Genomic DNA, 57,671 nt, shown 5'->3' with positions numbered 1-57,671 from the left:
AGTTCTGGTTGTTCGAACGGGTATGCTGGTAGGATTGTTCCCCTGGTGATTTCAACGGACGCATTTCGCCACGCCAGTTGTATTCGTAGGTAGAAGTATCGACATTATGCGTAATGTTTTTATTATAATTCGCTGTTAGTGTTGCGTCCAATCCTTTCACAAAAAGATTCTGTTTCCGGTATTCCAAAGAAGGAATCAGAGAATAACCTTTCTGGTACTTACCGCCGAATACGACTTCCTGTCGGACGCCCGTCTGGATATCCTTGTACATATTCGACCAGGTAAAGCCTAACATCAACCGGTCGGCCCAGGGTTTATCTACTATTCCTACTTTAGCCACTATTGCTTCATTGTGGTATTTATCGTGAAAACGACGGACATGCTCAATTTTCTTTTTATTGATAGCACCGGTTTCGAAGTCTTTTACGGGCGTATCTACCCAATAATCGTTATCCGAATAATTCTGAAAAGCGTTGACTGAATAAGTCAGACCATTCTTGAAGGTTTGCCCGAAGTTGATGTATGATTTGTGGGTATTGAATGAACCATACGAATAAGAAGCATCCACAAACCAGCGGTTTAGATTCTTTTTCGTAATAATGTTGATTACTCCTCCGATAGCATCTGTTCCGAAACCCACAGGAACGACACCTTTGTATATTTCAATTCGTTCTGCATAATTCACGGGGATATTATTCAAGCCGAAGGAACTACCAACTCCTTCCTGAGGAACTCCATCAATAAAAATCTTGATATGTTTTCCGCTGAATCCATCCATCATCAATTGCATGTCTGAACCGACACCACCTGATTCGCGAAGCTTCATACCCGGAGCTTGTGCCAACGCCTCACTCAGGTTTTGTGTAGAGTTCTGCAGGGCTTTTGTATCCAAGGCTATGGCGTTAAATGCCGACTTTTTCACCCGACTAACGCCATTGGATACCACGACTACTTCCTCTAATTCTTTCACATCGGTTGAAAGATGGATATGCAATCGTTGTCTTTCTCCATTCTTAGCTTGTACAACTTGTTCTACTGTCTGGTATCCTACGGCAGAAACAACCAATGTATATTGTCCTTCGGGTACTTTTAAATGGAAAAGTCCTTTTTCGTTGGTGGTACATCCCAATTCTGTCCCTTTCAGATAAACTGAAGCAAAATCAACGACTCCTTCAGAGGAAGATACTTTTCCTGAAAGGACGGCATCTGATTGTGCAAACGATATTTCCGAACAGATTAGCCACATAAACAAAACCCCAATAATTCTGATAGTTCCTGTATGATTCATTTTTATTTTAGCGTTATTTTTTTCTTTGCAAAAGTACATTCAAGGAAAAAGTAGTACAATCACCATTTTTTGGTAACTTGATGTCTGATTTTTGTTTTCACTTAATCATTTGTAGGTATTATCGGGAAGCAAATTCAGAAGAAAAGGCCAAAAACTCTCTTCTTCCCAATTTTTTTCTCTAGTTTCTCAACTGGAAAATTTTTATTCGGCTTTTTTGATCTTATTCGTAGTTCTATATACTAAATCTGTTTTCTTTTCGTTTTTAATATGTAAAATCTGAAGAAAATGAAACAGATCACATATATCATTTTAGCAGCTATGTTGCTACTTTGTGGCGGTTTTGGCTATGAACGCCTGATGGCAGATCGTGATACCGATATGAATCGGAAAGGCGAGTTATCGGACATTGCTGAGTCAGTTACAGCTATTCCCTTAAAACCAATAAATGGGAAGTCTTTGACGGACGCGCATGATATACAAAAAGACGGGAACGATCTGTTTCTGATTTGTCAAGGTATTTTGTATCGTTTCAATCGACAAGGAGAATTGGTTTGTCAGATAACCCAACCAGAGGAAATCAAGGTGGCTGGCTATTTGGTCCATTCTCTAAAAAAGCAATTGATCGTATTAGGTAATGTGGATGATATCTATTATTATACGTTTGATGGTGAATTGCTTTTTAAGAAGAAGTTACGGAAGGACTTTAATGAAGAGCAGTTATTGTCAGCCGTATTGTACAAAGGAAAAATCTATACGGCAGAACGAGTGATAGAAAAAGATACTTTGCATCGTACGTGTGTAAAACAGCAGGTGCAAGTGTATGATACCTGTTTTCAGCCTTTAGAATCTCATCCTATAGTAGAAGTCTCGCTAACACATCCTGTTTTATTCCCCAATTTGCAATCGGTTCGTTTGTGTGTATCACCCGATAGTGGAGAAATGTATGCTTATTCGGCGCCTTATCAGCCGGAACATTTATTACGTGATTCATTGTTTATTCATCAAACGGGAGGCAAAGAAGATATTGAAGAAGGAGAGATACCGTTATTCCCTGTTTGTATGGGAAGTCGTTATTGGATGGCTGCCAATCAGGATGCGGAGAAAACAGAACAACGATATTTGTTTTGCTGGGATCGTTTCGAGAATCAGGCATGGCAGTTGAATGAAGGTTTTACGGATGATTTTTTCCAGACGGGTAGTGTCGCTAAACTGGAACCGATGGATTTGTATGGACAAACTTATTCGTTTACGAAGTTTGGAAAATCACTAGAGACTTCTTTTCCAGAAGCTGCCGATTCAACCGTTGTATTCATTGTAGAGATGAAAGCCTGAAAAATCAAAATCCTTTCTTATTTTTGCCTTAAAAATAGAAAATCATGGAAAAACGTATCACCTGTTTTGTCATGCGGCAAAATCCTGTGGTTGCACAGATGAATGAGGAAACATTCCAGTCGCAGTCTTTAGTAAGAAATATTGTTCTTTTTGATATGCCTCATGGTTCGTCAGCATGGAGTCGCAACTTGTTGAACGATCTGGTTGTTTCGGATCTGTCGGATTATATATTGTTTTGTTTATCACCTGATCGGATTATTCTTGGTGCATGGGCATTGGAACGATTGTGTGAAATAGCTGACTCGACGGGAGCCGATTGCCTGTATGCCGATTATTATGATGAGAAAGATGGACAACTGATACCTCATCCATTGATTGCGTGCCAGGCGGGAAGTTTGCGGAATGATTTTGATTTTGGTAAATTGCTGTTTATCCGTTCTTCTGCTTTTGTTGAGGCTGTACAAACTATTCAACAAGATTGGCAATATGCGGCGCTTTATGCATTGCGTCTTCATCTTTCGGAGAAAGGTTCTCTTATACATGTCAATGAATTCCTGTATCGGGCGGAAGAACACGACTGGAGGAAAAGTGGTGATAAGATATTTGATTATGTGGATCCTCGAAATCGAGTAGTACAGTTGGAGATGGAGCAGGTATGTACTGAATATCTGAAGCGGATTGGGGCTTATTTGAAACCAGAGTTCAAGACAATCGATTTTTCTGAAGAATCCTTTCCGGTAGAAGCATCGGTAATCATTCCGGTTCGGAATCGGGTTCGTACGATAGAAGATGCTATCCGTTCTGTTTTAAATCAACAGACTAATTTCCCATTCAATTTGATTGTTATTGATAATCATTCGACTGATGGAACGACCGAAGCGATTGACCGTTGTCAGTCAGATCCTCGTTTGATTCATCTGATTCCGCAGCGGACGGATTTGGGTATAGGCGGATGTTGGAATGAGGGTATTCATCATCCTCAATGTGGAAAATTTGCCGTTCAACTGGATAGTGATGATTTGTATAGCAGTGAATCTACGTTGCAACAAATTGTGGATGCCTTTTATCAACAACAATGTGCAATGGTAGTCGGAACTTATCGGATGACTAATTTTAAATTGGAAGAGATTCCACCAGGAGTAATTGATCATAAGGAATGGACTCCAGAGAATGGTCGGAATAATGCCCTTCGTATTAATGGTTTGGGAGCTCCACGCGCTTTTTATACACCACTCATCCGTCGGATTAATTTCCCGAATACCAGTTATGGAGAAGATTATGCTGTTGGGTTACGGATTTGTCGGGAGTATCAGATCGGGCGTATTTATGATGTTTTGTATCTATGTCGTCGTTGGGAAGATAATTCGGATGCAATGTTGAGTCGTGAGAAGATGAATCAATATAATGTATATAAAGATCGTATTCGTACATGGGAACTGGAAGCCAGAGTACAACAAAACCGACAGGGCTTATGAGAAAAACATTACAGGAAGAGGTCTTACGTATGTTAGATCGCCAGAAAAAGGAATGGGATTTGGCTGCTCGGAATTATGAGGCTCTGGATCATGTATTGGTACGTGAGTTGTTATTGGATGATGTACTCGTCCGTGTGCAATACAATCCCGCTCGAAGTGTATCGACAACTGCTAAAGTGGATAAAGACGCTGTTAAGCAACGACCTTGTTTTCTGTGTCCGGATCATTTGCCTTCGGAACAGTTACGTTTGCCTTTTGGCGATCGTTATCTCATTTTATGTAATCCTTATCCGATATTTCGCCACCATCTGACGATACCAGCTTGTGAACATACTCCACAACGTATCCAGTCTCGTTTGGCAGATATGCTGGAATTATCTCGACAATTACCAGACTTTACGCTTTTCTATAATGGACCACGTTGTGGCGCTTCTGCTCCAGATCATTTCCATTTCCAGGCTGTGCCTTGGGGTGATATGCCGGTTGACCAGGAAATAGAAACACATACAAAGCTTTTGTTGGCAGAAAAAGAAACATCGTTGTATACATTTAGTCTTGGAAGTCGAAATGGTTTTGTTATCCGTTCTTCTTTGATACCGGATGCAGTAAGTATGTTTGAGAAACTTTGTACATGGTTACCTGTTTCGATAGAAGATGAAGAACCGATGATGAATCTTTTTGTTCATTATGAAAAACAGGCTTGGTCGTTATTAGCAGTTGTTCGTAAAAAACATCGTCCGTGGCAGTACACGGCAGCAGAACCTGATCGATTTTTATCAAGTCCCGGAGCTGCTGATTTGGGAGGTGTTTTTGTAACTGTACGTGAATCTGATTTTAATCGAGCGGATGCTTTACTGATCAATGATGTTTACCAACAAGTTTGTTTTAGTGCAAGAGAACTAGAACTGCAAATAGCAAAGAAAATTGGCAAATGAATATATATTAGTTACCTTTGCGCAAGATAGTTGGTAATATATTTATATGTCGGAAAATATTTCTTCAAAATATACTTTTTGGTTATGGCCTTTTTCTTTTCTCTATGGAATAGGGGTTTTTATACGGAATCAGTTATTCGATTGGGGTATTAAGAAAGAAAAGGTTTTTCCTGTTCCTGTTATCTGTGTAGGAAATCTAGCTGTAGGAGGTACGGGAAAAACTCCGCATGTCGAATATTTAGTTCGGTTGCTGAAAGATAAATATCGGATAGCTGTTGTGAGTCGGGGGTACAAACGTTCAAGCAAAGGCTTTATATTGGCAACGAAGGAACATACATGTAAAGAAATAGGGGATGAACCTTATCAGATATTTCATAAATATCCTGAGATTTTGATGGCTGTGGATGGAAACCGATGTCGTGCCATAGATAAATTATTGTCATTGCCTGATACTAAAAAGCCTCAGGTTATTTTATTGGATGATGCTTATCAACATCGGTATGTGAAACCGTCTTTCTCTATTTTATTGACAGATTATGGTAGGATGTTCTATAATGATCGTTTGTTGCCTGTAGGCCGTTTGCGAGAACCTATATCGGGATGTGAACGGGCAGATGCGGTAATTGTTACGAAAACTCCTAGGGATTTGAAACCCATTGAATATCGGATTACAGAAACCAATATGCAGCTTAAAGCACATCAGCAGGTCTTTTTCTCTTATGTGGAGTACGATCGGATTTGTTCCTTACTGTCTGTTGATCGGAAGCTCCCTTTCATTCCAACTTCGGATGATGCAGTATTGGCCGTTAGTGGTATTGCGAATCCGAAACTTTTTGTATCGGAGGTAAGAAAAAGTGAATGGCAGGTAGAAGAACTGATCTTTTCTGATCATCATGACTTTAAAGAGTCTGATATCCGAACTATTACACAATCTTTTCAACGATTAAAAGGCCGGAATAAGATTATATTGACTACGGAAAAAGATGCAGCACGGTTATTACAAAATAAATATGTAACTGAAGAATTGAAAGGATGCATATACTATCTTCCGATCTCTATTTCTTTTTCGGAAGAAGAGAAGGATTCTTTTGATAATATGATATTAAAACATATACAAACATTCCAACAGAATAAAATTTTGTGGTAGTTATGAGTTCAAGAACAGAAATTGCAACATTGGGAGAATTTGGCTTAATACGCCATTTGACAGAAGATATAAAGTTGAAAAATGAGAGTACATTAAAAGGTATTGGTGATGATGCAGCCGTGTTGGATTATCAGGATAAATTGACATTGGTGACAACCGACTTATTATTGGAAGGTGTGCATTTTGATTTGACTTATGTTCCATTGAAACACCTGGGGTATAAATCGGCTGTGGTGAATTTCTCTGATATTTATGCGATGAATGGATTTCCACGCCAAATAACAGTATCGATAGGCTTGTCTAAGCGTTTTTCTGTTGAAGATATGGAGGAGTTATACAGTGGAATCCGTTTAGCATGTGATGTCTATGGTGTTGATCTGGTTGGTGGTGATACTTCTGCTTCATTGACAGGCTTGAGTATTAGTATTACATGTATTGGAGAGGGAGAAAAAGGAAAAGTAGTGTATCGGAATGGGGCACATGAAACAGATCTGATTTGTGTTTCGGGTGATTTGGGAGCTGCTTATATGGGACTTCAGTTGCTGGAGCGCGAAAAGAGGGTGTTCCAAGGAGAGAAAGACTTTACTCCTGATTTTTCAGGAAAAGAATATTTATTGGAACGTCAGTTAAAACCGGAAGCCCGTAAGGATATTATTGAAAAACTGCGTAAGGCAAATGTCCTTCCAACTGCGATGATGGATATATCGGATGGTTTGTCTTCTGAATTATTGCATATTTCGAAGGAAAGTCATGTGGGATGTCGTGTTTATGAAGATCGAATACCGATAGATTATCAGACAGCTGTTATGGCCGAGCAATTTAATATGAATTTAGTAACAGCTGCTTTGAATGGTGGTGAGGATTATGAATTACTTTTTACTGTTCCTTTAACAGATCATGAAAAGGTCTCTGAAATGGAAGGCATAAAGATTATTGGTCATATAACAAAGGCTGAACTTGGGAATTTCCTTGTAGGACGTGATGGCGGAGAAGTCGAATTAAAAGCACAAGGTTGGAATTCTCTTAACTGATACTATAAGATTATGCTTGGATTTTTTTTTCAAAAAGTCCAAGCATAATCTTGTTCTTAAATTGTTGTTTATTAGCTGGATAATTAGGATTGTAAAAATGAATGAATATTTTTTATGACAAAAAAGTTGATTAAACTATTGCATATTCAAAAAAAGTCCTTACCTTTGCACCCGTAATCGAAACAATAACGGTTACAAATAAAAAGAAAAGGTGCCATAGCTCAGTTGGTAGAGCAAAGGACTGAAAATCCTTGTGTCCCCGGTTCGATTCCTGGTGGCACCACTTTGAAGAAAAGCAAAAGACAGTAAAATCCTGATTTCCAAGCGAAATCGGGATTTTTTGTTTTCCCCAGGCACGCAAAAAACGGCAGAATATTACCGTTCGAGGTGGAGCAAAAGGTGGAGATAAAAGGTGGAGCAAAAATCTCCACCGAATTAGGCTCTTTTTCACTGATTGTCAATATTTTGCATAGCAAGAAAACGGGTTCGGTTTCCTACTTTTGTACAAACTAAAAACTGTAGGAAAAATGAAAAGAAGTTCATTCAATGTGCTTTTCTTCTTGAAGAAGACCAAGCTGCTGAAAAACGGAGAAGCATCCGTGTGTATGCGTATCACTGTAGATGGTACGCGAGTCGAGAACAACATCCGTAAAAGCATTGATCCGTCTCTCTGGAGTCAGGCAAAGGAATCTGCCAGAGGAAAAAGCCGCAAATCATGCGATCTGAATGCCTATATCGAAAATGCGAGAATCAAATTACATCAGATTTTTTGTGAACTGGAAGAACAGAACCAGCCTATAACAGCGCGTCTGTTGCAGGAAATATTTTTCGGACAAGACAAAGAACCGGAAGCGGTACGCACTCTTATCGGCACCATGCAGGAGCACAATGACCAATGCCGTGCCCTGGTCGGGAAAGACTACGCCCTGATTACCGTTCGCCGTTATGAAAGCTGTAAGCGCTATCTTGCCGAACTTATCAGACAGAAATACGGAAAGGATGATCTGCCGCTGGCGGAAGTCAACGGTGAGCTGGTACGTGCCTTTGAATTTTATTTGAAGACTGAAAAGGAATGTCAGCAAAATACCGTTATCCGTTATATGAAATGTCTGAAGAAAATTACCAATCTGGCACTGGCCAATGAATGGATAGCCAAAGACCCGTTTATCGGTATCAAATTCCACGAAAAAGAAGTAATCCGTGAATTTCTTACCATGGACGAACTGCTGACTATCTACCACAAGGAATTTCCTCTGGAGCGAATCACCGTAGTCCGTGATGTTTTTATTTTCGCCGCCTTTACCGGTTTGGCTTTTATCGACGTGCAACAACTTTCCTCTGAGCATATCGTAAAAGACAACAACGGAAACCTGTGGATCAGGAAGCCACGTCAGAAAACAAAGAACATGTGTAATATCCCGCTGTTGGATATTCCTTTGGAAATCCTGAGAAAATATGCAGATTATCCTGCCTGCAAAAAGAAAGGAGTATTACTGCCTGTCCCCTGCAATCAGAAGATGAACAGCTACCTGAAAGAGATTGCCGACCTGTGTTTGATAAAGAAGAACCTGACTACACACACTGCCCGTCACTCGTACGCCACATCTGTCTGTTTGGCCAATGGAGTAAGCATAGAGAATGTAGCCAAAATGCTCGGTCACTCCAATATAAAGATGACGCAGCACTATGCAAGGGTACTCGACAGTTCCATTCTGAAAGATATGAATAATGTAAGGGATGTACTTTCAGGCAATCTTTCTCGTTAATAGCAGTTCATTCAAACAATTCAGGAACTATGAATCATTCTACCATACGGATAATAAGCCGCAAATTCTGCGGTTAATTATCCGCATGAATATCTTAACAGCTTTAGCCTTAATTTCCAAATCATAAGAGACACCCATCAGTCGCCTATTTCCTCGCCGTCCATAGAAGTTAGTACAGACTCTCTTGAAAGTGAAAAGGTCTGGCGGCTATGCCGTTTCGGGCAGAATCTTCCTCTTTCAGAGCGTATTCAGCCCGAAAACCTTTTCCCTTTCACGTCTGTACAATGAATGTCGACGGCAGCGGAAACAAGCGACTGACGGAAAAAGTCAGAAAATAAAAACTCAAACAGCATATGGATGGATTTTAAAATCACGTCCGATTCTATATGCTGTTCTCAGCACCTAAAGAAGGATATTTTTTAATAATACAATAAAATGGGCAGACGGCAAACTGCGCTCCCTCCAGAAAAATCAATCCGTTTTTTCTACGACCTGCCAGTGTCCGCCTTTATCCGGTCCGACACGCTTGAGTATTCCTTCTGCCTTCATCTTGGCAATATGCTTTTCCACAGCTTTAGGGGTTATGCCTATCCGCTCGGCAAGGGCAGCTGCACTTAGTGAATTGTCTTGAGATAGCAGAGCAATAATTTTCTCCCTACTTTTCACCTTTTTCTCCCTACTTTCTGTCTGTTTCTCCCCACTCTCAGGAATATCTTCAATGGATTTCCGATAAGTATCAATGTCATAAGCAAGATTCTTCACCATAGTGGCAGTCATAAAATTCCGGAATATACTTAAATCTTCATTTTCCCGAGTTTCCACCAATGCTTTGATGTATTCCTCCTTATCATCCTTAAGGATTTTGGTCGGAATCAATCCAAACTCAAATTGAAGCATGTTCATTACAAGACGTGCCATTCTGCCGTTACCATCAGCCCACGGATGTATAGTCACCAAATGATAATGGGTATCAAAACTGAGCTCGTATAATTGTGCAACACTTTTGCTTGCATAATTTTTTCGTTCTTGATTCAGCCAATTGCAAAATTCCGCGAGTTTTACCGGGACTTTACTGTAATTCATATACGATTTGCCTCCAACTCCTGCCGTAACATTCAACAGGCGTAAGTCTCCCTTTGCAGATGAGAAATCTCCCAATGCAGTCTTATACTCCTGTCCGGTATTTTTCATGACAAGAGCAGAGAGACTTTTCAATAAATCAATAGTGATATCAGTATGTGCATGAGCTAGTTTTATGGCAGTCTCATAAGCGTTTTTAAGATCAAGATTCATGTTCTGCTCCGTGATACTTTTCCCTTTCAGGCTGATTCCCTGGTCGAACATGATTTGATTTTCAAGCTCTGTTATAGTCGATCCCTCGATAGCTGTGGAATGAGTAATGAGTGAATACAAATAGAACTTGTCATAATCTATCTGCTTGTCTATTTCCAATCCCCGATAAAGGGAAATCAATTTTTCAAGTTCGGTTTGCATATTATCTTCTATTTTTCACAAATATATATTTTTCTCCCTACTTTTCATTATTTTCTCCCCACTTTATTTGCTTTTCTCCCTACCTTTTGCAATAAAACAAATAGAATCTGCATCACCTCCTGTTTGATAAGTGATACAGATTCCAATAGAGTGATACCGATTTTATTCATTAAGTCGGTACGCCTCCTTGTAGCCTTTCATCAGTGTCTTTTCTATGTCGGAAGCCCGGTAGAGAATCTTGCCGCCTACCTGTGTGTAAGGCAGAATGCCGTTGTTGCGGTAGTCCTGCAAGGTTCTCCGGCTTACTTTCAGCAGGTATGCCACTTCCTTGTCTGTCAGCAGTTCATCGCCATAGGCAGACGGTTGCCGTTTCTCCAACAACTTTTCGAGCAGGGCCAGCAGCCTGTCGAAATTCGAATGGAATGTCTTTACCCACTCGTGGTCCTTTTCTCTGATTTCATTACTCATACGCGTTTGATATAGGGTTATACATTATTTTTGTACTCGTTCAAATGGTCTTGCCTTTCCAGCGCGCTTCCTTGCGTTTGTCCTCCACGTTGCCGACTACCCGTTCCACATCGTCAGGACGGTAATAAGTCCGGTTTCCGATTTTGGTAAAGGCAAGCGTCCCGTTATCCCTCAGGGTCTGCAAGGTTCTCGGACTGATACGTAACCTGCGGCAGACCTCGTGGTTGTCCATCCATTCACTTGTTTCCTTCCCGCCGTGTTCACTGCACAGGCTTTCCACCCGCTGAACGAAACGATCCAACTTGGCGGCAATCTCCTCGAAAGTCCTTTTTTCAAAGCTGATGATTTCCATTGTCTTCTTTATTTTCTAGTTAAACATATATTCAAATTTCCGGAACAGAACAGGTCTTTTACAGCCGATATTCCATCATGTATCGTCGTCCTATTCTCGGCTGGAAATATGACTGTTTTATCCTGTTCCCACTGCAAATAAAAGCAGTAGAAATCACACTACAATGGATTTTCAGACCGGTGACGATGCGTTGCCCGGAATGACATCATGTTACATATCAAGTGCATACAATGAGCCTTCTTCATAAACGGAATCCGCTTGAACAATCCGGTATATAGGAATCACTCCGGCAAATCACGGCAGGCAGCACCGACCGCCCAATCGGTATAGTGCATAGGGTAACATAATTGCCACGGTACCTCCATTTGCTTGATTCTGTTCACTATACACATTTCCTTTGCTCACGACAATGAGTCAAGGTGCGCACCGAGACCAGTGAGTAAACCGATTAAAATCAAAAATGTATGGTAACAAAAAAGAAATTGACCAAAGAAGAATGGGAGGCCATGACAGGTACGGACATGTCATTCATACTCCCGTCAGATGGCGGCATTGAAACTGCCATGGAATCATCCTTGAATGATACCGGAAAAGAGAAATCAAAAGGCACGGTAGAACGGACCGATACCCCATCCGAGAACCAGCAACCATCAATCGGAAAAGAGGAAGCTGTTCCCGCATCTCAACGTCGTATAAGCAGCAGACAGAGAAAACTTTCCCTGGACGAATACAGGAAAACCTTTCTTATGGTTCCGAGAATAGAAGACCGCAAGCCTGTATTTGTTAGCGGTGAGGTACGTGACAGGCTGGACGAGTTTGTCCGTAGGTTAGGAGGACGTAAAATGAGCGTTTCCGGATTGCTTGAGAACATCGCCCGGCAGCATCTTGAAATCTACTCGGAGGACTTCGAACAGTGGCGAAAGCTGTGACATTTTCCGGAATGACCGACTTGTTTACTGACTCCAGTCATTACAGTATTCAGACTGTCAGCAACCAGCCTGAGGGGGTAACGGACAAAACTTCAGTTTTGGGAGTTAGCGAGGTTATCTTTCGGGCATCCCGAAAAACCTCGCTCCACTCCCGAAGAGTGGAGGCAATCCGCTCCCGATGGTCGCAGATTGTGAGAAAAAGAATAATCAGAAATCAAACGAAGAAAATATGAATGACAGAAAGAAAAACAGACCGAGGGGACGCCCCAGAGTAAGCGGAGTGTGCAAACTCAGCAAAGCCGTTACAGTGAAATTCTCCAAGATAGACTATGAGCGGTTGTGCCGACGCAGCAGACAGGCCAACCTCACGCTGGCAGAATTCCTCCGCGTATCAGCCTTTGAGACGACGATAACGGCCAGGCACTCTGCCGAGGAGACTGCCGTCATACGCAGCCTCACGGGTATGGCGAACAACCTGAACCAGCTGACCCGTCTGTCCCATCAGGCCGGATTCCACCGTACCCAAAGGACGGTGACAGAACTCCTGCAGAAACTCAAGGAGATTATTGTCCGGTACAGGTACGGAGAAAGGAGGCCGTCATGATTGGCAAGATCAAGAAAGGGAAATCCTTCGGCGGCTGTATCCGCTACGTGATGGGCAAGGACAACGCGGAAATCATCGACTCAGACGGTGTACTGCTGGAAAATATCCGGGAAATAACGGACAGTTTCAACTACCAGCGTGAGCTTAATCCGAAGATAAAACAGCCTGTCGGGCACATCGCATTGAGCTTCAAACCGGAAGACAAGGCATTGCTGACGGATGAGTTTATGGCTAAAATAGCCCGGGAATATATGGAACTGATGGGGATAAAAAACACTCAGTTCATCCTGGTAAGGCATCATAACACGGACAATCCGCACTGCCACCTGGTCTATAACCGCATCGGGTATGACGGCAAGGTAATCTCTTCCCAAGGCGATTACAAACGTAACGAAATCGCCACAAAACTACTTAAGAACAAGTACGGGCTGACATACGCCGAGGACAAGGGCAAGACTAACGTGGAGAAACTCCATGCTTCGGAACGTGTAAAATACGAAATCTTCAATGCCGTCAAGGAGGCTTTGAAGCACTCCGGAACATGGAAAGAGTTCAACGATTATCTGCTTCGCCGGGGCATCAGGCTGGAATTTGTAAAGCGTACCCGAGAGATAAAAAGGCCGGAGGACATACAGGGAATCCGGTTCACCAAGGACGGGCAGACCTTCAAGGCTTCACAGATCAGCCGGGAGTTCAGCTTTGCCAGACTGAATGCCCGGCTGGGCTGGAAGACTTCGGAATCCCAACAGGAATCCGAACGTAAGGTGCAGCAAAGGATACCAGACGGAGGCCATCTTCTCGAAAGTACGGGACCGGGACTGTTCAGCCCGACAAGCGGCACCGCTCCCGAAGAGCCGTTATCTCAGGAAGAACTCTTGCGCAGACACAGGAAAAAGAGACAAAAAAGGAAAGGTTTCGGATTGTAGTCCGTCCTTTCCCATTCAAATTATTCATGAACATTAAAATTTCAGGAATATGAAAATGGAAGAATGTATCGAGAGCATCTTCGGATGCCTGGAAAGAATCGAGGACAAAATCAACGGGTTGTCCGTCCCCTCGCCGGAAGGCAACAGCCCGACAGTTAATAATACACAGGATGAGTCCGTGCTGAATGAAGTCCGGAAAGGTCATGAGACATTTCGCAAATTGTTGGCTCGCGTGTACGAAGGCCTTGCCGCCATCAAGAACGATATGGTTTCCATGGACAGGAAAAACTCGTCACAGGAAAGACTTGGACAGGTCTTGTCGGAAATGCATAATGAACAGCGGCAGAACCAGGAGAAAGTGGAAAACCTGTTTTGTGAGACCAATGACACAATCAGGAAGAATGCCGTCAAGACAAGCAACATCAACCATCATTTCAGCCTGAGCTTGGAATCCCCGTACATCCTTGGGAGTTTTTCCGTGATGTTCGCGGCAATCGTGGCCCTGTCCGTGGCGCTCTATTTTTCGACGAGAACAGATAACGCACAAGTCGATAATGATCTGAAGTACCGTTATGTCAAGATGAAAGGAGAGGCTACCCCCGAGCAACTCGTGGAACTTGAAAACCTCTTTGGACCGAACCGGGATAACGGACGGATAGAACAGATGCGTGAGGACGTGGAAGCCTACGAGGAAGCAGTACGGAGACAGGCCACCCTGACCGAGCAGGCACGGCTGAAAGAACAGGCCGCGAGAGAACTGGACAGTAAGGCGAAATCCATCAAGGACAAGTCTATTACGGACAAATCTAAAAAGTAAGCCCATGGCCAGTGTCAAAGTGAAATTCAGACCTTCCACCATAGAGGGAAAGGAAGGTACCATCTATTATCAGATTATCCAAAACCGTGTAATCCGTCAGTTAAAGACGGATTACCGGATATTTACGAACGAATGGAACGAAGCTGGAAGCTGTATCATTGTCGGTAGTTCGGAACGAAGCAATCTGCTTCTTTCCTTGCAGGAACGCATGGAGTGGGACTTGAAACGACTGGACATGATTATCCGTCAACTGAATAACCGGAAAGCCGGATATACAGCAGATGATATTGTCGCTTCTTTTCAAAGCAATACAGAGGGACAGTCGTTTTTCAACTTCATGCAAGGCATCATAGCCCGTCTAAAACAGATGGGCAAGATACGCACTGCTGAAAATTATTCCTGCACCCTGAAAAGTTTCATGCAGTTCAGAGGAGACAGGGATATTCTGTTGTCTGAAATCGATTCGGACTTGATGCAGCTTTATGAAGCCTATCTTCATGGAAAAGGTGCCGTACGGAATACCAGTTCGTTCTACATGCGTATTCTTCGGGCGGTATATAACCGTGCCTTGGAAAAGGAACTGATGGAACAGCGCAATCCTTTCAGGCATGTCTATACGGGAGTGGACAAGACCGTCAAGCGTGCTGTTCCCTTATCCGCCATCAAGCGTATGAAGAATCTGGATCTGTCCTTACAGCCTAATCTGGAATTTGCAAGGGACATGTTCCTGTTCAGTTTCTATACCCGTGGCATGTCGTTCATTGATATGGCTCACCTGAAAAAGAAAGATCTTCAGAACGGATTCTTATCATATCGCAGACGAAAGACCGGTCAGCAGCTGGTCATCAAGTGGGAAAAATGTATGCAAGAGATTGTCGGCAAAAAACCGGAAGACAGCCTCAGTCCTTATCTTTTGCCGGTATTGAAATATCCTTTTAAGGATACGCACAAGCATTACAGAAATGTCATGTCCGGAATAAACCGAAACCTGAAAGAAATAGCCAGACTGGCCGATATATCCGTTCCTCTGAGCATGTACTGTGCCCGTCATTCATGGGCAAGCGCAGCCAAAGGCAAGAACATTCCGATTTCGGTTATCAGTGAAGGAATGGGACATGATTCCGAGACGACTACACAAATTTATCTGGCCTCATTAGATAACTCCGTAGTGGACAAAGCTAACGCACAAATTCTGAAAAGTCTGTAGGATTGGAGAATGTTTAGCAAAAGCATTCATTTCTTAGACAGAGGGACTCACTCTTGCGCAAAGTTATACATTTTATTGAAAATCCTGCAATTCCGGCCGTTGGATTTTTATCCGGAAGTCATTGAATTTCAACTGTTGTTTAGCAATTCTACATATAATTCATCAGCAAATCAGCCTTATAGCCTGAAATCTCCCTCTGTCTAAGAGAGAATAAATTCATGTATTGTATTTTGTTTGGAGGGGCTTTGTATTAAGTATAAAATTATGAGTACAAAGTTTTTCAATAATATACCGGGTAATACTCTTTTTGATAAGTTAAAAGGTATTGCGGCGGAGATGGTAACATTCGAACGTTTTTTAGCTGTAGTGGGCTTCTTTCGTTCATCTGGATATTTCAAGTTGCGTAAAGAATTAGGTAATATATCAGAAATCAAGATATTGGTAGGTATCAATATTGATGATATTTTCCGGAAGCATAACAAGGCTCTTTTGATGCTTGCTGATGAAGATAAAGCAAAAGAAATCTATCACAACGGTTTCAAAGAGGATATTGTAAATGCTCGATATTCTCCCGAAGTAGAGGAAGGCATATTGCAGATGTGTGAAGACCTTGTTTCCGGACGTTTGCAAATGCGTATTCATGCAACCAAAAATCTGCACGCTAAATTTTACTTATGCCTGCCACAAAACCATAGCGAGAATAGCGATGGTTGGGTAATAATGGGTTCTTCCAATATCTCTGATTCGGGCTTGGGGATCAAACAGCTTCCACAGTACGAACTCAATGTGGCAATGAAGGACTTTGATGATGTAAAGTATTGCTCAGATGAATTTTGGGCTTTATGGAACGAAGCTGTTCCATTGACAGCAAAAGATATTGAAGAGTATAGAAAGAATACATACTTGGGCTATCAGCCTACTCCCTACGAACTATACATCAAAGTACTTATTGATACATTTGGCGACCAAGTGGAAGATGACTTCTCCATTCAGCTGCCTGATGGTGTCAAGGATTTGAAATATCAGAGAGATGCCGTTATTCAGGGATATCAGATGCTGATGCAGCATAATGGTTTGTTCCTTGCTGATGTCGTGGGGTTAGGAAAGACTATGATTGCAACAATGATAGCCAAACGTTTTGTAGAGGCTAACGGTAAAAACACCAATATCCTCGTTGTATATCCCCCTGCATTGGAAGATAACTGGCGAAATACATTCAAACTTTTCGGAATATACAAGAAAACTCAATTCATTACTAATGGCAGTCTGTCAAAGGTTCTTGAAAGTAAAGACAATTACAAGGACAAAGAGGAATTTGATTTAATCATTGTCGATGAAGCCCATAGTTTCCGCAGCGACAGTTCTGGCAAATATGATGAGTTGCAAAAGATATGCAAATCCCCCTGCCTGAATATGGGCTTGCTGAAAAGCACTCAAAAGAAGGTAATGCTTCTTTCTGCGACACCGCTCAACAACCGCCCTGATGATTTACAGAATCAGTTACTATTGTTCCAAAATAGCCAAAACTGTACCATTGACGGAGTTCCCAACCTCAAAGGTTTCTTTGCTCCGCTTATCTATGAATATAAGAGATTGATGCGGGAGCGTGACCAGCGTGATGTTACTGCTGAGGTGGATAAAATCTATGAGCAGATACGTAGTAAGGTTATTGATAAGGTAACAGTACGCCGTACACGCAACAATATACTCAACGATCCCGATTATAAGGCAGATATTAAATCACAGGGTATCATATTCCCAAATATTCTACCACCGAATGAATTGGAGTATGTAATGGGCTCAGATACAAGCAACCGCTTCTATGAGACGCTTAAGCAATTGACTGATGGGAAAACGGATGAAAATCCAGAAGGCAAGGGACTAACCTATGCCCGCTATCGTGCTGTTGAGTTTTTGAAACCTGAATATCGTAGCAAGTATAAGAATGCTGTACATATTGGTCAGACATTGGCTGCCATTTACCGTGTTCATATGGTAAAGAGATTGGAAAGTAGTTTCTATGCTTTCAAGAAGTCGCTTCGAACACTTCTTCGTATTACAACTGATATGATTAAGATGTTCGATGAGGACAAGGTGATCATCGCCCCCGATTTGAAGGTGAAAGACCTGCAAGCAAAGAATATGGAACTTGATGAAATTATCGAGTATGCCATTGCAAAAGGATATGCAACTGAAGATATTCTCTTCCCAGCCAATGCTTTTAGTTCTGATTTTCTTGAAATGCTCCATCATGATCGTGAGATATTGGAGCAACTCAATGCAGATTGGGCGAAAGAGAATGATGATCCGAAGTTTGACAAGTTCCGAGAAAACCTTACTAATGTCTTTTTTGATACGACCATCAATCCATCTGGCAAATTGGTGTTGTTCTCTGAAAGTGTCGATACATTGAATTACTTATACGATAGATTAACAAAAGAGATTGGTCGCACAGATGTTTTGATGGTAACAGCAAGCAACCGCAACCGTTTGGGACAGACTATCAAAGAGAATTTCGATGCCAATTTTGACAGTAATTCAATGAGGTACAACATCATTATTACTTCTGATGTATTGGCCGAAGGTGTGAACTTGCATCGTTCCAATGTAATTGTCAATTACGATTCGCCTTGGAATGCCACACGTTTAATGCAGCGTATAGGTCGTGTAAACCGTATCGGTTCTGTTGCTACGAATATCTATAACTATATGTTCTACCCATCGCAACAGGGCGACAAGGAAATTCAACTCTATAAAAACGCTCTTGTTAAATTACAGGGGTTTCACTCAGCATTTGGCGAAGATGCTCAAATCTACTCTAAGGAAGAGATTGTAAAGGAGTTCCAAATGTTTGACAACAATGTAAAGGACAGTATCGATAAGAAAATTGCCCTATTGCGTGAAGTGCGTGAGCTCTACAAGAGAGACCGTAAACTATATCACAAGATTAAGGCTTTGCCAATGAAGAGCAGAGTAATACGTGATACGGGAAAGCATAGTGGAAAGTCAGTCATCTTTGTTTCTTCCAATGTCAAGACCGAGTTTTATCTGGCTACTCAAACTGGTATTGAAATTATTGACTTCCTAGAAGCAGTAAAGTATCTCAAAGCAAGGCCCGAAGAACAACCATCACAATTTACTAATGAGAAACAACACTACAAACATGTCAATAGCGCATTGGCTCAATATACAACCGATTATGTAGAGGCTGCAGATACATCATCTATCAATCGCACAGACCTTGACAAGACTTCGCTTGAAGCTAATAAATTTCTGCGGACCATTAAGCAAATAACCACCGACTGTGAGCTGAAATCGAAATGCGATGTACTGATGGGATACATCAATGAGGGTATATATGCCCAACTTCCCCGCTATCTGAAGGCTTTATCACGAGAGTACAAAAACGACCGTTCTAAAATGAAGCAAGACGAATATAGCTTGCAAAACAAAATATCGGAATTACTTGGAGAATATCAGACGATGGACAAAGAACAACGCCATGATGCCCAAGATATTTCTAATCCTCAAATCATTATATCAGAATCATTTAAGTAAATATTTTTATGACAGCTACATATACACCGGATATTTTGAGAAAACTATTCCGATCATCTTTCAATCTGACTCAGTGGTACACTTTCCTACAATATTTTTTCAATGCAACCGAATTGAAAGAAGAACCAGAAAGGATCATAGGAAGCACCTCTGATGATGGTTACTATTTGGGAAATATAGATACTACAGACAGTTATCGTATCGGTTTATTTCATTACAATATTACAAAAGGCTCTGTTGCAAACAGGCGTATAGGGCTACGCAATCTTGTAAAGTCATTCATCAATCCGACTTGGGGGGAGTTTGATGCCGCATTGGTGGTATTTGATAGTGGCGACCATTGGCGTTTGTCATTTATTTGTGATATCAAGGGAGAAGCGACATCGCCTAAACGATATACATACGTTTTTGGTAGTGATGATTTGCTATACAGAACGCCTATTGAGCGTTTCAACTTCTTAAAGAAAAAAGGTATTTCATTTGAAAATTTGAAATCTGCATTCTCTGTTGAAGCCCTTTCTGATGAGTTCTTCGACAGATATCGCGAGCAATACGCCGACTTTATCCAATATATTACAGGTAAGCGTTTTGTTAAGGTGGGCAGTAAGTGGGAAGAGAAAAGACTTAGTGAGCCCAATGCAGCATTGATGGGAGCGTTTGACTACAACGAAAAGAAAATCCGTGATTATGTAAAGAAGATGATGGGTCGCATCACCTTCCTTCATTTCTTGCAACGCAAAGGTTGGATATGTGGCGACCTCAACTATATGCAGAATATGTTTGAGAACTCACCGTACAAAAACGATTATCTCGACTCAGTGCTTGAACCGTTATTCTTCGGTATCTTGAACACTAAACCTGCCGAGCGTGCAGCCCTGTTTGCCGATTACGATTGGGATAAATCACTACTTAATGAATGGAAAGATATTCCATACCTAAATGGTGGTTTATTTGAGCGTGATAAGGAAGACGAACCCGAAAGTCGTTTCCCTGCTGATTATTTCAAACGCTTGTTCCAATTCTTCAGTGAATACAACTTTACCATTGACGAGAATGACCCCAACGATGCCGAAGTGGGAGTAGATCCAGAAATGTTGGGTAAAATCTTCGAAAACTTACTTGAAGACAACAAGGACAAAGGAGCATTCTACACACCGAAAGAGATTGTACGCTATATGTGTCAGGAGTCACTTATTGCCTACCTCGAAACCAATACAAGTATAGCAAAAGACAAAATTCGTCAATTCGTACTTTCACCAGAAGAGGGAGTTAAGGATATTCCAGAGAATAAGAAACCGAAACTTCTTACAGCACTTGAAGAGGTGAAGATTTGTGACCCCGCCATTGGTTCAGGAGCATTTCCTATGGGTTTACTTAATGAACTGTTACATTGTCGTGAGGTTTTGAGTGGCGATTATTATGACCGTGCCGAAATCAAAAAGAGCATTATCCAAAACAATATCTATGGAGTAGATATTGAGAAAGGTGCAGTTGATATTGCCCGCTTACGTTTTTGGCTCTCCATCGTGGTAGATGAGGAGACTCCATCACCATTGCCCAATCTCGACTATAAGATTATGCAGGGTAACTCGCTTATTGAAAGTTTCATGGGTGTGGACTTAAGCAAACTTACCTATGAAAAGGAACACAAGAAAGATAAAGGGGAAATCTCGCTTTTCGATAATGAGAAAAACCGTTTGCAAAAAACAGTCTCACATCTGCTATTGGCATATTATTCTTGTAGCGAGCATGACAAAAAGGTAAAACTACAACAAGAGATTTCGGGCACCATCAAAAAACAACTAGAGGCACAATACTACAACTCTACTATTCTCCATGAACTGAAACAAATCAATCTTGCCGAAAATGATAAATTCTTCCTCTGGCACACTTGGTTTAGTGATGTCTTCAATCGTAATGATAACAGGAATGGCTTTGATATTGTAATTGGTAATCCGCCGTATGGAGCCAATATTGATGATTTAATTTACTTATATGAGAAATTGTATCCTAACACTTCACATGGATATAAAGATATCTATAAATACTTTTATAATTTTGGATTGTCTATTTGTCGAAATAGTGGTATACTTTGTTACATAACACCTAATACATTTTTGCGTCAACCTCGTTATGGGGATTTAAGAAGAGTTTTATTAAATTTTAACATAGCCCAAATCATAGATTTAGGTGAGAATATATTTATAGATGCTGTAGTTCCTGTGGCAATTTGTTTATGTAAATGCTTTGCAGAAACTCATACCGTAACATCTTTTGCTGATTTGACACATATTGTTACAGCTCAAAACTCTAAGGAAATATTAAGTGACATTAAATTTAAGAATATTCCACAAGAATATTGGAAGACAACACTAAATAACTCTTTTATTGAAGAACTTAAACTATTTCCTCAGAACATTATAGAATTGGGCTCCATCCTTAAATTCAAAGATGCAGGTATAAATTACCAACGAGTTAAAGTGGGACTTTCACAAAAAGGAAAATCTGATTTAAGTTCAAGACTCCTATATGAAGGAGAAAAAGAATCATCGTTAGATGTTGAATTTTGGAAGGGTGTTGATATTGATAGTTTTAATATATCTAATCATACATCAAGATTCTGCCGTCCTAATATTTCATTAAGAGACGGAGAACGTGTAATTCTGAATAAGCATTATTTTAGCATATCTCCCAAATTATTGTGGAGACAAACAGCCTCTCATCCTATATGTGCAGTAGATTATAAAGGAATTTGGTTTGGACGTAGTATTCAAGCAGGAATAATTAAATCAGAGTATACTGATAAACTATCATATGAGTATCTATGTGGATTGTTAAATTCAAAATATATAAGAAATATATATGAGCAAAATGTAAAAGAAGGCAATAGAGTATTTCCACAAGTCAAATTAGAAAAACTTAAGCCACTTCCCATTATTATACCTACTCTTAAAGAGCGAAAAATAATTGAGGATTTAGTGAATCAGATCATTTCATTAAAAGCAAAAAATGAAAATGCAAATAAAATTATCGAGAATTTAGATAACATGGTAGATAAACTGTATCGTAGGTAAAAGCTTCTGTTTTTACTAGCACAACTAAAAAACTATAGAAAATTGTATCACACAGGCTACTAATGTATCTTTTAATTTTATCTCTGATAAAATTAAAAGATACAAAAAAACTATATTAAATAAAGGAGTTTACCTGATTCTAAGTATATTTGCAATATATTAACTTGCAATATATTGTTTTTTATTGTGCACGGTATGTTTAATATAAGAGACATTAATAGTTGGCGGAAGAATTTTGGCTTATTTCCCATGTACATAAAGCCTACTAATAGAGATAAATACGCTTTATTAAATGGTGGGCAGAAGGATTTTTGCATTGATTTAAATCCTGGCAATGACATAGATCAGTTTAATTCATATGCATGGTCTGCAAATACAAAAAATTATTTAGCTGTTGCAGACAATCGTGTTATAATATATAATTGGCTAAAATCTAATCCAGAAAAAATAAAAATTAATGACATTGAAAACAATATTATCGCATTTTACAATTATTTAGGTAAACAGACATATTATACTGGTAACGATGTCGTTCCATTCGTGATTAATTTATTCCGAAAGATGAGGAATATTACTCGCGAAAAAAATTCGCCTCAAGAAGCACTTAACCTATTATATACCCTTTTAATATCTCTTGAGAATGACCTAAATCATTTAGATTATGAAAAATGGGCTATTGCAAATGTAAGGCTTCCAAATCAATTTGAAGTATTTGTTGATGAACTTAAAAATGGAATAGGAAAAGCTAAACCTGATTTAGGTATAATACTTAGACATTGCTCCGGGCCTATCTTTCAAGAAGCGCATAGGGTTGTTCAAACTTTTTACTCAGACAGGGATTTGTTTGGAGATATAAGTAGTAAAATTATAACCTCATCAAGAGAATACTCCAGTTCGCACTATACTCCACAGTATGTCGCTAGGAGCGTTGTAGAACAATGTTTAAAAAGAAGGAATTTAGATCAGGAAAATATTACAATTTTTGATCCAGCTTGTGGTTCAGCCGAATTCTTGATGGAAGTATTAAAGCAACTATATGATAAGCAATATAATGGACACATTACTATAAAAGGTTGGGATTGTTCAGAAAGCGCTATTAGTACATCTAAATTCTTATTGAATTATGAAAAAGAAAACATTTGGCATGATAAGTTGTCAATTGATTTACGCCTCGTTCAAGATTCATTGGTAGAAAATTGGGGAACTGATAATGATATAATACTAATGAATCCACCTTTTGCTTCTTGGGAATTATTAAATAAGAATCAAAGAGAAATTGTGTCAAGCTGTTTGTCAGAAAAAGTATCAAAACCTAATCAAGCTATTGCATTCTTTAAGAAAGCGATTGATGCATTACCTGACAATGGTATTTTAGGATGTGTAACACCAACTTCTTTGTTTGAATCAGATGCCTATAAAGGAATTCGGAATCAATTAAAAGAAGAAATTCATCCTTATTTTGCAGCAAAGCTAGGTAATTTTATTTTTGATAATGCTTTAACTGACGTGAGTTTATACGTAGGTCAGAAACTTACAGAAGTTTTTGTAACACCTAAATTATTATGGTGCAGAAATGAAAATGGAGTTGCACAAGAAGCTCTATGTTCATTAAGAAAAATAGAAGCGAGTGGCCTAATTGAAAAAGACACAAAAAAATATAGTATTTATTCGCCTGTTTCATATCCCGACGCTCAAGGATCTTGGAAAATTGTTTCAAAACAAGATGCACTTTTCAAAGATAAATTGAATGATGCACTTTTGAATGGACATCTTGTAAGACTTCAATCTATTTTCACTGTAAAGCAAGGGATTAGAACTGGAGGCAATGATATTTTTATCATTGGATCAGATGAATATGAAAAACTGTCAACCAATGAGAAAAGATATTATAGAAAATCCATTGATAATGAGGCTATCTCATTTTCCAAATTAAAAGCTAAGAATTATGTATGGTTTCCATATGATAATTCAGGATTAATTATAACATCTGAAGAACAGCTAAAAGTTGAATGCCCTAATACGTTTCAGAGATTAATAAAACACAAGAACAAATTAGAGAATCGCTCTTCATTAAATAATAAACATTATTGGTGGGCTTTAAGTCGTCATAGAGAGTGGCTTCTAAAGAAAGAGTGCCGTTTAGTTTCAACTGAATTTGGAACTACCAAATCATTTTCTCTTGATGTAAAAGGAAATTATGTGATTGAACGGGGATATGCTTGGATTCCTAAAAAAGAATTTAAGCAATCCGATTACTACTTTTATCTTGCCCTGTTTTCAAGTTCTTCATTTGAAAAACTACTTTCTATATACGCTAGACAATTGGCTGGTGGAGATTGGTATGACTTCGCCGCGAAATACACCAATTCAATACCGATCCCAAATGTTAATAATCTCGGGCTCAGAGAATCGAGGTTATATTTAGAATTAGTTGCACTTGGGAAGGCAATTTCTGAAGATGGCTCATACTTTTATTCAGAACGAATTAACGAACTAGCTAAAACATTGTTTGGAGTAGAATATGATAAAGGATTATGATAAACTTATACCGAACTTAAATGAAAAGTGCAAGCTAATTATTGGAAATGGTTTCCTATTAAAAACATACAAAAAAGACGGTCATAAACTTCTGATATTTAATAATATTGGAAGTTTTAAGGCTGTCAATAGATTAGATGGAGATGCTGATTCTGAAGTCGATGTATGCCATTGGTTTGGTAGGTATTATCTTTATATTGAGGTTAAGTTTGTTTTTGATTCTAGAGTTCCTAAAGGAAAAAGAAAAGCAGATATTGTTATTACTCAGTGTTCAATCTCCATATCTGTATTTAAATCATTAAGCGAAAAAATTATTCAGCTATTTAGGGCAGAATGGGATGATTATGATAATGAACAAATTTGTCATCCACAACCTCACTGGCATATAACATCAGATACTTCCGTAGCAAATACTTTTAATGAATATGCAAAAGAATTTGGCGAGAATGGATTTATGGCCATTCTTGAACCAGAGAAAGAGCAAGTCGCATCATTAAAAAAATTCCATTTTGCAATGAAAGGGAAATGGGAGGATGATATGACTCATTCTACCTCTATAGAATCAAGTAAGCAAGTATCCGATTGGTTTAGTGGCTTGTTAAGTTCTATACGAACTGAATTAGAATATATAGATAATGATTAGGATTTATAAATTCAAAATATTGTTTTTAGTAATTAAAACGCGCTTAATATGATTCCAGAAGTATTTATCTCATATTCTCATGATAATGATGAACATAAAGAATGGGTTTTGCAATTAGCAACTAGATTGCGTTCTAATGGAGTTGACGTTATTTTAGATAGATGGAATATCAAATTAGGCAGTAACTTGGCTGCTTTTATGGAGAAAGGTCTAACTAAAGCGCACAGAGTAATTTGTATATGTTCTGAGAAATATGTTGAGAAAGCAAATAATGGTACAGGTGGTGCAGGATATGAAAAACAAATCATATCAGCAGAATATCTTCAAGATCAAAATAAAGATTGGGTCATTCCTCTAATAAAGAATAATAAAACAAATAAGAAGGTGCCTACATTTTTAGCTGGTAGACAATACATTGATTTTTGTGATCCTAATCTTTATGAAACTAAGTATGAGGAATTGTTAAGAGATATTCTAGATGAACCAGTACTTCCAATTCCTCCAATAGGGAAAAATCCATTTGAGAATATCAAAAACTTTTCAAAGCAGAAATTTATACCACAAAATGAGAAATACTTTTCACCAGCTGTTCAAGGTCAAGTAACATTCGATTATTCAAATAACAATGGAAGATACTGCATAGGACAAGATGAGTTGATGTTTGAATTGTGTTTTTCAAAGGCGAGCAATGAAAGGATACACATTTATAATGATTCGGAAAGTGTTGATAATATAGCCTTAGTAAAAGACTGTTTAGAAATAAAACAAATTGTAGATGCTCGTATTTATGATAATTCATCACGGGTAAGAACTCCTAAAATTGGACAAATAGTCATATTGCAGAATATTAATGGGTTTTATTCTGCACTTAAAATACTGGTAATAAAAGATGACACACGAGGAGATCAGAATGATGAAGTAAGTTTTGAATATGTGATACAAACAAATGGCACTCCATTTTTTTCTTAAATTAAATTATAAAAAATTTCAGTCTTAAAGATTTAAGATATTTATAAGAAACTGATTATCACAACAATATTGAACGATTGATTAATTTATCTTATCATCGAATGCTATTAGATTCTTATTAATCTTTTCTCAGTTATTTTTTTGTCTGGTAATAATGTTTGTATAATCTAAAAAATCTTGTTTATGCTTTGCATATTCTTACTCAAGGATAGAATTGATAAAGAATAACATTTTGGCCTCAAAGATACATCGACATTACGTTTATAGGTTTAGCAGAAAAACAATTATAAATTTAAATCTAAGAGAATGATTCATTCTAACTAAGGTGGAGCAAAAACACAAGGCATCTGCTTGTATTTCAAAATAAAGCGTTACCTTTGTCGTATAATAGGAAATCGACTCCGCAAGGCACTGCAAAATATAGCAAGCCTCTGGTGGAGCAATAGCGGGAGATTACGTCTTTAGCTAAAAGATACATCAAAGATATTCAGCCACTTATCGTTAGATTACGATTCCTGGTGGCACCACTTTGAAGAAAAGCAAAAGACAGTAAAATCCTGATTTCCAAGCGAAATCGGGATTTTTTGTTTTCCAAAAGCACGCAAAAAACGGCAAAATATTTCCTCTAGATTAGTTGTGTTTATTTATTATAATGCCTTTTATAGTATAAAAGCCGAATTGAAAATGAATATGATTCTCGTGTTAGCAGGCTAGGGTTCCCTTTCAGTAATGAATAATTAATGCTATAAAGAGATTGTGGAGAAGGTGGAGAATCTCAAGGAACATCGTGTGTAGAGAATGAAGTTGACAAAAATAAAGGAGATCTGTAATACCCGTAATTCCCTTCTTGTTTATTTACTTTGATGTTTTCTTATTTTAAATCAGATAGAAATATGGCAAGTGTAAGAGTGAAATTTAAACCTTCTGCTGTAGAAGGAAAGGAAGGCGTTATCTATTATCAAATTATTCAGAATTGTGTTAGCCGCCAGTTAAAGACAGATTATCGGATATATTCAGAGGAATGGGATGAGATAGGAGGGAATATTTTGGTGAAAGCAACTGAACGAAGAAATTTTCTTCTTTCGTTGAATGTGTATATGAAAAGGGATTTAAAAAGATTGTATGTGATCATCGGGCGTTTGGATAAACTAAATATAAAGTATACAGCTGATGATGTTATTCGTTCGTTTCGAAATAAAACGGGGGAACAATCTTTTTTTAGTTTTATGAAAGAGATTATTATCCATTTGGAACAAATGGGAAAACTTCGTACGGCCGAAAACTATTCTTATACTTTAAATAGCTTTATGCAGTTTAGGCATTACGAAGATATATTTTTGTCGGAATTAGATTCTGATCTGATACAACTTTATGAAGCTTATCTTCTGAAAAAGGGTATCGTACGAAATACAAGTTCTTTCTATATGCGTATTCTTCGTGCGGTATATAATAGGGCTTTGGAAAAGAATCTTGTCGAACAGCAAAATCTTTTTAAGCATGTGTATACAGGGGTGGATAAAACTGTTAAGCGTGCCATATCATTATCAGCAATCAAAAGAATAAAACAATTGGATTTGTCGATACAGCCTCATTTGGATTTTGCCAGGGATATGTTTTTGTTTAGTTTTTATACCCGTGGAATGTCTTTTATTGATATGGCTTATCTGAAAAAGAATAATCTTCAGAATGGTTATTTGTTTTATCGTAGACGAAAGACCGGACAACAATTAGTTGTCAAATGGGAAAAGTGTATGCAGGAAATAGTTGATAAGTATCCAACTAGCGATCTTATTCCCTATCTTTTACCTATTCTTAAATATCCAGATCAGGATACTTATAAACTTTATAGAAATACCATGTCAAGCATAAACCGATATTTGAAAGTTATTGCAAGACTGAGTGAAATATCGATTCCTTTAAGTTTATATTGTGCTCGGCATTCATGGGCGAGTGCTGCAAAAGATAAGAATATTCCGATTTCGGTTATCAGTGAAGGGATGGGACATGATTCTGAGATAACTACTCAGATCTATCTGGCTTCTTTGGATAATTCTATAGTAGATAAAGCAAATGCGCAAATATTGGATGATTTGTAGAAATGAAATTGATTAATAAGAGCTTTTGTTCCATAGAATTTATACGGGTGGAGACAACATAATTATAAATAGATTGTTCCTTTATAAGGGAAAAGATCGGAATCTATCTTTTAAAGACTCTTTATGAATTACATTGAGTGGTTAAAAAATGAAAAATGATAATTATTTAATATGTTTTATAGCATAGTTGTAGAAATAACTATTTATCTTTGCATCGAAATAAGACAATAAGAGAGTTTAGGTTTATTTAGTATTAATCAGTCTCAGGCGTGAGGCATAAAAACCAAAATGGATATGAATGAAAAAAATGAACAAGTAACGAAAACATTAGAAATGTTGCGTTATCAGGTGAAACGTTATCAGGCAATGAAGAATGGTTTGATGTGCCAGATGTTGAATACACAGATTCGTCGTTTGGAAAATTCGTTGAATCTTTCTACAGTTGCAGGTAATTAATTACAAGGGTTATAATAGGTAAAGTTTAAAGATTTATGAGGGAATCTCTTGCCACCGGAAAGGTTGGTAAGAGATAAAGAGGTCGGGAGCTTTCGAGTGCAAAATGTGGCACGAAGGAAGATCCTTTTTTTATGTCTGTATTTTTCTGGAGATTTTTTGTAGCTTTGTCTCAAATTTAATCAATTACACAAATAAAATATGAAACAAAAAGCTGCTTTATTTTGCCTTTCCTTGTTTATGGGTACTTCCTTGTGGGCTGAAAATGCCGAGAAAAAAGGAGTAGAATCAATCAATCGATTAACCGCCGAAGCTCATGTAGAATTTTTGGCGAGTGATGAGCTGCAAGGTCGTGAGGCCGGATTTCCCGGAAGTCGTATCGCTGGACATTATATTGTCTCTGTTTTGAAGTCGCTGGGTATTCAACCGGTAGGCGATTCATATTACCATCCGTTTGATGTCTATCATGCCGAGCGTCAGAAAAAGGGACAGCGGTGGCAGGTTGAGCCGGATTCGATTGTAAAATTGAAGAATGAAGTACATCAGAAATTATCATTGAAAAATATTCTGGGAATGATTCCGGGTAAGAACTCGGATGAATATGTAATTGTGGGAGCTCATTATGATCATTTAGGTATTGATCCGATGTTGGACGGTGACCAGATCTATAACGGTGCAGACGACAATGCTTCTGGGGTATCTGCCGTTTTGCAGATTGCTAGGGCGTTTTTGGCAACTGGAGAACAGCCGGAACGAAATGTGATCTTTGCTTTTTGGGATGGAGAAGAAAAAGGGCTGTTGGGATCACGTGCCTTTGTTCAAAGTTTTCCTGACATGAAAAAGGTAAAGGGATATTTGAACTTTGATATGATTGGACGGAATAGTGATGAATCAAATCCTGAGAATGTAGTTTACTTTTATACGGAATCACATCCGGCTTTTGGTGAGTGGCTGAAAGAAGATATACAAAAGTATGGATTAAAATTAAAGCCTGATTATCGTCCTTGGGATCGTCCGGTTGGAGGAAGTGATAATACTTCGTTTGCTAAGTTAGACATTCCTATTATTTGGTATCATACAAACGGACATCCGGATTATCATATGCCTACTGATCATTCCGAACGTATCAATTGGAATAAATTGGTGGATATTACGAAGGCTTCTTTCCTGAATATGTGGAATATGGCGAATGAAAAAACTTTCTAGTAATAAGGTTGAATAGAATTCGTTAGATTCGTTTTTAAAACTCGTTGGAATTAAAATTGATTCCAACGAGTTTTAAAAAATGATGATCAGAATGATGATTTGAATAAGGATATCATTTGATTCCGTTTTCTTCCAATAACCCTAAAAGTTTGACAAGGGCTGTTTCGGCAGCTGCCTCGATGTTTCCGCTTCTGTCGAAGGGGAAATGATGGCAATCTGCTACTACCTGATTTTTATAGGCTGCTGCAATCCAAACTGTTCCTACTGGTTTTCCGGGAACAGCTCCGCCTGGACCTGCTATGCCTGAAGTAGCAACAGCGCAATCACAGTTTAAAACACGAATAGCGCCTAATGCCATTTGTTCGACGACAGGACGACTTACAGCTCCAAACTTTTCCAGATCGGCAGCTGAAACACCCAAGACCTGTTGTTTCACTTCATTGCAATACGAAACGATTCCTCCTTTGAAATAAGCAGAGCTTCCAGCCTGGCTCGTTATCTTGTGAGCAATTTTCCCACCAGTACAGCTCTCTGCTGTTCCCATTGAGAGTTGATGTTTCTGAAGCAATATGGCTAATTCTTCTACAATCATATTTGTACTCTTGAAAATGGAGCGGCATCCATCGGACAAAATTCTTTGTCCATGTATTTATAATATCCTGTAATAGCAACCATGGCTGCATTGTCGGTTGTAAAAGAGAACTTGGGAATGTGTACTTTCCAACCATATCGTTTCGCATGATCAAGGAAGGCATCTCTCAAACCTGAATTGGCTGAAACGCCACCAGCAACAGCTACTTCTTTGATGTTTAAATTTTTGGCTGCCATCCTTAGTTTATGCATGAGGATGTCGATAACGGTTGCTTGAAGAGAAGCACATAAATCCTTTTTGTTCTTTTCAATAAAGTCCGGATCTTTCTGCAATTCATCTCTTAGCGTATAGAGGAATGACGTTTTTAGTCCGCTGAAACTATAATTGTAACCCGGAATATGCGGTTTACTGAAAGTAAAGGCTTTTGGATTCCCTTCGTTGGCAAGCCGGTTGACAATCGGACCTCCTGGGTATCCAAGTCCCATTACCTTGGCACATTTATCGAAAGCTTCACCGGCGGCATCATCAATGGTTTGTCCGATGACTTCCATGTCATTGTAAGCGTTTACTTTGATAATCTGAGAATTTCCTCCCGATACAAGCAGACATAAAAAAGGAAAAGAAGGAGCATGATTATCATCTTCACTTTCTTTAATGAAATGGGCTAAAACATGTGCCTGCAGGTGGTTTACCTCAATCATCGGAATACCTAACGCGGCAGAGAAACCTTTGGCAAATGAGGTTCCAACCAAAAGAGATCCCATTAATCCTGGACCACGGGTAAAAGCTATAGCATCAATTTGAGATTTATCTATACCTGCTCTTTTGATCGCTTCCGAAACAACGGGAATAATATTTTGTTGGTGGGCACGCGAGGCTAATTCCGGAACTACACCACCGTATGCTTCATGTACGGCCTGACTGGCAATTACGTTAGATAACATAACACCGTCTCGAATGACAGAAGAAGAGGTATCGTCACATGAAGATTCGATACCAAGAATTGTTATACTCATATTCTCTTGTTTTTTTTGCAAAATAACGAAATCTATCGCGATATTGTTTTATTTTTGTCCTTAAATTTAATCGGAGGCGTTATTAAAGGACTAAAATACATAGTAATATTTTTGCTCTCGCTGGTTTGGATTCTTTATGTAGTGCCAAGCCTTTTGGTCAATATTCCGTTTGTGCAGAAAGAAATTGCAACGACGGCAACGCAAGAATTGTCTCATCGTTTGGGCGTGCCCGTGAAGATCGAACGCGTAGATATAGAGTGGTTCAATCGATTGGTGCTGGAAGGTTTATATTTGGAAGATCAACAAGGAAAGGTACTGTTTAAGGCCAATCATGTGGCTGCCGGGTTTGATATTTTACCTTTGTTTGAGGGACGACTGACTTTCAATACAGTTCGGTTGTTTGGTCCGCATGTTCATTTAAGTAAAAAGACAGCTTCAGATCCGTTGAATTTAAAGTTTGTGATAGATGCTTTTGCTTCAAAAGACACGCTGCCCAAAAAGAAATTGGATATCGACTTGCGGTTTAATACAGTCCTGATTCGTCAGGGACATTTTAGCTATGACGTGGAAGACGTTCCTACGACTCCCGGGAAATTTAATGCCAAGCATGTAGATGTTCGTGATTTGAGTGCCAAGATCTCATTAAAGGCATTGAGGAAAGATAGTATTCATGCGCAAATAAAGAAGCTGTCTTTAACCGAAGGTTCCGGTTTTTCGTTGGATCGACTTTCGTTATCAGTCGTAGGAAATTCAGACAGCATTCATGTGAAGGATTTTAAGATCGCTTTGCCTCAAACTGATTTGCGGATATCAGAAGCTAAGGTGGATTTGACGGAAGTAGATAGTACTGCTTCTAATTTTATTGATAAGGCAGATCTGTCTTTACGGATTGCTCCCTCTCATGTTCGTCTCCAAGATTTATCGGCATTTGTTCCTGCTTTTCGGAATTTTACGGATTCTATTGAAATCTATGCCCAGGCAGATGGGCATATCAATCATTTTGGTCTGAAGAATCTGACTTTGCGTTATGGTAAAAAGATGCTTCTGGTAGGAAAGATGGATTTGAAAGGTATTACTCATCCTCAGGAAGCTTATGTCTATGGACAAGTCAGCAAGATGTACATAACGACTGTTGGGTTGAATGATTTGTTGAATAACTTCAGTAAGGATAGGGTACAGCTTCCTTCGCCTTTTGTAAAGTTAGGGACAATCAATTTTTCAGGAGAAATTTCCGGTTTCTTTGATAATCTGGTGGCGTACGGTAAGTTATCAACTGCAGTTGGTTCTTTGCAGACGGATTTGATCTTTGGACGTAATCATGAGAAAAAAGTAGCTGCGTTCTTGAAAGGACGTGTTTTGACAGACGAATTGAATTTAGGAGAACTGCTTGGAGAAAAATCTCGGCTGGGAAAGGCTAAATGTGGAATCGAAATTGATGCCAAACGTCCGGAAGGTGGACATTTCGCAGGAAATATTCAAGCGAATGTAGAAAGACTGGACTATAAGGATTATACATATCAAGATATCCGATTAGCTGGAAACTTCAAACGAAATGCTTTTGATGGAAGTTTGCAAGTTGAAGATCCGAATGTATCGTTATTGGTAAATGGACTTGTAGAGAGCAAACGAGAAAATACGGTGGTAAACCTGTCTATCGATCTGGAACACTTTAAGCCGGATAAACTTCATTTACTGGATAAATTTGAAGAACCTGATATTTCGTTTGCCCTGAATGCGGATTTTGTCGGGAATAATATTGATAATGTAGTTGGACGAATCGATGTGGATGATTTGTCGTTTAAGACACAACCAGATAGTTTCTATTTGAAGAAGTTGTCGGTCGAGGCGGGAACGGAGAATGGATTGCGTCAGTTAAAGATTGCTTCCGATTTGATTAATGGAGAAGTAAAAGGAGCTTATTCGTTTGGTACAATTGTGCCCAGCTTTATGAATACCCTGAAAGGATATATTCCTGCATTGATTAATGCAAAACAAATGTCTGGGAAGTTCGATGCGAATGACTTTACCTTATTGTTGACCATCGAGAATACAGAGGCTTTAAGCCATACATTGAAATTGCCGGTCACTATGATTCAACCAGCGCGAATAGCCGGTTCTTATAATAACTCGTATAATAAGTTCCGTTTCGAGGCCTATTTACCCCAGTTCCAATTGGGAACTTCCAACTTTGAAGGTGGTTATGTACATTGTAGTAATCCGGGAGAGAAGATGGATTTGGCTTTGAAAGCTACTCAATATAATGCGAAAGGTCTTCGGAATTATTTGGATTTACACTTGGATGCGAAGGATGATTGTGTGAATACATTCGTGAAGTGGAACAACAACAAAGAACGGCGTTTTAGTGTGGACTTATCGGCTACTACTTGCTTTGTGATGGAAGAGCCGGAAGAAGATGCTGCAGATTCCAAGCCGGTCTTAAGAACAGAAATAGCCTTGCATGAAACACCTCTAGTGATTAACGATACGACTTGGTATGTTCGCCCTTCATCCGTGACTTTGCGGAAAGGAAAAATTGGTATCGATAATTTTGAAGTAGAACGTGGTTCGCAATATGTGCATTTGAATGGTACGGTATCTCAAGATGTAACCGATACCTTAAAATTGGATTTGAATAACTTCGAACTGGGATATATCTTTGATATCCTGAATATCGAGAATGTCAAATTTACCGGGAAAGCTACCGGCCAGTTTAATATTTGTGACCTTTACAGCAGTCGGATGTTAAGTACGGATTTGGTGATTCCTGATTTCTCTTTCAATGATGTACGGTTAGGTCGCCTCAATTTGTTTAATGAATGGGACGATGCACAACGTGGTATTTTGATGTTGGGAAGTATCTATAAGAATGATTCAACGTGGACTGATGTAAGTGGATATATCTATCCGGTACGGACGCCAGAACGGGAACCTGGATTGTCTTTACATTTTGATGCTAACGACATTAATATTGCCTTCTTACAGCCTTTTATGGAGAAGATAGTTCAGCAAGTGAAAGGACGGGGATTCGGAAAAATCCATCTTTTTGGTCCATTTAAGGCCTTGAATGTGGTAGGAGATGCTTATGTGGCTGATGGTGGTATGGGCATTGGTTTCTTAAATACTTATTATACATTCTCGGATTCCATTCATTTGGATACAACAAGTATCCAGATACGTAATCTGGCCTTTTATGATAAGTTTAATCATACCGGTCATGTGGATTTACGAGTGAATCATGCTCATTTCAAGAACTTCGATTACCATGTCAATGTTCAGGCGAATAATATGTTGATGTATGATGTCCCTGAAAAACAGAATCCGCTGATTTATGGTCAGGTGTATGGCACAGGAACGGCTGCGATTAATGGAAATGGACAGGTGACGAACTTCGATATCAATATGCAGAGTCGTCCCAATACTCATGTGTATCTCAATTTTATGGGTAATTCGACAGCTTCAGAATACGATTTCATCACTTTCGTTGATAAGAAGAAGTTACGCGAAGAGGCTTTGCTTCGTGAAGAAGCCGTGCGTGATTCAATTGCTGGAGAGTTGTTTGCCAGTGAGGAAGGATCGGATTTGCGCATGAACTTCCTATTGGATATTACACCTGATGCCAATATTGAGCTGATTATTGATCCGAATGCCGGCGACCGTATCAAAGGTTATGGAAGCGGAAGTATGCAGATACAATACGGTACGCGTTCGGATGTCCGCATCTTTGGTAATTTCGGAATAGAGAGCGGTAACTACAACTTCAGTTTGCAGCAGTTGATCCATAAGGACTTTAAAATACGGGATGGCAGTATGATCAGTTTCAATGGCGACCCGTTTAATGCCAATCTGGACATCAATGCTATTTATAATGTAACAGCTAATCTGAGCGACCTTGATCAAAGCTTGGCTTTGGAAAGTGCTCGAACGAATGTTCCAGTCAACTGTGTGCTACAGTTGAACGGAATGTTACGTCAGCCCAGTATTTCGTTTGACCTTGAATTACCCGGTTCGAATGAAGAGTTGGAACGCCAGATGAAGAGTTTGATCGATACCGATGATATGATGACGCGTCAGATTATCTATCTTTTGGTTTTGAATAAATTCTATACGCCCGAATATACGGGTGCACAAAACTCGAACAATTTTACAGCTGTGGCTTCATCTGCTTTGTCGTCTCAGATTTCCAGCTTGCTGAATAATATAACAGACAAGGTACAGATCGGAACGAACATTCGTGCCAGTGAGGATGGCATTACAGATACCGAAGTCGAGATGTTGCTTTCAAGTCAGCTTCTTAACAACCGACTTATCTTTAACGGTAACTTCGGATATAAGAATAATCCGACCCAAAAGAATGCTATTATCGGTGAGTTTGACCTGGAATATAAGCTGACCCGAAGCGGCGAGATTCGCCTGAAGGCTTACAATCACGCCAACGACATGTATCAGTATTTGAAACAAGCCCTTACGACACAAGGTGTGGGTATCATGTTCAAGAAAGACTTTACGCGCTTCTCGGAGTTGTTCCAGCGCCGGCGTCGTCTGTTACCTCCTCCGTTGCCTGCCGATTCTGTGTCTGCACCGGTTGTACCTAAAGATTCTGTCCGCTAAAAAGTATTCCGAAAAACGTGCAAAATGCGAGAAAGACCTCTTTCTTTGGCTTTACACGACTTGCAGAGTGCGGGAAAGACCTCTAAATCGTTTCTCGCAGATGTGCAAAGTGTGAGAAAGACCTCTTTCTTGGGTTTTGTACGACTTGCAGAGTGCAAGAAAGACCCCTAAATCGCTTCTCGCAGACGTGCAAAGTGTGGGAAAGACCTCTTTCTTGGATTTTGCACGTTTTTTGAAGTATATTTTATGCCTCTTTCATTTGGTATGCCTGCTTTACGGATAGGTTCGGATTCTTTTTTTACATTTGCAGCCGGAAAAATAAGGTGGAAACAATGAGAAAATGGATTCTTTTGCTGGTTTGGATAGGAGCAGCCTGTACGGTAGGAGCACAGCTTGATGCAAAGCTGTATCGTTCGGAAACGAAGATTGACTCAATGAATCAGGGAAAATGGCTGGTAGAAGTAGATAATATTACTTACTTCAAGGACAATGAATACGATGGTAAATTGCAGAAAGGCTATTCGTTACCCGGTTTCTGGTTGCAACCGAAGATGGTGTATTATCCTTTACCAAATGTTAAGTTGGAATTAGGTGCTCATTTATTACATTATTGGGGCGCATTCAATTATCCTTATACGGCTTATCAAGGTATTGCAGAATGGGACAGTCAGACGTATCAGAAAGGATTTCATGCTTTGCCGTGGTTGCGGGCGCAAGTTGATTTAGGAAAATGGTCGCTTGTGTTTGGTGATATTTATGGAAAGAGTAATCATCGGCTGGTAGAGCCTTTGTACAGTTCGGAATTAAACTTGACAGCCGATCCGGAAGCTGGTTTGCAGGTTCTTTTCTCGTCTCGTCATTTTGATCTGGATGTATGGTTGGATTGGCAAAGTTTTATCTTCCGTAATGATGTACATCAGGAAGCTTTCCTGCTTGGTTTGTCATCACGGCTTAAGCTGAATGAAGAAGAAAGTCCGTTTCATGCCTATATGCCTTTGCAAGTTATGGTACAGCATCGAGGAGGTGAGATTGATACGATTCATGTGAATTCAGTTCAGACATATCTATGTGGAGCGATAGGTGCCGGCGCTTATTGGAATCTTCCGCATCCGGTTGTCAAACGGGTAGGAGTGGAAGCCGATTTTGTCTATTCCTGGCATGAAACAGTTTTGAACTGGGGAAAAGGATATTATCTGAAAGCTTATACTGATCTGAAAGACTTGCGTGTTAAGGCTGCGTGGTGGACAAATAACTCCTATGTTCCGTTGTTGGCCAATCCATTCTTTAATACTATGTCTGTTGATGAACCGGGAACAATGTTTGATTCAACAGGGATGTTTTGCTTGGGCTTGGAATATGCCCGTCGGTTAGGAGCAGGAATCACATTGGGAGCTGATGCTGATTTCTATTTGCACAAGCAATACCGCCGGGCTGCATTAGGCGAAGACTGGAGTATCAGACCGATGAGCTACAGCTTCTCTGCCGGAGCTTATTTGCGGGTGAATCCGTCCATCTTGATCAAGCAATTCAAGAAAGAATAGGAGCTCAATTACCTATTTTCATGTTTTTTTAGAAATTCGCTTCAATATATTTGTAATAGTCGTTTATTCGCCTTATCTTGTAGCAAGAAATAAATGATATCAAATACTGAAGCGAATGATCTCTAATAATGACATATTTAAAGTCGTCCACAATGATTTGCATCCTCAACCTGGTCGTTTGTTGATTTCGGAACCTTTCTTGCGTGACGCCTATTTCCAGCGTTCGGTTGTCTTGTTGGTCGAGCATTCAGGAGATACAGGATCAATGGGATTCATCCTGAATAAAAAGACGGAACTGACTATCAATATGCTGTTTCCTGAACTTGAACATCTGCCGGAAACCCCAATTTACCTGGGTGGTCCTGTTGCTTCGAACCGTTTGTTCTTTGTTCATTCATTGGGCAATGCGGTTATTCCGAATTCATTTCCTATTAACGATCACCTTTATTTTGATGGCGACTTTGATGCGTTGCGGGATTATATGCTTTCAGAACATAACTTTGCGGATAAGGTGAAGTTCTTCATCGGATATTCCGGTTGGGGAAAAGGACAGTTGAAGGATGAAATCAAGGCTAACTCTTGGGCCGTAGGACATTCCGACGATCAGCGGGTATTTGAAGATGCCGGTGAAGCATTCTGGAAATATACTGTTGTCAATTTAGGAGAACAGTACAAGCCTTGGATTCAATTTCCGAAAGACCCGTTCTTGAATTGATAACTTTTTACCTTGCGTTGATCCGTTGCAAGACCAAGACGTCTTTGTATCCTTCTGTTGTATGCAGCCAGTCTTTAAGGGTTCCTTGAATGCTAAATCCGCTTGTCAGGAATAATTGCAGACTGGCTTTGTTGTGTGCCGGAATGTGTACATATAATTGATGTAGCTTCAAGAATGAAAAGCTATATTCCAACATCAGGTTGAGTGCTCTTCTTCCTATTCCTTGATGCTGGTAATCGGGATCAATCAACATGCCCATGGCAGCCCGACTATGATACGGATCGAAATTGAAGAGATCCATCATACCGGCAGCTTTCTGGTCTTTCTGGTGCTCAATGATGAGCCGCAGTTGCTTCAGGTCATAAATATCCCGGTACGATTCAGCAATGTATTCCCGCAATACATATTTGGAAAAGGGCGCTAATGTATCGCCTACTTCCCATAAGTCTGCATTGTTTTCCCATCGGTATAATACTTCCAAGTCTTCCGGCTCAATGGCTCTTAGTTGGATTAGGTCGTCTCGTAGTAATGTCATGCTACAATTATTTTCCGGGTGAAACAAATAAATTATGTTCTCGATGGAAGATGTGATAAGTCATCTGCTTGTTTGGCATCAGATCCATAAGCAGGAACATCTGTTCGAAGCGGGTATCCGGATAAACAAATACAATATCGGTAAAACGTTTCATCTGGTTCTTCCGACAGATGGCTGCTGTGATTCGCTCTTCATTTAAGTCCCATAAGTTGATATGTTCACATGTTGGGAACTTTTGGGCGATTGTTTTCTTGGTTTCTTCCAGAGATTCTTTCCGGCAAACAACCAATATGCGACGATGTCTGGGTGTAGCAGACTTTTTACCTTTTATATTACTGAGCGAAGCCAGACCGGCTCTGATCATAACTGCGGCTTTGACTGCTCCATTTAATAGCGGAGATGACTGAGCGTAATGTTTCCGATAGAAGATCAGCATGGCTCCGTAAAACCGTTGGAGGAAACGATAGGATAACTTCTGCGTGCTTTCTCCTTTGTAATGCAACATCCGTTCCGGCATGTAGAAGTTTTTGTATCCTCCCTGAATAAAACGATAGGAAAGATCAATGTCCTCGCCATACATGAAAAAGTCTTCGTCTAATAATCCGATCTTGTCGAGGGCTTCGTGACGCATTAACATGAAGGCACCGCAGAGAACATCCACTTCGTGTTGTTCGTCGGGTGAAAGATACGGTAAAGCATAGCTGGCATACTTCGGCGAGTTGGGAAACAGTTTGGATAATCCGAATAACTTGCAGAATGAAACCCAAGGTGTCGGGAAGGAACGTTTACTCTCAGCCAGGAATATTCCATTGCCGTTAATCATCTTCAGTCCTAAGGCTCCGGCTTCGGGATGATCTTCCATAAAGAAGTAAAGACTTCGCAGGGATTCTTCGCCAATGACGGTATCGGGATTCAGTATCAAGACATATTCTCCTTTACAGATCCGGAGTGCCTGGTTGTTGGCTTTGGCGAAACCTACATTCTCAGTGTTTTCAATGAATGTAACTTCCGGAAACAACGGACGCAGGTATTCAACAGACTGATCTGTCGAATGGTTATCCACTACATAAATATCTGTTTCGAGTCCTTGCGTGGCAGCCCGTACTGAATACAGACACTGTTGCAGGAAATATTTGACATTATAATTGACAATAACAATAGATAACTGAGTCTCGTACATGCAGAAAACCGATTAATTAAAGTTTGATAGCATCATTGAAGCTGGTCCGGTTCAAGATGGAACGGCCCAAGGTTACTTCATCGGCATATTCGATTTCATCCCCAATGGAAACTCCACGGGCAATGACACTTATCTTTACATCGAATGGAGATAGCTTACGGTAGATGAAGAAATTGGTCGTATCTCCTTCCATTGTCGTACTCAAGGCCAGGATCACTTCTTTTACTTCTCCTGTCTTGACACGTTCTACCAGACTGTCTATTTGCAAATCGCTGGGACCAATACCATCCATAGGAGAAATGATTCCGCCCAAGACATGATAAACTCCGCGAAACTGTCCGGTGTTTTCGATCGCCATGACTTCTTTAATGTTCTCCACTACGCATACCAATGAATGGTCGCGTGCCGGATTGGCACAGATAGAACAAATATCTTCGTCGCAGATGTTGTGGCAGACCCGGCAATATTTGATCTCACGCCGCAAGTCCACGATTGCTTTGGCAAAACTTTCTGCATACGGTACGTCCCGGCGCAGAATATGTAAAGCCAGTCGAAGAGCCGTTTTCCGGCCGACTCCGGGTAAAGATGCCAGTTCATTGACGGCATTCTCCAATAAAGCAGAAGGATATTTGTTGTTCATGAATGGAAAACAGCTATAAATCGTATGAAAAATCAATCATTGCCGTATCCGTCATCATTCAGACGACACACGGCAATGATTGAGTAGGAAAGGATAATCTGCAAAGATTATTGTTTACCTTCCGTTGTAACTTCTTTGTTGATCTTCTTGATCAGACCCTGCAGTACAGCACCCGGACCTAATTCGATAAAGTGAGTAGCTCCATCAGCAATCATGTTCTGAACAGACTGAGTCCAGCGAACCGGAGCTGTCAGCTGAGCAATCAAATTAGCCTTGATGGTATCCGGACAAGTTTCACCTTTTGTACTTACGTTCTGATAAACCGGACAAGACGGAGCTTTGAATGAAGTAGCTTCGATGGCTGCAGCCAGTTCTGCGCGTGCCGGTTCCATTAACGGAGAATGGAAGGCTCCACCTACTTTCAGCTTCAAGGCGCGTTTAGCACCAGCAGCCAGCATCTTTTCGCAAGCAGCATCGATACCCGGAATTGTTCCTGAAATAACTAATTGTCCCGGGCAATTGTAATTGGCGCAAACTACTACTTCGTCTTGAATGCTTGCACAGATTTCTTCAACCTTTGCATCCGGCAAAGCCAATACAGCTGCCATTGTTGACGGTGTCTTTTCACAAGCTTTCTGCATTGCCATGGCTCGTTTTGAAACCAATACCAAACCATCTTCGAACGATAAAGCTCCGGCTGCAACCAATGCAGAGAATTCTCCTAAGGAATGACCTGCAGTCATATCCGGCTGGAACTCTTCGCCCAATGTTTTAGCCAGGATCACGGAGTGAAGGAAGATAGCAGGCTGAGTAACTTTCGTTTGTTTCAAATCTTCATCTGTACCTGCGAACATCAGATCCGTAATACGGAATCCCAGAATATCGTTCGCTTTTTCAAACATCTCTTTAGCAAGAGAATTGTTGTCGTACAGGTCTTTGCCCATACCTACAAACTGCGCGCCCTGACCGGGGAATACATACGCTTTCATGTTTCTTAATAATTTTCTAATTTTAGTTTTTTAAGACGGCACAAAGGTAATAAATTTCGAATAATGTGGGTATAATTCATTTCAAATAGTATCTTTGTGCCCGTTAAAGATTTATTAATAGATTATTTTTAATGTAATAATATCATGGACAATTTACTATTTATTGGAAATTTGGGAACAGGCGAAATCATTATTATCGCTTTAATTGTGCTTTTGTTGTTTGGTGGTAAGAAAATTCCTGAACTGATGAAAGGTCTGGGTAAGGGAGTGAAGAATTTTAAAGACGGCGTTAAGGGCTTAGAAGAAGATATCAAAGTTGACGATACGGAAAACAAAGGTAAGTAAGAAAGATGGAACAACAAGATGAAATGTCATTCTGGGATCACCTGGAAGAACTTCGTTGGACCTTATTTCGCATCATTGTAGCTCTATTTATCTTTGCTATTGCCGGTTTCTCGGTAATGCCGTGGTTGTTTGACAATGTGGTGACGGCTCCTTGTTATTCTGATTTTATTACGTACAGGGAAATGTGCAAGATCAGTTCGGTTCTTTCCGTTCTGCCTGATTTTTGCAATGATGATTTCCATGTGAATATTGTCAATATCAAGTTGGCGTCGCAGTTTTTTACCCACATGACGACTTCGTTCTGGCTGGCTCTTTTACTGACATTCCCGTATATGATGTACGAGATCTGGAAGTTTATCAGTCCGGCTTTGTATGAGAACGAAAAGAAAAACGTCCGCTGGGTATTTATGTGCGGTACAATCATGTTTTTCGTTGGTTGTGCTGTTGGTTACTTCCTGGTGTTTCCGATGACGCTTCGGTTTTTGGCTACTTATCAGTTGAGTGAAGCGATTGTCGAGCAAGTATCTTTGGATTCGTATATGGACAATTTCCTGATGCTTATTTTTGTGATGGGAATCGTCTTTGAGATGCCGCTCGTGTCGTGGCTTTTGTCGCAGGTTGGTGTGTTGAACCGCTCATTCTTCCACAAGTACCGCCGGCATGCCATTGTCGCTTTGTTGGTAGCTGCTGCCTTTATTACGCCAAGTAGTGATCCGTTTACGTTGGGTATCGTCTTTTTCCCGCTTTATGGGCTATATGAGTTGAGTGCATTCTTCGTAAAGAAAGCACCGAAAGAAGACGAGGAAGAAACGGCGCTCGAAACGGAATAAAAACAATAAAGTTCATTTATCTGAATAGAAAGATCGCTTCGGCAGATTGAATCTCTGTCGGGGCGATCTTTTTTTGTCGGTAACTTTCGTATAAATCTGTTGATCCTTATTGCTTTTCTCGTTACAAACTATATCTTTGCATACAGGATGTTATCTTTCCTCCGATCGAAGGAAAGGTGTCCTTCGGCCGGAGGAATAGTGTCCCCCGATCGGAGGAAACCCATCCTTCGACCGGAGGAATAGTGTCCCCCGATCGGAGGAAACCCATCCTTCGACCGGAGGAAGGATAAGGTCTCGTTGGTTTTAACATAAATCTCCGTTAGACAGGTATTAGTTTCCCGGGAGGAAACAGATAACGGTACGGAGGAATAAACAGAAAGGAAGGGGAATAATGACAGCAAATTACAAGTTGGTAAAGAATTTGACTGCCCGTAAATCGGACGGAAAGGTATTATATCATGCGCGTTTTGCTCCTGAAATGACGGCCCGTTCAGGTGAACTGATCGATCAGGTACGCGAGCGGACGGCTTTGTCGCCAGCCGATTTGAAGGCGGCTTTGCAAGTGTTGCAGGATCTGATTGTCGAGTCGTTGAATAACGGCCGGAATGTAGAGCTTGAAGGGATAGGAACTTTCAGCGCCGTTCTGACACATCGTCCGCTTGAAGACAAGAAAGTTCGGGCTGAATCCATTCGTTTTCGGGATGTTCATTTCCGGTCGTCGGGTAAGTTACGTGAACGTTTGCGTGCGATGTCGTTGAGGCGGGTGGACGAAGAGACACCTTCGGGACTGACAGATACAGAGCGGGAAGAACGTACCTTGGCTTATTTGCAGGAACATCCTCATATCACTGGAAAGGAATATGCTTCGCTCAACGAATGCGGACGCAACAAAGCCTCGGTCGATTTGCGCCGGATGGTTGAAGAAGGGAAGCTGCGCCGCGAACGTTTTGGCGGGATGTGGTTGTATTCCATCTGATTTTTCTATACATTTGCAAAGATGAAAACTATAAACAATTAATACATTCATAAGCATGAAACACAAATATGCTTTCTGGTTCGCCTTGCCGTTGTGCATGGGGTTGGCGTGTACACCTGCACCTCAAGAAAAGGTTGAGGAAGATTTGATCGGATATACGAATCCGATGATCGGTACAGACTTTACCGGAAATACCTATCCGGGAGCTCAGGTACCGTTTGGTATGGTGCAATTGAGCCCGGACAACGGATTGCCGGGTTGGGACCGTATCTCCGGTTATTACTATCCGGATTCGACAATTGCCGGATTTAGTCATACACACCTTTCAGGAACAGGTGCCGGTGACTTATATGATATTTCCTTTATGCCCGTCACGAATCCGTATAAGACGGGAGCAGAACCGTTGGGAATTTATTCTTCGTTCTCGCATAATGACGAGTCGGCTTCTGCCGGATATTACCGGGTATTACTGAAAGACTATAATATTAATGTAGAACTGACGGCAACAGAGCGCTGCGGTATCCAGCGTTATACCTTCCCCGAAGCAGAATCGTCTATCTTCTTGAATCTGAAGAAAGCGATGAACTGGGACTTTACTGCCGATTCGCATATCGAAGTAGTCGATTCGTGCACCATCCGCGGATATCGCCATTCATGGGGCTGGTCGCCGAAGCAATACATCTATTTCCAAACCCGTTTCTCCCGTCCGTTTGATGCCTTCCAGCTGGATACAACCGCCATCACGACGAAGGACAAAGGACGTATCGGTACGGCTGCCATTGCCCGTTTCGATTTCAAGACCAAGCAAAACGAAGAAATTCTGGTAACGACAGCACTGTCGGGTACCAGTATGGAAGCTGCGGCCCGCAACCTGGAAGCCGAAGCTCCGAAGGATGACTTTGATTTCTATATGAAGCAGGCTCAGGAGAATTGGACGAAAGAACTGGCGAAGATCGAGGTGACATCTGATGATGCCGATAAGAAAACGATTTTCTATACGGCGATGTATCATGCGATGCTGGCACCGACAATCTATTCGGATGTAGATGGTTCGTATTTTGGTCCGGACGGACAAGTACATCAGGCTGAAGGATGGACAAACTATTCGACTTTCTCTTTATGGGATACGTATCGTGCTTCTCATCCGTTGTTTACCTATCTCCAGCCGGAGCGGGTAAGCGATATGATTCAGTGTTTCCTTCATTTTTATGAGCAGAACGGAGCGCTTCCGTTGTGGAACCTGTATGGTTGGGAGACCGATATGATGATCGGTTATCATGCGGTTCCGGTAATTGTGGATGCTTATCTGAAAGGAATCGGCGACTTTGATCCGGTAAAAGCCCTCGAAGCTTGCGTAACAACAGCCAACCGGGATGATTATCGTTCGATTGGTTTCTATAAGGAAAAAGGTTATGTAGCATGTGATCATGAAAACTGGTCGATGTCGAAGACAATGGAATATGCCTACGATGATTATTGCATCGCCCGTATGGCAGAAGCGATGGGAGAGAAGGAGATTGCCGACGAGTTCTATCGCCGTTCACAAAACTATAGAAACGTATTCAATCCGGAGACTTCGTTCATGCAGCCGCGTGATTCGAAAGGAAACTTTATCCCGAACTATGATCCGGAAGCCTATATCGAAGATATTTGTGAAAGTAATGGATGGCAATACTATTGGTCGGTAGCCCATGATATCGATGGCCTGATTGAACTGACCGGAGGTGAAGCCCGCTTTGCCGAACGTCTGGACAGTATGTTCACGTATGAAACGGCCGACAAGAGCAAGCTGCCGATTTTCAGTACCGGAATGATTGGCCAGTATGCGCATGGCAACGAACCGGGTCATCATGTGATTTATTTATACAATCGGGTAAAGCAGCCTTGGAAGACGCAGCAATATGCAGCTCAGGTAATGCATACTTTATATAAGAATACGCCAGACGGTATTTGCGGTAACGAAGATTGCGGACAGATGTCATCGTGGTATGTATTCAGTGCCATGGGATTCTATCCAGTAGATCCGATAAGCGGACTATATGAAATCGGTTCGCCGATCTTCCCCGAAGTGAAGATGTATTTGGCAAACGGCAAGACCTTTGTTGTCCGGGCAGAGAATGTGAGTGATGAAAATATCTATATCCAGTCGGTTACTGTAAACGGACAGCCATACAACAAGAGTTATATCACCCACGAGATGATTATGCAGGGCGATACGATTCATTTTGTTATGGGCAACAAGCCGGGTCCCGTTTGGTATGAATAAGATAACGTATAGTTTAATATAAAATACATGTTAGATTTAATCTGTTTGATAGGAGGATTGGCGCTTATTCTGATAGGCGCCAATGCATTGACCGACGGCTCGGCAGCCGTGGCAAAGAAATTCCGGATTTCGGATTTGGTAATTGGTTTGACTATTGTGGCTTTCGGTACATCAGCCCCCGAATTGGTCATCAGTTTGTTGTCGTCCATCAAAGGCAGTGCGGAAATGGCTATCGGTAACGTAGTCGGAAGTAATATCTTCAATATCCTGATGATTATTGGTTGTACAGCTTTGGTCTTGCCTATGAAAGTAGGCGAGGGCACGATGAGTAAGGAAATACCGTTGGTTATTTTATCGTCGTTTGTCCTGGCTTTCTTTGCCAACGACATTTTATTAGACGGTGGGTCGGTGAACGTCATCAGTCGGATTGATGGTTTGGTATTGCTGGCCTTTTTCTTGATCTTCATGCGTTATACCTTTGCCATTGCCCGCAACGGATCGGATACTGAATCTGGTGAAGAACAGAAGATCAAAGAGATGCCGGGTTGGAAATCCGCTTTGTTTATCTTGGGTGGTCTGGCCGGACTGATTGGTGGCGGACAATTGTTTGTAGAAGGCGCCAGTGGGATTGCCCGTTCGTTAGGCGTCAGTGAGTCCATCATTGGTTTGACATTGGTTGCCGGTGGAACTTCTTTACCTGAATTGGCAACCTCTATCACGGCAGCCTTGAAGAAGAATTCAGGTATAGCCATTGGAAACGTAATTGGTAGTAATTTATTCAATATCTTCTTCGTGCTGGGTTGTAGTGCAAGCGTTTCTCCGTTGCCGATGGGGAATATCAATAATGTAGATGTAGCCGTATTGATTGGTTCCTCTCTGCTATTCTGGCTGGTTGGCTGGTTCTTCAAGAAACGGACCATCACTCGTATCGAAGGTGCTTTGCTGGTGGTTTGTTATGTGGCTTATACAGCTTATTTGATCTCTCAGCAGGCGAGTGTCTGAATGAATAGCCATGAAAAACAATCAGCCCATCAGGTTAGGTCTGGAAGAGATTAACCGCTTTCAGATAGATATGCGAAATAAGAACCGCATTCTGTTGCCGGAATTCGGCATACTGAATGCGGTCGATGAAGAGATCCGTACGCGGATGGTTCGTGGACTGCCGTACCGGTTAACGGAAGGGCGTATCGTCTTGCTCTTGAAAGGAGAAGGTATTATGCATGTCCGCTTACAGACTTTCCATGTAAAAGCGCCGGCTGTTGTTATCCTTTCGCCGGGCGTAATTGCGCAGATTGAGGATATATCCAAAGCCGAGCAAGTACGATTCTTGGTTTTCCAGAATGATTTTATCTGCGAGCCCAAGCCTTCCGATTTGCTGCAGAAGTATTTGAACGGAATGCTGAATGTATTTCTTCCCTTGAAAGAGGAAGAAGCACTTTGTGTGGAACAATATTATCAGACGATTTGGCAAACCTTGCAGACCAAAGGCTGGCAACGGGAGGTAATCCGTCACTTGGTATTTGGTTTGTTTCATTATTTGTCCTGCCTGTTGCAAGAACAGATGCTGTACGAAGAGAAACACCAGTCGCGGCAGGAGCAAGTATTCAATCAGTTCATCCAGTTGGTCAATCAATATGCCAGTCAGGAACGGAATGTGTCTTTCTATGCCGACAAGCTATGTCTTACTCCTCGGTATCTGAACAGTCTGATTCGGCAAGCCAGCAACCGGACGGTGATGGACTGGATTAACGAAGCCGTTATTATCGAGGCGAAAGTCTTACTGAAATACAGCAACAAATTGATTTATCAGATAGCTGATGAGCTGAATTTCCCCAATACCTCTTTCTTCTGCAAGTTCTTCAAACGGATGACCGGAATGACTCCGCTGGCCTATCAAAAGAGTTGAACCGTATGGATCCGCGTTGGATTTTTCCCGACAAAAGACAACAAATCCCGAAAATAATTTGTTCCTTTATAGAGTAAAATAAATAATACATCTTAAACAATAATATGATGAAAACAAATTTAAGTTCGCAAATTACGTTGACACGCATTCCTACCCGGTATTATCGTCCGGAAAATGCGTTTGAACATTCGGTGCTGACCCGTTTGGAAAAAGTGCCGACTACTATTTACGAATCGATGGAGGAAGGCTCGTTTGCCGTTGCCAAAGAGATAGCTGCCCAAATCCGGAAGAAACAAGAGGCTGGACAGAAGTTTGTACTGGCGTTGCCGGGTGGCCGCTCTCCGGAAAGTGTTTACAAGGAGCTGGTACGGATGCATAAAGAGGAACAGTTGAGTTTCCGTCATGTCATCGTTTTCGTTGAATATGAGTTTTATCCTTTGTCATCATCTACGAGCGGAGTTGTAAACCGTCTGAAAGCCGAGTTATTTGATCAGGTTGATATATTGCCGGAGAATATTTATTATCCCGATGGCCGTATGCCTAAAGATGCTATTCTGGAGTTCTGCGCCCAATATGAAGAGAAGATACAACAAGTCGGAGGGATCGACTGTATGTTGTTGGGAATAGGCTCAAATAGTAATATCATGTTTAACTCGGCTGGTACATTACAGAGTTCACGTACCCGGATGGTATTGCTGGAAGGAGCGTCTCGTAAAGAGGCTGCTGCTACGTTTGCTTCGACCGATAATGTTCCGGCTGGTATCATTACGATGGGAATCTCGACGATGCTGAAGGCTCGCAGTGTTATTCTAATGGCTTGGGGTGATGAAAAGGCTGCTATTATGAAGGAAACGATCGAAGGAAAGATCAGCGACGGTACTCCTTCTACTTATCTGCAGATTCATCAGAATGCGAAAGCGATTGTTGATCTGTCGGCTGCTTATAGCTTGACTCGTATCAGTCATCCTTGGTTAGTGACAAGCTGCGAATGGGATAATAAGTTGATTCGTCGTGCCATTGTCTGGTTATGCCAGAAAACCGGTAAGCCGATCCTGAAACTGACCAACAAGGATTACAGTGAAAACGGCTTGGGTGAATTATTGGCTTTGTATGGTTCTGCCTATAATGTAAATATTAAGATCTTCAACGATATTCAGCATACGATTACAGGTTGGCCGGGCGGAAAGCCGAATGCTGATGATACCGATCGTCCGGAACGGGCTACTCCATATCCGAAACGCGTATTGATCTTTAGTCCGCATCCCGATGATGATGTGATTTCGATGGGTGGAACCTTCCGTCGTTTGTGCGATCAGCATCATGATGTGCACATAGCTTACCAGACTTCAGGAAATATTGCCGTAGGTGATGAAGAAGTGGTTCGTTATTGTGAATATCTGCGTGATGTATGCAGCAAGTATTCTCCTTCAGATACAACAATCAAGGATAAAGCGGATGAGATTATCCGTTACCTGCGTTATGAAAAGGTGGAAAATGACGCAGCCGAACGTCCGGATGTCCTCTTTATGAAAGGAACGATCCGTCGGGAAGAAGCGCGCCATGCCTGCCGTTATACAGGTATCAAGGATGATAGCCATATTCACTTCCTCGACTTGCCGTTCTATGAGACTGGTTTGGTGAAGAAGAACCCGATCAGCGAAGCCGACAAGGATATTATCAAGAACCTGTTGGAAGAATTGAAGCCGGATCAGATCTTTGTAGCTGGTGATTTGGCAGACCCGCATGGTACGCACAAGGTTTGTCTGGATGCAATCTTGGCTGCTGTCGATGAAATCAAGGACGAAGACTGGCTGAAAGCTTGTCGTATCTGGATGTATCGCGGAGCTTGGGCTGAATGGGAAATGGACCACATCGAGATGGCCGTTCCTATTTCTCCGGAAGAGTTGCGTCACAAACGGAATGCGATCCTGAAACATCAGTCGCAGGCTGAAAGCGCTCCTTATCTGGGCGACGACGAACGTCTGTTCTGGCAGCGTGCAGAAGACCGCAACCGGGCAACGGCTGATTTGTATCGGCAGTTAGGCTTGGCTTCTTATGAAGCGATGGAAGCCTTTGTACAGTATATTCCTTTACGCTAATAATAAGTAGTGTGTTAATTTTAGGCACGGATTTCACGGATATAGAAGGATAATCGAATCTGTGAAATCCGTGTAATCTGTGCCTATAAAATCTTTATAATATCATGAAACAGTTCAAGAAAATAGGGCTTCTCCTGGCGGCCTTTATGCTGGGAATCTTTTCTGTCTGGGCTCAGAAACCTATCAAGACGTTGGTCGTAACCGGACAAAACAACCACAACTGGCCGGTTAGCCACATTGCCATCCAGAAGATTCTGGAAAACTCCGGCTTATTTCAAGTTGACTTGGCTATTTCTCCTCAGAAAGGAGAAGATATGTCGGCTTTTACACCCGACTTCTCAGCCTATCAATTGGTAGTACTCGATTATAACGGTGATCCGTGGCCTGAAAAGACCAATCAAGCATTTGTAGAATATGTCAAGAAAGGCGGAGGCGTGGTGATTTATCATGCTGCCAACAATTCTTTCCCCAACTGGAAAGAGTATAATGAGATTTGCGCATTAGGTGGTTGGGAAGGACGAGATGAAAAGTCGGGCCCGTATGCCTATTGGGAAAACAATCAGCTGAAGAAAGACATGACGGCAGGTCCGGGCGGTTCACACGGCTCGCAGCGTGAATATGTATTGACGACACGTAGCCAAGGACATCCGGTTCTGAAAGGTTTACCCGAACAATGGATGCATGCGCAAGACGAACTCTATGACCGGATGCGTGGTCCTGCCAATATCGGCACATTGATGTACACCGCTTTTGCCCTGAAAGATAAAGGTGGTTCAGGTCGCGAAGAACCGCTGGTCTTTACAGTTGATTATGGGAAAGCCCGGATTTTCCACCTGATGTTAGGACATGCCGGCGAAACGTTGGAAAACAATCCCGCCATGCAGTGTACCGGATTTCAGGTCTTGTTACTGCGCGGTTCTGAATGGGCGGCAACCGGAAAGGTAACCCAAAAAGTTCCCGCCGATTTCCCGACAGCCACCAAGATTTCTTATCGGAAAGATTATAAGTAAATAAAAATGGACAGTTACCGAAAGGCCGCTGTCCATTTTTTCTTATTTCTATTACTCATTTGAAAGCTATTCGTTGGGAATATGCTTTCCAATGATAGGTAAGCTTGGTTTAGTTTTCCATCGCCAGTCGTTCATCCCGCAGTTGGCGATTGATGGATTGGATGTAATCCAGAATCTCTTCCCGTCCGTCTTTGGTTTCAGAGGATGATAATAGGATAGGAGGCAATTCTTCCCAGGTTTCCAAGAGGCGCTCTTTGTATTTGTTCAGGTTTTCTGTCAGTCTGCCCCGACTGATCTTGTCAATCTTAGTGAAGATGATCGCAAACGGAACTTCATTCTCTCCCAGCCATTCCATAAACTCCAAGTCTATTTTCTGAGGCTCGTGGCGACAGTCCAGTAAGACAAACAGGCAGGTCAGCTGTGGACGTTGCAAGACATAGCTTTCGATGATGCGGCGGATATTCTCGCGTCCTTCTTTTCCCCGTTGGGCAAATCCGTATCCAGGAAGGTCAACCAGAAACCATTCCTTATTGATGAGGAAATGATTGATCAAAAGCGTTTTCCCCGGTTTCTGGGAAGTCATGGCCAAACCTTTACGGGCTGTCAGCATGTTGATAAGGGATGATTTTCCCACATTACTTCGTCCGATAAACGCATATTCCGGCCGTGTTCCTTCCGGACATTTCCTAACGTCGGTGTTACTGATTACAAATTCTGCGCTTTTTATTTCCATGTTTTATATTATTTCGTTTGATGTTTATAGGATAACAGCCAAAGTCCCGTAAAGGTTATAAGGCCGTTCAGCATGAGCATCTCGTATCCGAATGTATATCCGATGTATTTCTCTACCAGATAGCTGGTGGAAAAGCAGATCAACGGAGAGGCGATGCAAATATACGGAACAAATTTGTCTCTTGGATGCTTTTGGGTGAAAAGTCCGAAAACAAACAGACCTAACAACGGACCGTATGTGTATGAGGCGATCATGTAAATGGCATCAATAATACTTCGGTCGTTCACTTCCCGGATGATGATAATGATCAGGGCGAACAGGATGGAGATCAGCAAATGAACTTTCAGTCGTGTTCTTTTGGCTTGTCTGGGTTCTTGGTGGGTAACACCCAGAATATCGACACAGAAAGAAGTTGTCAAAGCCGTCAGAGCCGAGTCGGCACTGCTGAAAGCGGCTGCAATAATACCGATGGTAAAAAAGATCAGGATACTGCTACCCAAGATACCTGATGTGCAAAACATGGGTAAAATATCATCGCTCATCGCGGGTAAGGCAATCTGTTCTTTCTCGGCCAGGATTAACAATAAGACACCTAGGGAAAGGAAAAGGAAGTTGACCGGCGTGAAAGCGAAGCCGTATGTGTACATATTCTTCTGAGCATCTTTCAGACTTTTGCAGGAGAGATTCTTCTGCATCATATCCTGATCGAGACCGGTCATTACAATGGTAATGAAGATACCGCTGAAGAACTGCTTGGCAAAATGCTGGGTGCTATGCCAGTCGGAGAACTCGAAGATCCGGAAGTGCGAATCTTTACCGATGGCATCTACCATACCAGCCATGTCAAGTCCCAGTTTGTCCTTGACTTGCCAGATAATAACCACCAACATGGCCACCAGACAGATGGCTTGAATCGTATCGGTCCAGATAATCGTCTTGATACCGCTTCGGAATGTGTATAACCATACCAGAAAGATACTGATGACAACCGTTATGCCGAATGGAATATTCCAGGTACTGAATACGTAATGCTGCAAGATCAGTACGACCAGATAAAGCCGGGCGGCTGCTCCGACCATCTTGGAGAGAAGGAAAAAGGAAGCTCCCGTCTTGTAACTGTATCGTCCGATCCGTTCTTCTAGGTAGGAATAGATAGACGTCAGTTGCAGCTTATAATATAATGGTAAGAGAACTTGTGCGATGAGGATGTAACCGACAAAGAATCCCAATACGGTCTGCATGTACGTCATATCAATGCCACGTACCATGCCCGGTACGGAAACGAAGGTTACACCCGAAAGCGACGTACCTACCATCCCGATGGAAACGATATACCAAGGCGACTTTCGGTTCCCCAGGAAAAAGGCTTCATTACTGCTGTTCCGTCCGGTCAGCCAGGCAATGAATAGCAGCAGCCCGAAATAGAGGGCGATAATCAGAAGTATCAGGTAGCTGTTCATCTTTAATAGCGTTTGTCCAGAATGGATCCAGGAAAGTAATGGGTTAATATCTGCCGGTAATCATATCCTTGCGTACTCATCACGGCTGCCCCGATTTGGCAGAGACCGACTCCATGTCCCCAGCCGGCTCCCTTCAATACAAAGCGAACCGGAATTTGCGGATCTTCTTCAAAGAACCGGTCAACGACGAAAGCTGAACTGTACAGATGGGATTCGGATAGGATCCGGCGTATTTCCAATTCCTTTCCGATGATGTAAGAACGTTCTGAGCCGACGATCTTCAATTCTTCTATCCGACCGGACTTCCCGCGCTTCAGGGGAAGCAAGTCGATGATCTTTCCGAAAGGAATACCGCTTTTCCGGTAAATCAGTTCGCTGAGTTCCTCCTGTGAATAACTGACTTCCCAACGGTAAAAGTTCGTGGACTGATCGTATTGGTTGAGAATTATTGAGAGCAGATCCGTGTCGCTTGTCTGACAAAAGGCTGGAGGACAAGAACGGATCCATTTCTCGGCTTCTGCTTCTTGTGTTAAGTCTGGAACAGGTTCGGTATTGGGACAGTCGGTTACACTCGACAAGTAAGGATGATGAACCGGTTCCCAACAATGTTCAAACTCTTCGGTAACGCCACCGCAGCATTTTGAGAAGCGAGTGTCGCAGATTTCTCCTTCGTAAGTAAGTACTTCTCCCCTCGTCGCTTTGATGATGGCTTGAATATACGGATTCTTGGCCGCACGTGTCATACCTTGGTAACGCTGGCAATGATCGTCGGCGCAGACATCAAATAAGGTATGGTCTTCGCGGTCGTACCAACGGATCAGTTTCTCATTGTCCCGGAAACAACTCTGCGGATGTTCCGTCTGTTTACGCTTCTTTTCGATCTGTGCCAATACCCAGCTTCGGGAAATAACGGCATGGGCTTTCAGAAATTCTCTTGGAGAACGGGCATTCATCTCAGAAGCAATCACGCACGTCAGATATTGTTCAAGGTCTATATGGTTGATTGCTACCAGACCTTCTTTCGAGGGAGTAATTTCGAGTGCTCCCTGGAAGCGTTGGTCTTCCTGCTGTTGCCAGTGAAAATCTACACCGATGGTTACGGCCTGCAAGTCGAATGTAGCATCCGGCGAAGTAGGCTCGAAGAAAAGCTGGTTATACATTTTCCCGTTGAAGACGATTTTCCCGTCGATAAGTATCGCCCGTTGTTCGCCTTTCAGAAAAGCTCCATCTTCTACCATGACGTATTCCTGATTGAAGGTAAACGTAATGGCTTTGCGGGTCAAAATGCCTACATAAATAATTGGTGCTCGCATGATTTGTGTGTTATTCCTTTCTTTTATTGGTGTTTGATTGTATTCCTTTCGTGTGAAGGGAAATGTTCCCTCCGTTCTAAGGGAGATCTTCCCTCAACAGTAAGGGAAAGTCTCCCTTACTGCTAAGGGTAATCGTCCCTTCGAGCGAAGGGATTATGAATTGGTTTCTTTCTTAGCCCGCAATGAACTGTAGGTCAGATAAGCCATCAAGGCCAAATACATGAAGATGGCCAAGACTTCGGCTCCCTTGCTTCCGGCCCAATCAGCTTGATATAAATCGACTCCGGCAAAACGAAGAGCTGCGCTGACAACACCCATCAAGGCTCCACCGGCAATGAATCCGGATGAAAGCAACGTACCTTTTTCCAGGCGGGCATTGTTCAATGCCTGGTCTTTACTCCGGCTTCCAACGTACCAGTTAATAGCACCGCCGATCAACAACGGTGTATTCAGTTCCAACGGGATAAACATACCCAAGGCAAATGCCAGTGCCGGAACACCCATGAAGTTAAGCACAATAGCCAGTACGGCACCGATACCGTAAAGAGCCCAAGGAGCACCGGCTCCACTCATCAATGGTTCGATTACGGCTGCCATGGCATTGGCTTGCGGAGCTGCCAACTGTCCGCTGGTAAATCCGTAAGTCTGATTCAGGATCAGGATAACTCCGCCGACAGTAGCTGCCGAAACCAGCGTTCCCAGGAATTTCCAAGTCTCTTGTTTTGCCGGTGTAGTACCCAGCCAATATCCGATCTTCAGGTCGGTAATGAAACCTCCGGCCATAGACAAAGCTGTACAAACAACGCCTCCGATAATCAGGGCTGAAACCATTCCGGCTGTTCCTTTCAATCCGCAAGCAACCAAGATGATGGAAGCCAGAATCAGGGTCATTAATGTCATTCCGGATACCGGGTTCGTACCGACAATCGCAATCGCATTGGCTGCTACCGTAGTAAACAGGAAGGCGATGACGGCTACCAATAGAAGTCCGATGAAGGCATAGAAAGGATTATCCAGCAAACCAAACTGAAAGAAGAAGGCTGTTACGATCAACGTTCCGACAACTCCCATAGAAATGATCTTCATCGGGATATCCCGTTGCGTACGAGGTAAACGTTCCATATTGGCTTCTCCTTTATTATTCATTTCCTTAACGGCCAATCCTACGGCTCCTTTAATGATTCCCCACGATTTGATGATTCCGATCACACCGGCTGTGGCAATACCACCGATACCGATGTGGCGGGCGTAGGTGGTAAAGATTTCTTCAGCACTCATACTTCCTACCGTTGCGGTGATGGCGTCATTTCCTAAAGTCAGAACGTCGGTACTGAAGACTGCCGACATCACCGGGATGATGATGAGCCAAACCAGGAAGGAACCGGCACATATAATTAAAGAATATTTGAGTCCGATGATGTAACCCAATCCCAATACGGCTGCACCGGTATTAACCTTCATTACCAGTTTTACCTTTTCTGCCAAGGTTGCTCCGGCACTGACTATCGTTGTACTGACAGTTTCGCTCCATCCGCCGAAAGTAGCAACGATGAAGTCGTATAAACCACCGATCAGTCCGGCAAAGATCAACGGCTTAGCCTGGTTACCGCCTTTTTCACCCGAAACTAACACCTGCGTGGTAGCTGTTGCTTCCGGGAAAGGATATTTTCCGTGCATGGTCGAAACGAAATACTTGCGGAAAGGGATCAATAACAAAATACCTAAAATACCACCAAGCAACGAACTCATGAATACTTCGAAGAAGTTGACCGTGATTTCCGGATATTTGTCTTGAAGAATGTAAAGAGCCGGAAGCGTAAAAATGGCTCCTGCCACGATAACACCACTGCTGGCTCCGATAGATTGGATGATGACATTCTCGCCCAAAGCATTCTTCCGCTTGAATCCGCTGGAAAGTCCGACGGCAATGATGGCAATCGGAATGGCAGCTTCGAATACCTGTCCGACTTTCAATCCTAAAAAGGCTGCGGCGGCACTGAATACGACAGCCATAACCAATCCCCAACCAACCGACCAAGGCGTTACTTCCCGATAGGTTTTATCCGGACGCATCATGGGTTGGTATTCTTCTCCTTCTTTAAGTTCGCGGTACGCATTTTCGGGCAAACCGCTCATCTGATCTTTCTTTTCTTCCATTTTATCCTGTTTTTTTACGATTAATCGTTACATTTTGCTTTTCAATCAACACAAAAATAGGCTTTATTTTTCAAATGGCAAATTAAGATGGCCAGTTTATCCGGCAGATGAATCGGGCATAAACAACTTAAAAACTCATAAACTCAGTAATCAAAACGGAACGCAGACGCCGAAACTTAAATTTTTTACTACATTTGTTGCCTGAAAAATAGAACAGTTTTCTAGTCTCTGAGTTTTTTCTCGGCTTATGGTTCTTGTTTATGGTGAGGAATAAGCCTTTTGATTTAAAAGTAAAAGGACTTGAGAGCATAATGAATTTGCAGACACAATATTATATATAGAACCCGTTGGCGGAATTAAATTAGCGCATATTTAACTTTGCCAATGGGTTTGTTGTTTTTATAGTTGATGTATTGTAGGATTGTAAGTGCGCTAATCTTCCCTATAATTCG

44 protein-coding genes and 1 tRNA gene (1 of these 45 running past the window's edge) are annotated in these 57,671 nt (G+C 41.3%); 31 read left to right on the top strand and 14 right to left on the bottom strand.

The window, feature by feature from the left end:
* Nucleotides 1-1,246, bottom strand: partial view of a TonB-dependent receptor gene (locus tag MUN53_RS07275; protein WP_243324362.1) — the 5' portion only. Its footprint begins 1,094 nt before the window's first position; the window shows 1,246 of its 2,340 coding nt (coding positions 1-1,246); the start codon lies at nucleotides 1,244-1,246; its stop codon lies off the left edge, out of view.
* Between the two features lie 327 nt (nucleotides 1,247-1,573).
* Between MUN53_RS07275 and MUN53_RS07270 the strand changes: the two genes are divergently transcribed.
* From MUN53_RS07270 to MUN53_RS07240, 7 genes are all read left to right on the top strand, one after another.
* Nucleotides 1,574-2,620 carry a 6-bladed beta-propeller gene (locus tag MUN53_RS07270; RefSeq protein ID WP_243324354.1) on the top strand — a complete coding sequence of 349 codons (1,047 nt, stop codon included), beginning with the start codon at nucleotides 1,574-1,576 and terminating at the stop codon, nucleotides 2,618-2,620.
* A gap of 44 nt (nucleotides 2,621-2,664) precedes the next feature.
* Nucleotides 2,665-4,095 (top strand): glycosyltransferase family 2 protein, encoded by a 1,431-nt coding sequence (locus MUN53_RS07265; protein ID WP_243324352.1) that lies wholly within the window; start codon nucleotides 2,665-2,667, stop codon nucleotides 4,093-4,095.
* Nucleotides 4,092-5,030 carry a DUF4922 domain-containing protein gene (locus MUN53_RS07260; RefSeq protein WP_243324349.1) on the top strand — a complete coding sequence of 313 codons (939 nt, stop codon included), beginning with the start codon at nucleotides 4,092-4,094 and terminating at the stop codon, nucleotides 5,028-5,030. Before MUN53_RS07265 ends, MUN53_RS07260 begins: the two co-directional genes overlap by 4 nt.
* A 46-nt stretch (nucleotides 5,031-5,076) precedes the next feature.
* A complete protein-coding gene (gene lpxK, locus MUN53_RS07255; protein ID WP_243324347.1) occupies nucleotides 5,077-6,177 on the top strand; it encodes a tetraacyldisaccharide 4'-kinase in 1,101 nt (366 codons plus the stop codon).
* Nucleotides 6,178-6,179: 2 nt separating this feature from the next.
* On the top strand, nucleotides 6,180-7,208 hold the full coding sequence (thiL, locus tag MUN53_RS07250; protein WP_243324345.1) for a thiamine-phosphate kinase: 1,029 nt from the start codon (nucleotides 6,180-6,182) through the stop codon (nucleotides 7,206-7,208).
* 210 nt (nucleotides 7,209-7,418) lie between these two features.
* Nucleotides 7,419-7,491, top strand: a tRNA-Phe gene (locus tag MUN53_RS07245).
* A 244-nt stretch (nucleotides 7,492-7,735) separates the two neighbouring features.
* Entirely contained in the window at nucleotides 7,736-8,974 is a 1,239-nt protein-coding gene (locus tag MUN53_RS07240) for a site-specific integrase (RefSeq protein WP_243324343.1), read from the top strand.
* A 471-nt stretch (nucleotides 8,975-9,445) separates the two neighbouring features.
* On the opposite strand, the gene MUN53_RS07235 is transcribed toward MUN53_RS07240, so the two are convergent.
* The 3 genes from MUN53_RS07235 to MUN53_RS07225 form a co-directional block, all read right to left on the bottom strand.
* Nucleotides 9,446-10,468 carry a Fic family protein gene (locus tag MUN53_RS07235; protein ID WP_243324342.1) on the bottom strand — a complete coding sequence of 341 codons (1,023 nt, stop codon included), beginning with the start codon at nucleotides 10,466-10,468 and terminating at the stop codon, nucleotides 9,446-9,448.
* Nucleotides 10,469-10,630: 162 nt separating this feature from the next.
* Nucleotides 10,631-10,936, bottom strand: coding sequence for a helix-turn-helix domain-containing protein (locus tag MUN53_RS07230; protein ID WP_009125781.1), 306 nt, complete (start codon nucleotides 10,934-10,936; stop codon nucleotides 10,631-10,633).
* A gap of 40 nt (nucleotides 10,937-10,976) precedes the next feature.
* Complete coding sequence (locus MUN53_RS07225) at nucleotides 10,977-11,288, bottom strand: helix-turn-helix domain-containing protein (protein ID WP_243324341.1); 312 nt, start codon at nucleotides 11,286-11,288, stop codon at nucleotides 10,977-10,979.
* Between the two features lie 464 nt (nucleotides 11,289-11,752).
* On the opposite strand from MUN53_RS07225, the gene MUN53_RS07220 reads away from it, so the two are divergent.
* The 13 genes from MUN53_RS07220 (at nucleotide 11,753) to MUN53_RS07160 (ending at nucleotide 30,308) form a co-directional block, all read left to right on the top strand.
* Nucleotides 11,753-12,217, top strand: coding sequence for a DUF3408 domain-containing protein (locus tag MUN53_RS07220; RefSeq protein WP_243324340.1), 465 nt, complete (start codon nucleotides 11,753-11,755; stop codon nucleotides 12,215-12,217).
* Between the two features lie 229 nt (nucleotides 12,218-12,446).
* The gene (locus tag MUN53_RS07215; protein ID WP_243324339.1) at nucleotides 12,447-12,821 is read left to right on the top strand and encodes a plasmid mobilization protein; all 375 of its coding nucleotides are present in this window, start codon (nucleotides 12,447-12,449) and stop codon (nucleotides 12,819-12,821) included.
* A complete protein-coding gene (locus MUN53_RS07210) occupies nucleotides 12,818-13,747 on the top strand; it encodes a relaxase/mobilization nuclease domain-containing protein (protein ID WP_243324338.1) in 930 nt (309 codons plus the stop codon). The genes MUN53_RS07215 and MUN53_RS07210 overlap by 4 nt, the downstream gene beginning before the upstream one ends.
* 49 nt (nucleotides 13,748-13,796) lie before the next feature.
* Nucleotides 13,797-14,564 carry a hypothetical protein gene (locus MUN53_RS07205; RefSeq protein ID WP_178254895.1) on the top strand — a complete coding sequence of 256 codons (768 nt, stop codon included), beginning with the start codon at nucleotides 13,797-13,799 and terminating at the stop codon, nucleotides 14,562-14,564.
* 4 nt (nucleotides 14,565-14,568) lie between these two features.
* The gene (locus MUN53_RS07200) at nucleotides 14,569-15,771 is read left to right on the top strand and encodes a site-specific integrase (RefSeq protein WP_243324333.1); all 1,203 of its coding nucleotides are present in this window, start codon (nucleotides 14,569-14,571) and stop codon (nucleotides 15,769-15,771) included.
* Nucleotides 15,772-16,035: 264 nt separating this feature from the next.
* Nucleotides 16,036-19,329, top strand: a complete 3,294-nt coding sequence (locus tag MUN53_RS07195; RefSeq protein WP_243324332.1) for a helicase-related protein — start codon at nucleotides 16,036-16,038, stop codon at nucleotides 19,327-19,329.
* 8 nt (nucleotides 19,330-19,337) lie between these two features.
* A complete protein-coding gene (locus MUN53_RS07190) occupies nucleotides 19,338-22,403 on the top strand; it encodes an Eco57I restriction-modification methylase domain-containing protein (RefSeq protein ID WP_243324331.1) in 3,066 nt (1,021 codons plus the stop codon).
* A 195-nt stretch (nucleotides 22,404-22,598) separates the two neighbouring features.
* Nucleotides 22,599-24,941, top strand: a complete 2,343-nt coding sequence (locus tag MUN53_RS07185) for an N-6 DNA methylase (RefSeq protein ID WP_243324330.1) — start codon at nucleotides 22,599-22,601, stop codon at nucleotides 24,939-24,941.
* Nucleotides 24,925-25,584: a hypothetical protein gene (locus MUN53_RS07180; protein WP_243324329.1), complete on the top strand. Its 660-nt coding sequence runs from the start codon at nucleotides 24,925-24,927 to the stop codon at nucleotides 25,582-25,584. Before MUN53_RS07185 ends, MUN53_RS07180 begins: the two co-directional genes overlap by 17 nt.
* A gap of 48 nt (nucleotides 25,585-25,632) precedes the next feature.
* Nucleotides 25,633-26,553: a toll/interleukin-1 receptor domain-containing protein gene (locus MUN53_RS07175; RefSeq protein ID WP_243324328.1), complete on the top strand. Its 921-nt coding sequence runs from the start codon at nucleotides 25,633-25,635 to the stop codon at nucleotides 26,551-26,553.
* An 893-nt stretch (nucleotides 26,554-27,446) separates the two neighbouring features.
* The gene (locus MUN53_RS07170) at nucleotides 27,447-28,649 is read left to right on the top strand and encodes a tyrosine-type recombinase/integrase (RefSeq protein ID WP_243324326.1); all 1,203 of its coding nucleotides are present in this window, start codon (nucleotides 27,447-27,449) and stop codon (nucleotides 28,647-28,649) included.
* 294 nt (nucleotides 28,650-28,943) lie between these two features.
* Nucleotides 28,944-29,105 carry a hypothetical protein gene (locus MUN53_RS07165; protein ID WP_022455868.1) on the top strand — a complete coding sequence of 54 codons (162 nt, stop codon included), beginning with the start codon at nucleotides 28,944-28,946 and terminating at the stop codon, nucleotides 29,103-29,105.
* Nucleotides 29,106-29,342: 237 nt separating this feature from the next.
* Entirely contained in the window at nucleotides 29,343-30,308 is a 966-nt protein-coding gene (locus tag MUN53_RS07160) for a M20/M25/M40 family metallo-hydrolase (RefSeq protein ID WP_394803054.1), read from the top strand.
* Between the two features lie 112 nt (nucleotides 30,309-30,420).
* Here MUN53_RS07160 and MUN53_RS07155 read toward each other — a convergent pair whose 3' ends face one another.
* Both MUN53_RS07155 and tsaD read right to left on the bottom strand, forming a co-directional pair.
* Nucleotides 30,421-30,900, bottom strand: a complete 480-nt coding sequence (locus tag MUN53_RS07155) for a CinA family protein (protein ID WP_243324324.1) — start codon at nucleotides 30,898-30,900, stop codon at nucleotides 30,421-30,423.
* The gene (tsaD, locus tag MUN53_RS07150; protein ID WP_243324321.1) at nucleotides 30,897-31,916 is read right to left on the bottom strand and encodes a tRNA (adenosine(37)-N6)-threonylcarbamoyltransferase complex transferase subunit TsaD; all 1,020 of its coding nucleotides are present in this window, start codon (nucleotides 31,914-31,916) and stop codon (nucleotides 30,897-30,899) included. The genes MUN53_RS07155 and tsaD overlap by 4 nt, the downstream gene beginning before the upstream one ends.
* Nucleotides 31,917-32,057: 141 nt before the next feature.
* Between tsaD and MUN53_RS07145 the strand changes: the two genes are divergently transcribed.
* The 3 genes from MUN53_RS07145 to MUN53_RS07135 all read left to right on the top strand — a co-directional run bounded on the left by MUN53_RS07145 (nucleotide 32,058) and on the right by MUN53_RS07135 (nucleotide 38,780).
* The gene (locus MUN53_RS07145) at nucleotides 32,058-36,524 is read left to right on the top strand and encodes a translocation/assembly module TamB domain-containing protein (RefSeq protein ID WP_243324435.1); all 4,467 of its coding nucleotides are present in this window, start codon (nucleotides 32,058-32,060) and stop codon (nucleotides 36,522-36,524) included.
* A gap of 332 nt (nucleotides 36,525-36,856) precedes the next feature.
* Complete coding sequence (locus MUN53_RS07140; protein ID WP_243324319.1) at nucleotides 36,857-38,065, top strand: hypothetical protein; 1,209 nt, start codon at nucleotides 36,857-36,859, stop codon at nucleotides 38,063-38,065.
* A gap of 115 nt (nucleotides 38,066-38,180) precedes the next feature.
* A complete protein-coding gene (locus MUN53_RS07135; protein ID WP_022455861.1) occupies nucleotides 38,181-38,780 on the top strand; it encodes a YqgE/AlgH family protein in 600 nt (199 codons plus the stop codon).
* Nucleotides 38,781-38,787: 7 nt separating this feature from the next.
* On the opposite strand, the gene MUN53_RS07130 is transcribed toward MUN53_RS07135, so the two are convergent.
* The 4 genes from MUN53_RS07130 to fabD form a co-directional block, all read right to left on the bottom strand.
* Nucleotides 38,788-39,315: a GNAT family N-acetyltransferase gene (locus MUN53_RS07130; RefSeq protein WP_243324317.1), complete on the bottom strand. Its 528-nt coding sequence runs from the start codon at nucleotides 39,313-39,315 to the stop codon at nucleotides 38,788-38,790.
* A 7-nt stretch (nucleotides 39,316-39,322) separates the two neighbouring features.
* Nucleotides 39,323-40,495, bottom strand: coding sequence for a glycosyltransferase family 2 protein (locus tag MUN53_RS07125; protein ID WP_243324316.1), 1,173 nt, complete (start codon nucleotides 40,493-40,495; stop codon nucleotides 39,323-39,325).
* A 16-nt stretch (nucleotides 40,496-40,511) separates the two neighbouring features.
* A complete protein-coding gene (recR, locus tag MUN53_RS07120) occupies nucleotides 40,512-41,135 on the bottom strand; it encodes a recombination mediator RecR (protein ID WP_022455858.1) in 624 nt (207 codons plus the stop codon).
* A 107-nt stretch (nucleotides 41,136-41,242) separates the two neighbouring features.
* Nucleotides 41,243-42,124 carry an ACP S-malonyltransferase gene (gene fabD, locus MUN53_RS07115; RefSeq protein ID WP_022455857.1) on the bottom strand — a complete coding sequence of 294 codons (882 nt, stop codon included), beginning with the start codon at nucleotides 42,122-42,124 and terminating at the stop codon, nucleotides 41,243-41,245.
* 144 nt (nucleotides 42,125-42,268) lie between these two features.
* Between fabD and tatA the strand changes: the two genes are divergently transcribed.
* From tatA to MUN53_RS07075, 8 genes are all read left to right on the top strand, one after another.
* Nucleotides 42,269-42,469, top strand: coding sequence for a twin-arginine translocase TatA/TatE family subunit (tatA, locus tag MUN53_RS07110; protein WP_243324313.1), 201 nt, complete (start codon nucleotides 42,269-42,271; stop codon nucleotides 42,467-42,469).
* Between the two features lie 5 nt (nucleotides 42,470-42,474).
* Nucleotides 42,475-43,299 carry a twin-arginine translocase subunit TatC gene (gene tatC, locus MUN53_RS07105; protein WP_243324311.1) on the top strand — a complete coding sequence of 275 codons (825 nt, stop codon included), beginning with the start codon at nucleotides 42,475-42,477 and terminating at the stop codon, nucleotides 43,297-43,299.
* A 391-nt stretch (nucleotides 43,300-43,690) separates the two neighbouring features.
* A complete protein-coding gene (locus MUN53_RS07100) occupies nucleotides 43,691-44,275 on the top strand; it encodes an HU family DNA-binding protein (RefSeq protein ID WP_243324308.1) in 585 nt (194 codons plus the stop codon).
* A gap of 55 nt (nucleotides 44,276-44,330) precedes the next feature.
* Nucleotides 44,331-46,541, top strand: coding sequence for a GH92 family glycosyl hydrolase (locus MUN53_RS07095; protein ID WP_243324302.1), 2,211 nt, complete (start codon nucleotides 44,331-44,333; stop codon nucleotides 46,539-46,541).
* Nucleotides 46,542-46,568: 27 nt separating this feature from the next.
* Nucleotides 46,569-47,543, top strand: coding sequence for a calcium/sodium antiporter (locus tag MUN53_RS07090; RefSeq protein WP_243324299.1), 975 nt, complete (start codon nucleotides 46,569-46,571; stop codon nucleotides 47,541-47,543).
* Between the two features lie 10 nt (nucleotides 47,544-47,553).
* Complete coding sequence (locus MUN53_RS07085; protein ID WP_243324292.1) at nucleotides 47,554-48,447, top strand: helix-turn-helix transcriptional regulator; 894 nt, start codon at nucleotides 47,554-47,556, stop codon at nucleotides 48,445-48,447.
* 107 nt (nucleotides 48,448-48,554) lie between these two features.
* The gene (locus MUN53_RS07080) at nucleotides 48,555-50,546 is read left to right on the top strand and encodes a glucosamine-6-phosphate deaminase (protein ID WP_243324432.1); all 1,992 of its coding nucleotides are present in this window, start codon (nucleotides 48,555-48,557) and stop codon (nucleotides 50,544-50,546) included.
* A gap of 104 nt (nucleotides 50,547-50,650) precedes the next feature.
* Nucleotides 50,651-51,556: a ThuA domain-containing protein gene (locus tag MUN53_RS07075; protein WP_243324290.1), complete on the top strand. Its 906-nt coding sequence runs from the start codon at nucleotides 50,651-50,653 to the stop codon at nucleotides 51,554-51,556.
* Between the two features lie 109 nt (nucleotides 51,557-51,665).
* On the opposite strand, the gene yihA is transcribed toward MUN53_RS07075, so the two are convergent.
* The 4 genes from yihA to MUN53_RS07055 all read right to left on the bottom strand — a co-directional run bounded on the left by yihA (nucleotide 51,666) and on the right by MUN53_RS07055 (nucleotide 57,219).
* Entirely contained in the window at nucleotides 51,666-52,289 is a 624-nt protein-coding gene (gene yihA, locus MUN53_RS07070) for a ribosome biogenesis GTP-binding protein YihA/YsxC (RefSeq protein WP_243324288.1), read from the bottom strand.
* Between the two features lie 8 nt (nucleotides 52,290-52,297).
* On the bottom strand, nucleotides 52,298-53,749 hold the full coding sequence (locus MUN53_RS07065; protein ID WP_243324281.1) for a sodium:solute symporter: 1,452 nt from the start codon (nucleotides 53,747-53,749) through the stop codon (nucleotides 52,298-52,300).
* A gap of 2 nt (nucleotides 53,750-53,751) precedes the next feature.
* Nucleotides 53,752-55,062: a SpoIID/LytB domain-containing protein gene (locus MUN53_RS07060; protein WP_243324279.1), complete on the bottom strand. Its 1,311-nt coding sequence runs from the start codon at nucleotides 55,060-55,062 to the stop codon at nucleotides 53,752-53,754.
* A 153-nt stretch (nucleotides 55,063-55,215) separates the two neighbouring features.
* On the bottom strand, nucleotides 55,216-57,219 hold the full coding sequence (locus tag MUN53_RS07055) for an OPT family oligopeptide transporter (protein WP_243324277.1): 2,004 nt from the start codon (nucleotides 57,217-57,219) through the stop codon (nucleotides 55,216-55,218).
* Nucleotides 57,220-57,671 lie beyond the last annotated feature (452 nt).

It is taken from the genome of Parabacteroides faecalis, assembly GCF_022809355.1.
Taxonomy (GTDB): Bacteria; Bacteroidota; Bacteroidia; order Bacteroidales; family Tannerellaceae; genus Parabacteroides; species Parabacteroides faecalis.
Note: the sequence above shows the minus strand (reverse complement) of the source record. Positions and strands in the feature narration are given on the sequence as shown.

What these genes read in the sequence shown, in the direction of transcription:
- MUN53_RS07090 (WP_243324299.1), top strand. Translation starts at nt 46,569, where the DNA reads ATGTTAGATTTAATCTGTTTGATAGGAGGATTGGCGCTTATTCTGATA.
- MUN53_RS07225 (WP_243324341.1), bottom strand. Translation starts at nt 11,288, where the DNA reads ATGGAAATCATCAGCTTTGAAAAAAGGACTTTCGAGGAGATTGCCGCC.
- MUN53_RS07100 (WP_243324308.1), top strand. Translation starts at nt 43,691, where the DNA reads ATGACAGCAAATTACAAGTTGGTAAAGAATTTGACTGCCCGTAAATCG.
- yihA (WP_243324288.1), bottom strand. Translation starts at nt 52,289, where the DNA reads ATGGAAATAAAAAGCGCAGAATTTGTAATCAGTAACACCGACGTTAGG.
- MUN53_RS07265 (WP_243324352.1), top strand. Translation starts at nt 2,665, where the DNA reads ATGGAAAAACGTATCACCTGTTTTGTCATGCGGCAAAATCCTGTGGTT.
- MUN53_RS07065 (WP_243324281.1), bottom strand. Translation starts at nt 53,749, where the DNA reads ATGAACAGCTACCTGATACTTCTGATTATCGCCCTCTATTTCGGGCTG.
- tatC (WP_243324311.1), top strand. Translation starts at nt 42,475, where the DNA reads ATGGAACAACAAGATGAAATGTCATTCTGGGATCACCTGGAAGAACTT.
- MUN53_RS07095 (WP_243324302.1), top strand. Translation starts at nt 44,331, where the DNA reads ATGAAACACAAATATGCTTTCTGGTTCGCCTTGCCGTTGTGCATGGGG.
- MUN53_RS07140 (WP_243324319.1), top strand. Translation starts at nt 36,857, where the DNA reads ATGAGAAAATGGATTCTTTTGCTGGTTTGGATAGGAGCAGCCTGTACG.
- MUN53_RS07190 (WP_243324331.1), top strand. Translation starts at nt 19,338, where the DNA reads ATGACAGCTACATATACACCGGATATTTTGAGAAAACTATTCCGATCA.
- MUN53_RS07135 (WP_022455861.1), top strand. Translation starts at nt 38,181, where the DNA reads ATGATCTCTAATAATGACATATTTAAAGTCGTCCACAATGATTTGCAT.
- MUN53_RS07220 (WP_243324340.1), top strand. Translation starts at nt 11,753, where the DNA reads ATGGTAACAAAAAAGAAATTGACCAAAGAAGAATGGGAGGCCATGACA.
- MUN53_RS07075 (WP_243324290.1), top strand. Translation starts at nt 50,651, where the DNA reads ATGAAACAGTTCAAGAAAATAGGGCTTCTCCTGGCGGCCTTTATGCTG.
- MUN53_RS07180 (WP_243324329.1), top strand. Translation starts at nt 24,925, where the DNA reads ATGATAAAGGATTATGATAAACTTATACCGAACTTAAATGAAAAGTGC.
- MUN53_RS07155 (WP_243324324.1), bottom strand. Translation starts at nt 30,900, where the DNA reads ATGATTGTAGAAGAATTAGCCATATTGCTTCAGAAACATCAACTCTCA.
- MUN53_RS07210 (WP_243324338.1), top strand. Translation starts at nt 12,818, where the DNA reads ATGATTGGCAAGATCAAGAAAGGGAAATCCTTCGGCGGCTGTATCCGC.
- MUN53_RS07205 (WP_178254895.1), top strand. Translation starts at nt 13,797, where the DNA reads ATGAAAATGGAAGAATGTATCGAGAGCATCTTCGGATGCCTGGAAAGA.
- MUN53_RS07185 (WP_243324330.1), top strand. Translation starts at nt 22,599, where the DNA reads ATGTTTAATATAAGAGACATTAATAGTTGGCGGAAGAATTTTGGCTTA.
- MUN53_RS07085 (WP_243324292.1), top strand. Translation starts at nt 47,554, where the DNA reads ATGAAAAACAATCAGCCCATCAGGTTAGGTCTGGAAGAGATTAACCGC.
- MUN53_RS07235 (WP_243324342.1), bottom strand. Translation starts at nt 10,468, where the DNA reads ATGCAAACCGAACTTGAAAAATTGATTTCCCTTTATCGGGGATTGGAA.
- fabD (WP_022455857.1), bottom strand. Translation starts at nt 42,124, where the DNA reads ATGAAAGCGTATGTATTCCCCGGTCAGGGCGCGCAGTTTGTAGGTATG.
- MUN53_RS07130 (WP_243324317.1), bottom strand. Translation starts at nt 39,315, where the DNA reads ATGACATTACTACGAGACGACCTAATCCAACTAAGAGCCATTGAGCCG.
- MUN53_RS07125 (WP_243324316.1), bottom strand. Translation starts at nt 40,495, where the DNA reads ATGTACGAGACTCAGTTATCTATTGTTATTGTCAATTATAATGTCAAA.
- tsaD (WP_243324321.1), bottom strand. Translation starts at nt 31,916, where the DNA reads ATGAGTATAACAATTCTTGGTATCGAATCTTCATGTGACGATACCTCT.
- MUN53_RS07215 (WP_243324339.1), top strand. Translation starts at nt 12,447, where the DNA reads ATGAATGACAGAAAGAAAAACAGACCGAGGGGACGCCCCAGAGTAAGC.
- MUN53_RS07170 (WP_243324326.1), top strand. Translation starts at nt 27,447, where the DNA reads ATGGCAAGTGTAAGAGTGAAATTTAAACCTTCTGCTGTAGAAGGAAAG.
- MUN53_RS07160 (WP_394803054.1), top strand. Translation starts at nt 29,343, where the DNA reads ATGGGTACTTCCTTGTGGGCTGAAAATGCCGAGAAAAAAGGAGTAGAA.
- MUN53_RS07055 (WP_243324277.1), bottom strand. Translation starts at nt 57,219, where the DNA reads ATGGAAGAAAAGAAAGATCAGATGAGCGGTTTGCCCGAAAATGCGTAC.
- MUN53_RS07165 (WP_022455868.1), top strand. Translation starts at nt 28,944, where the DNA reads ATGAATGAAAAAAATGAACAAGTAACGAAAACATTAGAAATGTTGCGT.
- MUN53_RS07270 (WP_243324354.1), top strand. Translation starts at nt 1,574, where the DNA reads ATGAAACAGATCACATATATCATTTTAGCAGCTATGTTGCTACTTTGT.
- MUN53_RS07175 (WP_243324328.1), top strand. Translation starts at nt 25,633, where the DNA reads ATGATTCCAGAAGTATTTATCTCATATTCTCATGATAATGATGAACAT.
- MUN53_RS07200 (WP_243324333.1), top strand. Translation starts at nt 14,569, where the DNA reads ATGGCCAGTGTCAAAGTGAAATTCAGACCTTCCACCATAGAGGGAAAG.
- MUN53_RS07240 (WP_243324343.1), top strand. Translation starts at nt 7,736, where the DNA reads ATGAAAAGAAGTTCATTCAATGTGCTTTTCTTCTTGAAGAAGACCAAG.
- recR (WP_022455858.1), bottom strand. Translation starts at nt 41,135, where the DNA reads ATGAACAACAAATATCCTTCTGCTTTATTGGAGAATGCCGTCAATGAA.
- MUN53_RS07060 (WP_243324279.1), bottom strand. Translation starts at nt 55,062, where the DNA reads ATGCGAGCACCAATTATTTATGTAGGCATTTTGACCCGCAAAGCCATT.
- thiL (WP_243324345.1), top strand. Translation starts at nt 6,180, where the DNA reads ATGAGTTCAAGAACAGAAATTGCAACATTGGGAGAATTTGGCTTAATA.
- MUN53_RS07195 (WP_243324332.1), top strand. Translation starts at nt 16,036, where the DNA reads ATGAGTACAAAGTTTTTCAATAATATACCGGGTAATACTCTTTTTGAT.
- MUN53_RS07260 (WP_243324349.1), top strand. Translation starts at nt 4,092, where the DNA reads ATGAGAAAAACATTACAGGAAGAGGTCTTACGTATGTTAGATCGCCAG.
- tatA (WP_243324313.1), top strand. Translation starts at nt 42,269, where the DNA reads ATGGACAATTTACTATTTATTGGAAATTTGGGAACAGGCGAAATCATT.
- lpxK (WP_243324347.1), top strand. Translation starts at nt 5,077, where the DNA reads ATGTCGGAAAATATTTCTTCAAAATATACTTTTTGGTTATGGCCTTTT.
- MUN53_RS07230 (WP_009125781.1), bottom strand. Translation starts at nt 10,936, where the DNA reads ATGAGTAATGAAATCAGAGAAAAGGACCACGAGTGGGTAAAGACATTC.
- MUN53_RS07080 (WP_243324432.1), top strand. Translation starts at nt 48,555, where the DNA reads ATGAAAACAAATTTAAGTTCGCAAATTACGTTGACACGCATTCCTACC.